Source organism: Pseudomonas sp. RIT357, from assembly GCF_000632245.1.
GTDB classification, from domain to species: domain Bacteria; phylum Pseudomonadota; class Gammaproteobacteria; order Pseudomonadales; family Pseudomonadaceae; genus Aquipseudomonas; species Aquipseudomonas sivasensis.
In genome coordinates, this window is record NZ_JFYX01000003.1 from 114,255 (window position 1) to 171,925 (window position 57,671).

Below are 57,671 nucleotides of genomic sequence, written 5' to 3' on the forward strand. Positions count from 1 at the left end.
TTATCGAGGTTTTCCACCAATTCCACCTTGGCGTCGAACAGCTCCAGCAGCAGGCGATTGCCGTTGCCCAGGTAGTTGGGGTCTTCGGTACCGGTGGGGTTTTCCAGCAGGGCCACGCAGCCTAGGCCGAGCTTGGCGGCAAGGGCGGCAGTCTGGCGTACGTGGTTGGACTGGATGGCACCGGCGGTCACCAGGGTGTCGGCCCCCTGAGCGATGGCGTCGGCGGCCAGATATTCGAGTTTGCGCAGTTTGTTGCCGCCCATCGCCAGTGGCGTGGTGTCGTCGCGCTTGACGTAGATGTCCCGTCCCAACCAGGTCGACAACCGTTCGAGTTTTTCCAGGGCGGTGGCGCCGCCGAGCAGGTCCAGGCGGTTAAAACGGTCGAGCTGTTGCTTGATCATGGCTACGCACGGTGGCTAAGGGATGAAGCGACTATAGGCAGGCACTTTTCATCGGGCAACCGTCAATCGCTTATGCCCGATGGTTCTTAGCATCACACCATTGGTTCTTAATGTCGGCCAGGGTGCATACCGTAAAGTGATGGCCATTACGTCAGGAGTAAATACTGTGAGTGAGCGTTCCAGTCATTGGCAATTGCAGACCATTGTCAGCCAGTTGCGCGGCGCCCGGGACCAGTGGCGGACGCGCAATGGCCGCTTGAGTGGCGAGCATGGCGGACGCGAATTGCCGTCCCGAGAAGCCGTTGCACAAATCCTCGAAGCGCTGTGCGGCGCGCTGTTCCCGATGCGCTTGGGACCGGCGGATTTGCGTGAAGAAAGTGAAGATTTTTACGTCGGTCATACCCTCGACGTCGCGCTCAATGCCTTGCTCGCTCAGGCCCGTCTTGAGCTGCGTTATGCCGCTCGACAGGGCGGGGAGGATGACAGCCAGATCGATGCCCACGCCATCCGCCTGATCCAGGGTTTTGCCCTGGCCTTGCCGTCTCTGCGCAGCCTGCTGGACACCGACGTACTTGCCGCTTACCACGGCGACCCGGCCGCGCGCAGTGTGGATGAAGTGTTGCTGTGCTATCCGGGGATCCTGGCGGTGATTCACCACCGTCTGGCCCACCACTTGTACCGCGCCGGCTTGCCGCTGCTGGCGCGGATTATTGCGGAAATCGCCCACTCGGCCACCGGCATCGACATCCACCCCGGCGCGCAGATCGGCCCGAGCTTCTTTATCGACCATGGGACCGGTGTGGTCATTGGTGAAACCGCGATCATCGGCGAGCGGGTGCGCATCTACCAGGCCGTGACGTTGGGCGCCAAGCGCTTCCCGGCAGATGAAGACGGGCAGTTGCAGAAAGGCCATCCGCGTCACCCGATCGTCGAGGATGATGTGGTGATCTACGCCGGGGCGACGATCCTCGGACGGATCACCATCGGCAAGGGCTCGACCATTGGCGGCAATGTGTGGCTGACGCGCAGTGTGCCGGCTGAGGCGAACATTACTCAGGCGAATCTGCAGCATGATGACGGGGCGCAGAAGTAAAACCCTACGCAGATCACCTGTGGGAGGGGGCTTGCTCCCGATAGCGCAGTGTCAGTTGGTACATTCATTGACTGACACGCCGCCATCGGGAGCAAGCCCCCTCCCACATTGTTAGCCTCATTCCAGATTTACCCCGCAATCGCTGAACGATTTGCCTCCCGCACCCGTCATACCAATCCTTGAGCTAGTGTAGGAATAACCGACCACTCAGCCCTGCGATTAGTCCAAAACCGCCTATCCATGTTTAACTTGAATGTTCGTTCAAGTTAAACCCGGTGGTTCGCTGCCCGCTCACAACAGGAGGCTTACCTTTGCTGAGTCCGTTATTTACAGCCACATGCTCCAACCTCGGGGTGCATCGCTCATGAGTGCATCGTCCACCCCAGCCAGCGGCCAAGTGCGCATGAATGCGCCGGTTTTCTACTTCGCCGCGACCTTCATCCTGCTGTTCGGCATCACTGTCATCGCTATCCCGCAACAGGCCGGTGCCTGGTTGCTGGCAGCGCAAAACTGGGCGGCCAATACGGTCGGCTGGTACTACATGCTGGCGATGACCCTGTATCTGGTCTTCGTGGTGGTCACCGCGCTATCGGGCTACGGCAAGATAAAACTCGGTGCCGACCACGACGAGCCCGAATTCAGTTACCTGTCCTGGGCCGGCATGCTATTCGCCGCAGGGATCAGCATCACGCTGTTCTTCTTCTGCGTCTCCGAGCCGCTGACGCACTTGGTGCAGCCGCCCCAAGGCGCGCCGATGAACGCCGATGCCGCGCGCCAAGCCATGCAGATTCTGTTTCTGCACTGGGGCCTGCACGGTTGGGGTGTGTTCGCGTTTGTCGGCATGGCGCTGGCGTATTTCGCCTACCGGCATAACCTGCCACTGGCGTTGCGCTCGGCGCTGTACCCGCTGATCGGTAAGCGCATCAACGGCCCTATCGGCTACGCGGTGGATGGCTTCGGCATCATTGCCACGGTGTTTGGTCTTGGCGCCGACATGGGCTTCGGCGTGCTGCACCTCAACTCCGGCCTCGACTACTTGTTTGGCATTGCCCACACCCAGTGGATTCAGGTCGGTTTGATCACCCTGATGATGGGCGCGGCGATCCTTGTTGCAGTGGCCGGCGTCGATAAGGGCGTGCGAGTGATGTCCGACATCAACATGCTGCTGGCCTGCGCGCTGCTGCTGTTTGTGTTGTTTGCCGGGCCTACCCAGCACTTGCTCAACACCTTGATCCAGAACATCGGTGACTACCTCGGCGCGCTGCCGACCAAGAGTTTCGACGTTTACGCCTACGACAAGCCGAGCGACTGGCTGGGCGGTTGGACGGTGTTCTATTGGGCCTGGTGGATCGCATGGTCGCCGTTCGTGGGCCTGTTTATCGCGCGGATTTCCCGTGGCCGCACCATCCGCGAATTCGTGTTCGGCGTGCTGCTGATCCCGCTGGGCTTTACCCTGGCGTGGATGTCGATCTTCGGCAACAGCGCCATCGACCAAGTGCTCAACCACGGCATGACCGCGCTCGGTCAGTCGGCCATCGATGACCCGTCGATGAGCCTCTACCTGCTGCTGGAAACCTATCCGTGGAGCAAAACCGTTATCGCGGTGACCGTGTTTATCAGCTTCGTGTTCTTCGTCACCTCGGCGGACTCGGGCACGGTAGTTTTGTCGACGCTGTCGTCCAAAGGCGGCAACGCCGATGAAGACGGGCCGAAATGGCTGCGGGTGTTCTGGGGTGCGATGACCGCGCTGGTCACCAGTGCGTTGCTGTTTGCTGGCAGTATCGACTCGCTGAAATCGGCGGTGGTGCTGACCTCGCTGCCGTTCTCGCTGATTCTGTTGCTGATGATGTGGGGGCTGCACAAGGCTTTCTATCTGGAGTCGCAAAAGCAGATCGCCCAGTTGCATTCCTTGGCGCCGATCTCGGCTTCGCGTAAAGGCAAGGGCGGCTGGCGCCAGCGCTTGAGCCAGGCGGTGCATTTCCCATCGCGCGATGAGGTGTACCGCTTCCTTGAATCGACGGTGCGCCCGGCGATTGAAGAAGTGACGGCGGTGTTTGTCGAGAAGGGACTTTCGGTGGTCACCCAACCGGATCCATCCAACGACAGCGTGAGCCTGGAAATCGGCCATGGCGAGGAGCATCCGTTTATCTACCAGGTGCAGATGCGCGGCTACTTCACGCCGTCGTTTGCCCGTGGCGGCATGGGCTCCAAAGAGATCAACAACCGCCGCTATTACCGGGCGGAAGTGCACTTGAGTGAGGGCAGCCAGGACTACGACCTGGTGGGCTACACCAAGGAGCAGATCATCAACGACATCCTCGACCAGTACGAGCGGCACCTGCAGTTCCTGCACCTGGTGCGCTAGGTTTTGCGCAGGCCAGCGGTGACGTTGGGCTTGCGTGAAATTGCAGTTTTTTATGAGTCTTATCGTTCCTCTGGCGTAGGACTTTGCTGTACAACGAAAGGGCAGACTTAAGCGATTCAGCTGGTTAAAAGGCCTGGGAATAACCTTATTCCCAGGCCTTATTTGCCCTAGACCCAGAGAGGATTCGATGACGTACATTGCTGCCGAAAACCGCTATGAATCTATTCCGTATCGCCGCGTAGGCCGCAGTGGATTGGTGCTGCCTGCACTGTCCCTGGGGCTGTGGCACAACTTTGGCGACAGCACCCCGATCGACACCCAGCGCGCCCTGTTGCGCACGGCGTTCGACCTGGGTATCAACCACTTCGACCTGGCTAATAACTACGGCCCGCCCTACGGCAGCGCCGAGATCAATTTCGGTCGTTTGCTGCGTGAAGACTTCAAGCAGTACCGCGACGAATTGATTATCTCCAGCAAGGCCGGTTGGGACATGTGGCCCGGCCCTTACGGCCAGGGCGGCGGTTCGCGCAAATACGTGCTGGCCAGCCTGGACCAAAGCCTGCAGCGCCTGGGCGTCGACTATGTGGATATTTTCTACTCCCACCGCTTTGACGCCGACACCCCGCTTGAAGAAACCGCCAGCGCCCTCGCCACCGCCGTGCAACAAGGCAAGGCGTTGTACATCGGCATTTCGTCGTATTCCGGCGTGAAGACTCGCGAAATCGCTGCGCTGCTCAAGGAGTGGAAAGTACCGCTGCTGATCCACCAGCCGGCCTACAACCTGCTCAACCGCTGGGTGGAAAAAGACCTGCTCGACACCACCGAGGAACTCGGCGCCGGCGTGATCGCTTTTACGCCACTGGCTCAGGGTTTGTTGACCGACAAGTACCTCAACGGTGTGCCGGCTGATGCACGGGTCAATCGCCCGGGCGGTGGTTCGTTGCAGGCCAAACACTTGTCCGACGCCAACATCGCCCATGTGCGTGCGCTGAACGAAATCGCCCAGCGCCGTGGTCAGAGCCTGGCGCAACTGGCACTGGCGTGGACGTTGCGTGATCCACGGGTCACCAGTGCGCTGATCGGCGCGAGCCGGCCGGAGCAGATTATCGAGAACGTCGGAGCGTTGAAGAACTTGAGCTTCACTGCGGAAGAACTGGCGGAGATTGATCGGTTTGCGCAGGAAGGCGGGATTAACCTGTGGGAAAAGCCATCGACCGCTGAATAATTTGGTATGACTCGGTCAATGTGGGAGGGGGCAAGCCCCCTCCCACATTTGATGTGCTGTGTGGTTTAGAACGGCACGTCCCCAAGAATCGTTGCCCGATGCATCACCCGCCGCTGCGGCCGGTAGTCATCCACCGCGTAGTGCTGGGTCACGCGGTTGTCCCAGAACGCCACGTCGTTTTCCTGCCAGCGCCAGCGGATAGTGAATTCGGGGCGCGTCGCGTGGGCGAATAACAGCTTAAGAATCGCCTCGCTTTCCGCCGGTTCCAGTTCATTGATCCTGGTCGTGAACCCGTCGCTGACAAACAGCGACTTGCGTCCACTCACCGGGTGAGTACGCACCACCGGGTGCGACAGCGGCGGGTTCTTCCTACGGGTTTCTTCCCAGCGCAACAGGTCTTCGGCGGTGTTGCCGAAGCGCTCCAGCGGGAAAGACTTAGTGAAATCGTGGGTGGCGGTGAGGCCGTTGAGCAACGCCTTAAACGGCTCGGACAACGCCTCATACGCCGCAATACCACTGGCCCACAACGTGTCGCCACCAAACGCCGGCAGCAGCTTGGCGCTAAGCACCGCGCCGAGCGCCGGGGTGGGCAGGAAGGTCACGTCGGTGTGCCATACGGCGTTGTCGCGTACGTCGGTGACGGCGGTGTCGAGGATCAGCACTTCGGGCTGTTCCGGCACGTTGGGGTAGATCGGATGAATATGCAGGTCGCCAAAATTCGCGGCGAACCGCGCTTGTTGCTGCGGGGTGATCGGCTGGTCACGGAAGAACAGCACCGAGTGGCGGAGTAACGCCTGCTCGATGGCATCGCGGTGTTCGGTGCTCAGCGGCTGGGTAATATCGACGCCACTGATCTGGGCGCCCAAGGCAGTGCTCAATGGGGTAACGGTCAGGCTGCTCATGCGGTTCTCTCAATGTGCCTGGCCATGCCAAGGCACTAACTTACGCTGCAGGGCACGCAGGCCCATTTCCATGGCGAAGGCGATCAAGGCGATGACCAGAATCCCCAGTACCACCACATCGGTGACCAGGAACTGCGCCGCCGACTGCACCATAAAGCCCAGGCCGCTTGTGGCGGCGATCAGCTCGGCAGCGACCAAGGTCGACCAGCCCACACCCAGTCCGATGCGCACGCCGGTCAGGATGTCAGGCAGGGCGCTTGGCAGGATCACATGGCGAATCAGCTGGGCGCGGGTGGCGCCCAACGACTGCGCGGCGCGCAATTTGGCAGGGTCGACGGTGCGTACGCCAGTCGCGGTGGCGATGGCAATCGGTGCGAAGATCGCGAGGTAAATCAGCAGCACTTTAGACAGCTCACCGATGCCGCACCAAATCACAATCAGCGGCAGGTAGGCCAAAGGTGGAATCGGTCGGTAGAACTCGATCAGCGGGTCGAGAATGCCTCGGGCAATGCGATTGGAACCGATGGCGATGCCCACCGGCACGGCGGTCAGCACCGCGAAGCCCAGGCCCAGGCCGATACGGCTGAGGCTCGCGCCCAGGTGTTGCCACAGAGTGGAGTCCATATAGCCCGTGGTCGCCAGCAACCAGCCTTTTTGCAGCACGGCGGACGGCGGTGGCAGGAACAGCGGTTCGATCAAACCGGTGGCGGTCACCCCCCACCAAATTGCCAGGAGCGCGGCCAGTGTCAGCAGGCTGATCCAGCGTGTGCTTAAGCTGCGGCGCACCGCAATGACCGCGTGCGTCACCGGCTTGGCGGCGGTGGCGGGAAGTTCGTAGCTGCTCATGCGGACACCTGCCGTTGGGAGAACACTTTGCCCAGCACGTGTTCGCGGGTCTCGATAAAGCGCGGGTCGGACTTGATCGCCCGCGCCGATTCACCCGCCGCATAGCGTTGGCCGAAGTCCAGGTGCAGGCGTTCCACGATCTGGCCTGGGTTGGGCGCCAGCAGGATCAAATCAGTGGCGAGGAACACGGCTTCTTCGATGTCATGGGTAATCAGGAACACAGGCTTGGCCGTGCGGCGCCAGACTTGCAGCAACAACTCCTGCATCTGTTCGCGGGTGAAGGCATCGAGGGCGCCGAAGGGTTCGTCCATCAGCAGCACACGCGGGTCTGCCGCCAAGGCGCGCGCCAAGCCGACGCGTTGCTTCTGGCCGCCGGAGAGCTGCCAGATACGGCGGCTGTCGAAACCCGCCAGGTCCACCAGCGCGAGCATTTCCCTGGCACGTACTTCACGTTGCGCCTTGGGTACGCCGGCCAATTCGAGGCCGAAGCCGACATTGGCCAACACATCCTGCCAGGGCAGCAACGCATCGTCCTGGAATACCACACCACGCTCGGCGCTGGGGCCTTTGACCGGCACGCCATCAAGGGTAATGCGCCCGGCAGAAGGTTCGACAAAACCGGCAATCAGGTTCAACAGCGAGGTCTTGCCACTGCCGGACGGCCCGAGGGCCACCAGCAATTGCTGGGGCCCAAGGTCGAGTGAAATATCCGCCAGTACCGGTTCCGGGGCGCCTGGGTACTGTGCGCTGATGCGCTCCAGTTGTAGCAAGGCCATCGCGATGAACTCCTCAGTTAGTAATGAACTTGGCGCTGACGTAAGGCGCGTAGTCCGGCAGCACGGCGTCGACCTTGCCTTGTTCCTTGAGGAACGCAGCCGTATCGGTCACGGCCTTGGTAGTCGGGGCGCCCAGCAGGGTCACTTGGTCAGCGGCCAGCGGGTAGACGTTGCCTTGCAACAACAGCGGGATATCGCTGGCCTTAGCGCCGGATAGCTTCACCCGCTTGTCGACGTTGCCTTTGTCGGCGAGCCAGGCTTGTGGGTCTTTGCGGTAGGCGGCGTAGGCATCCAGAGTGACTTTGGCGAAGGCCGTGACGATTTCCGGGTGCTTCTCGGCAAAATCCTTACGCACGATCCACGCATCGAACGTAGGCGCGCCGAACTTGGCCAGCTCGCCAGAGGTGATCAGCACTTTGCCGTTCTCCTTGGCTACGCCCAACGCGGGATCCCACACGTAAGTGGCGTCGATGTCACCGCGCTTCCAGGCCGCGATGATCGCCGGTGGCGCGAGGTTGAGGATGGTCACTTTCGACGGGTCGATGTTCCAGTGCTTGAGTGCGGCCAACAGGCTGTAGTGGCCAGTGGAGACGAAGGGCACGGCGATCTTTTTGCCGATCAGGTCCTGGGGGCTGTTGATCCCCGAACCGGTGCGCGCCACCAGGGCTTCGGCCCCGCCAATCTGGGTGGCGACGAGGAAGGTTTCCACTGGCACTTTGCGGGTGATCGCCGCGGTCAGCGGGCTGGAACCGAGGTAGCCGATCTGCACGTCACCGGAGGCGATGGCGGCAATGATGTCGGCGCCATTGTCGAATTTGCGCCAATCAATTTTGGCGTTGGTGGCTTTTTCATACGCGCCGTCGGCCTGGGCGACTTTGGCCGGATCCACGGTGGTCTGGTAAGCGATGGTCACATCAGCCGCCTGGGCAAACAGGCTGGCACCGGCCAGGGACAACGCCGCCAAGAGGCGCAGGGGGGTTAAAAGTTTCAAGGGGAAGCTCCTCAATCAGGCGGCCGAGGGTCGGCGTGAGAGGAGACTAAATGATCTAAGAATCCGAAAATAAATAACATTTTCGAATTAGCTTATGTGGGGAAAGGTTGAAGCAAGTCTTGAGCTTGATGAGGGCAAATGTGGGAGGGGGCTTGCGCCCGATGGCGGTAGCTCAGCCACTGATGAGTGACTGACGCTCTGCTATCGGGGCAAGCCCCCTCCCACATTTTGAGCCGGGTTCGGCTTCAGTTAGTTACTGATGGCGAGAATGCTCGCCTGGTACGACCCCACAAACACATCAAAATCGCCCACTTCGTTCTGCTCCAGCTCCGCCTGTTGCGCCAGTGACTTGCGCGCCAGGTCTTCAAAGCGCGCCTGCTCTTCTGCGGGCAACGGCTCACGGCGGAAATACTCGGCATGCACCTCGCTCTGATGCAGGGAAAACTGCGCGAAACTCTCTTTGCGCTCGGCCATCGCGGCCAGTACCTGCGCCGACGGGGTCAGCGATGGGTCGTTGACCTTAGCAAGCTGGGCGTCCAGCGCCTGGCTGTGCTCGCTGATGCCATGGCTCTGATCGAGCAGGGCGGCCAACGGTGCAATCTTCTCCAACAGCTCGGTGGCCCATTCCTTCATGTCCACCGGCGCGCCGTCGCGCTGCAATTGCAGGCCCGGACGGCGACCTTCCTTGACCACGCTGAGGAAGTTGGCGGTGGCATTGCCGCACGCGTTGTTGGCGAACAACGGGCTGTCGTTCAGCGCGCAGTACAGCAGGAACGCGTCGAGGAAGCGCGACTCGGGCAGGTCGATGCCCATCGGCAAGAACGGGTTGATGTCCAGGCAACGCACTTCGATGTACTGAATGCCGCGTGCCACCAGCGCCTGGATTGGTCGTTCACCGGTGTAGGTCACGCGCTTGGGGCGGATGTTGGAGTAGTACTCGTTTTCGATCTGCAGGATGTTGGTGTTGAGCTGTACCCACTCACCGTCCTTGTGCGTGCCGATTTCGACGTAAGGCGCGTAGGGCGTTGCTACCGCTTCGCGCAGGCTGTCGGTGTAGCTCGCCAAGTCGTTGTAGCACGGCGTCAGGCCGGCCTGGGCGTTGCTCTGGTAACCCAGGTCACTCATGCGCAGGCTGGTGGCGTAGGGCAGGTAGAGGGTGTCGGCGTCGAGCACTTCCAGCTGGTGCGAGCGACCGCGCAGGAAACCCGCGTCCAGGGCCGGTGAGGCACCGAACAGGTACATCAGCAGCCAGCTGTAACGGCGGAAGTTGCGGATCAGCGCGATGTAAGCCGTGGACTGATAGTCGCGGTCGGTGCCGACGAACCCTTCAGTTTCCTTGAGCAACGGCCACAACTGTTCCGGCAGGGAAAAGTTGTAGTGGATGCCGGCGATGCACTGCATGGTCTTGCCGTAACGCAGGGCCAGGCCCTTGCGGTACACGTACTTGAGCTGTCCGATATTGGAGGTGCCGTAGTAGGCAATCGGAATATCTTCCTCGGCCGGCAACGGGCACGGCATCGAGGGGCTCCACAGGTATTCGCTGCCCAGCTTGGTGTAGGCAAAGCGGTGGATCTTGTCCAGGCTGCTCAGAGTATCGGCCGGGTTGGGCAGGGCTGGGGTGATGAACTCCAGCAGCGATTCCGAGTAGTCTGTGGTGATCTGTTCGTGGGTCAACGCGGCGCCCAGGGCTTCCGGGTGCGGCGTTTGCGCCAGGCGACCTTCACCCGTGACACGTAGGCACTCACGCTCGATGCCATGCAGGCACTGCTCTAGCAGGGAGAGGTGTTCGCGCTTGCCGAGCAGAGCCAGGCGGCGGTTGAGAAGTTCGCTCAAGTTGGATTCCTTCACGCGTCAGTCGCCCCAATATGGGGGTGGGCAGGACGGTCTACAAGGGTGAAGTTAAAACTGGCGTGATCGCCTGGTTGTGAGTCGATTTGACCCGCGGTAAAAAAGCCTACTTCACTCCATGAATTGGGCCATAGCGCAGCAGGAAAATTCCGACGCCGTTATCGCAGCGCCGAAATTAACTCAAATCGTGGGTGGTGAGCTATAGGACAGCGAAGGTGCCCTGTGCTTTTGCGACAAGTCGTTCCTCCTGATACACATCGGCTTCGACCACCAGGGTGCGCCGGCCGGCGTGAATCACACGGCTGGTGCACAGCACATCCCCGTCTTCCACGGCGCGGATGTAGTTGATCTTGCACTCGATGGTCGCGCTCTGCTGGTCGAAACCATGGGAACTGGAGCAGGCCAGCCCCATGGTGATGTCTACCAGGCTGAAAATCGCCCCGCCATGGAGCTTGCCCGCGCGGTTGCGCAGGTGCGGCTCCAGGGTCAGGGCCACCTCGGCAACGCCTTCTTCCAGGCGTTGCAGGCGGCAGCCGATCAGTTCGCTGAAGGCGCTCTGAGTCAAACCGGCCGGGATTTCCATCAACGTTTCTTCAACTGCTTGGCGTTGGCGAACAGCGAGGCCATGGCATTGTTGCTTGGCGCCGCGGTTGCGGTTTCCTTGCGCGGTTGACTGCTTTCGGAGCGGTTCTGAGACTGGCGCGGCGCCGAGCCTGGGCGTGCGCCACGGGCACCGTCGATTTTCTCGCCGGGGGTGTCGCTCATACGCATAGACAGACCAACGCGTTTGCGCGGGATGTCGACTTCCATGACCTTGACCTTGACCACATCACCGGCTTTCACCGCTTCACGTGGGTCTTTAATGAACTTCTCCGAAAGTGCGGAGATATGCACCAAACCATCCTGATGCACGCCGATGTCCACAAACGCGCCAAAGTTGGTCACGTTGGTCACCACACCCTCCAGGATCATGCCCAGCTCCAGGTCCTTGAGGTCTTCGACGCCGTCCTGGAACTCGGCGGTCTTGAACTCAGGACGTGGGTCGCGGCCTGGCTTTTCAAGCTCTTGCAGAATGTCGGTGATGGTCGGTACGCCGAACGTTTCGTCGGTGTACTTCTTCGGGTCCAGGCGCTTGAGGAACGCAGCGTCACCGATCAGCGAACGGATGTCGCGGTCGGTCTCGGCGGCGATGCGTTGCACCAGCGGATACGCTTCCGGGTGAACGGCCGAGGAATCCAGCGGGTTGTCACCGTTCATTACGCGTAGGAAACCGGCGGCTTGCTCGAAGGTTTTCTCGCCCAGTCGAGCGACCTTTTTCAACGCGGCGCGGGTTTTGAACGCGCCGTTTTCGTCTCGGTGAGTGACGATATTCTGCGCCAGCGTGGTGTTCAGGCCGGAGATACGGGCCAGCAGCGCGACCGAGGCAGTGTTTACATCCACGCCAACCTTGTTCACGCAGTCTTCCACCACCGCATCCAGGCCGCGCGCCAGCTTCAGTTGTGACACGTCGTGCTGGTACTGGCCGACACCGATGGATTTAGGGTCAATCTTCACCAGTTCGGCCAGCGGATCCTGCAGGCGACGGGCGATGGATACCGCGCCACGGATCGACACGTCGAGGTCCGGGAATTCCTTGGAAGCCAGTTCCGACGCCGAGTACACCGAAGCGCCCGCCTCGGAGACCATGACCTTGGTCATCTTCATGGTTGGGTATTTTTTGATCAGTTCGGCGGCAAGCTTGTCGGTTTCACGGCTGGCGGTGCCGTTGCCGATGGCGATCAGGTCCACCGAATGCTTGGCGCACAGGGCGGCCAGAATCGCGAGGGTCTGGTCCCACTTGTTATGCGGCACGTGCGGGTACACGGTGGCGTGGTCCAGCAGCTTGCCGGTGGCATCGACCACGGCGACCTTGCAGCCGGTGCGCAGGCCCGGGTCGAGGCCCAGGGTGGCGCGCGGGCCGGCTGGTGCGGCCAGCAGTAGGTCGTGCAGGTTGTGGGCGAAGACGTTGATCGCTTCGGTTTCGGCGCCGTCGCGCAATTCGCCCAGCAGGTCGGTTTCCAGGTGGGTGTAGAGCTTGACCTTCCAGGTCCAGCGCACTACTTCACCGAGCCACTTATCAGCAGGACGATTCTGATTCTGGATGCCGAATTGTTGACCGATCATGCCTTCGCACGGGTGCATGGTGCCCGGCAGCTCGTCGCCGACTTTGAGTGCGGAGCTGAGAATGCCTTCGTTGCGGCCACGGAAAATCGCCAGTGCACGGTGGGACGGCATGCTCTTGAGCGGTTCGTCGTGTTCGAAGTAATCGCGGAATTTAGCGCCTTCTTCCTCTTTGCCGGCGATGACGCGAGCGCTGATGATGGCTTCCTGCTTGAGGTAGGTACGCAGTTTTTCCAGAAGGCTGGCGTTTTCGGCGAAGCGCTCCATGAGGATGTACTTGGCGCCTTCGAGGGCTGCCTTGACATCGGCAACGCCTTTTTCAGCGTTGACGAAGCGCGCGGCTTCGGTGTCCGGGGTCAGCGACGGGTCGTTGAACAGGCCGTCGGCCAGTTCGCCCAGGCCGGCTTCGAGGGCGATCTGGCCCTTGGTGCGGCGCTTTTGTTTGTAGGGCAGGTAAAGGTCTTCGAGGCGGGTTTTGGTGTCGGCGAGCTTGATGTCGCGCTCAAGCTGCGGGGTCAGCTTGCCCTGTTCCTCGATGCTGGCGAGGATGCTGATACGCCGTTCGTCGAGTTCTCGCAGGTAGCGCAGGCGCTCTTCCAGGTGACGCAGTTGGATGTCGTCGAGGCTGCCTGTCACTTCTTTTCGGTAACGGGCGATGAAGGGCACCGTGGAGCCTTCATCCAGTAGAGCGACGGCCGCTTCGACCTGTTGTGGGCGTACACCGAGTTCCTCGGCGATGCGGCTGTTGATGCTGTCCATAAAACCACCTGAAATTCTTAGAAGCAGCTCGCAGGCCCGGAAAACAAGGCCTTGCGCAGCTGGTTGAGCGGCCCGACTGGCGCCGCTGCCTGGGTCAAGAGGCAGCCTATTGACCCTCGAAATCGGAAAAATCGCGACAAGCGGGTAAAAAAGCTTGGCAGTAAAAAGGTAACGATCTGACGTCGCCCTGTATGAGGGCGCCGCATTATAACCAGCGTTTTGTCCTTGAGGGCTACTGCGCGGGTGGTTGTAGGGCGCGGGTTTGCTGGCAGTTGAGGAAAAATCTGCTAACAATGCACACGGTGCGTATAACGACAGCTACGCCATAATGCGCGCCGAGATAAGAGGAGCATCTAATGAGCAGCACTGCACAAACTGCTGAAGGCGAAAAAATTCTCATCGTTGATGACGATCCAGGGCTGAGCAGCCTGCTGGAGCGTTTCTTCAATTCCAAGGGCTACCGTGCCCGCGCGGTGCCGAACACCGAGCAGATGGATCGCCTCCTGGGGCGCGAAGTATTCAACCTGGTCGTACTCGACCTGATGCTGCCCGGCGAAGATGGCCTGACCGCATGCAAACGCCTGCGCGGCGCGAACAATCAGATTCCAATCATCATGCTCACCGCCAAGGGCGATGAGCTGAGCCGCATCAAGGGCCTTGAACTGGGCGCCGATGACTACCTGGCCAAACCCTTCAATCCGGATGAGTTGATGGCGCGGGTCAAAGCCGTATTGCGCCGTCAGGCACCGCCAGTACCGGGCGCGCCAGGCAGCGAAGACGAAAGCGTTACCTTCGGCGACTACGAACTGTCGCTGGCGACCCGCGAACTCAAGCGCGGCGATGAAGTGCACATGCTCACCACCGGCGAATTCGCCGTGCTCAAGGCGCTGGTGATGAACGCTCGCCAGCCGCTGACACGCGACAAACTGATGAACCTGGCTCGTGGTCGTGAATGGGACGCCCTGGAGCGCTCCATCGACGTGCAAATTTCCCGTCTGCGCCGGATGATCGAGCCGGACCCTTCCAAGCCACGGTATATCCAGACTGTCTGGGGCGTGGGTTATGTGTTTGTGCCGGATGGCACCGCAACCAAGTGATCGATGATTTGCAGGGCGGGCATCCTGGCGTTTGACTCCATGAGGGTCGACGGGATGCCCGGCGTCTGCAATTCTGCGAGCGCCGCTCGTTCCTGCAAGGTGTCCAGCTTTCATCTATGAAAACCCCGCTGTGGTTCCCACAAAGTTTCTTCTCCCGCACCCTTTGGCTGGTGCTGATCGTCGTTCTGTTTTCCAAAGCGCTCACGCTGGTTTATCTGCTGATGAACGAAGATGTGCTGGTGGATCGACAGTACAGCCACGGTGTGGCTTTGACGCTGCGCGCCTATTGGGCCGCCGATCCCGAGAACCGCGAGAAGATTGCCAAGGCCGCCACTCTGGTACGCGTGGCGGGTGCAGGTGTGCCGGAAGGCGAGCAACATTGGCCTTATAGCGAGATTTACCAGCGCCAAATGCAGGCCGAACTGGGTGAAGACACCGAAGTACGGCTGCGTATGCATGTGTCTCCTGCATTGTGGGTACGTGCGCCGAGCCTGGGTGAGGACTGGCTGAAAGTGCCGCTGTACCCTCATCCTTTGCGGGGGCAGAAGATCTGGAACGTGCTGGGCTGGTTCTTGGCGATCGGGCTGCTTTCCACAGCATCCGCGTGGATCTTTGTGCGCCAGCTCAACCAACCCCTTAAACGATTGGTGTTTGCCGCCCGGCAATTGGGTCAGGGGCGTAGCGTGCGCCTGCCGGTCAGCGATACACCGAGTGAAATGACCGAGGTATACGGCGCGTTCAACCAGATGGCAGAGGATGTCGAACAGGCCGGGCGCGAACGCGAGTTGATGCTGGCCGGTGTCTCTCACGACCTGCGCACGCCGCTGACACGCTTGCGACTGTCCCTGGAGTTGATGGACAACCATACCGATCTGACCGACGACATGGTCCGCGATATCGAGGATATGGACGCGATTCTCGATCAGTTTCTGGCGTTTATCCGCGATGGCCGCGATGAGGTGGTTGAGGAAGTCGACCTGACGGATTTGGTGCGCGAGGTGGTTGCGCCCTATAACCAGAACGGCGAACAGGTTCGGATGCGCCTTGAGCCGATCCAGCCGTTTGCGTTGCGACGTGTGTCGATGAAGCGCCTGTTGAACAATTTGATTGGCAACGCCTTGCATCACGCCGGTTCTGATGTGGAAGTGGCGGCGTACGTTTCGGGCGACAGCGCCGCACCTTATGTGGTGCTGAGTGTGATGGACCGTGGCACGGGGATCGACCCGGCGGAACTGGAGGGCATCTTCAACCCGTTTACTCGTGGGGACCGTGCACGCGGTGGCAAAGGCACGGGGCTTGGGCTGGCAATCGTGCGACGAATTGCCTCGATGCATGGTGGCAATGTTGAGTTGCGTAATCGCGAAGGCGGCGGCCTTGAGGCGCGGGTGCGTTTACCGTTGGGCTTGATGTTGCCCCGAGACGCGGTCTAACAAACAACGCAGATCAAAATGTGGGAGGGGGCTTGCTCCCGATTGCAGTGGGTCAGCTACCAATAAGCTGGCTGATCCACCGCTATCGGGAGCAAGCCCCCTCCCACATTTGGTTTACGTGTGCCACAGACTGCGTTTTATCAGCCCTTGCCCTTGGTCCTGGTCATATTCGGCCCACCATTCTTCTCTAGATGCTGAATGATGATCCCCGCCACATCTTTGCCAGTGGTGGTTTCGATACCTTCCAGGCCCGGGGATGAATTGACTTCCATCACCAGCGGCCCGTGGTTCGAACGCAGGATATCTACCCCCGCCACGGCCAACCCCATCACCTTGGCCGCCCGCAGCGCGGTCATGCGCTCCTCAGGGGTGATCTTGATCAGGCTGGCACTGCCGCCACGGTGCAGGTTGGAGCGAAACTCTCCAGGTTTGGCCTGGCGCTTCATCGCCGCAATTACCTTGTCGCCCACCACGAAGCAGCGGATATCCGCACCCCCTGCCTCCTTGATGTATTCCTGCACCATGATGTTCTGCTTGAGGCCCATGAATGCCTCGATCACCGACTCCGCCGCGGTTGCGGTTTCACACAGCACTACGCCAATGCCCTGTGTGCCTTCCAGTACCTTGATTACCAGTGGCGCGCCGTTGACCATCTCGATCAGGTCCGGGATGTCATCGGGTGAGTGGGCAAACCCGGTGACCGGCAGGCCGATCCCCCGGCGCGACAGCAGTTGCAGCGAACGTAATTTGTCCCGCGAGCGCGCAATGGCCACGGACTCGTTCAAGGGAAACACCCCCATCATCTCGAATTGGCGCAGCACCGCGCAGCCATAAAACGTCACCGAAGCGCCGATCCGCGGGATTACGGCATCAAAGCCTTCCAGCGGTTTGCCTCGGTAATGGATCTGCGGCTTGTGGCTGGCAATGTTCATATAGGCACGCAACGTGTCGATCACCACCATTTCGTGGCCACGTTCGGTGCCGGCCTCGACCAGGCGGCGGGTGGAATACAGACGCGGGTTTCGCGACAGCACAGCAATCTTCATGCAGCACCTGGGGCAGAAATAGTAGAGACCGGGAACACCGGCTTGTCTTGAACGTACTTGATGCCGGGGTTGACCACCAACTGGCCGTCAATCAGCGCCTTGGAACCCAGCAGCAAGCGGTAACGCATAGCCTTGCGGCAGGCCAGGGTGAACTCCACCCGCCATACCCGATCACCCAACGCCAGGGTGGTGCTGATCACATAGCGCACCTGCGCATGGCCGTTGGAGCTCTTGATGGTTTTCATCGTCACCAGGGGCGCTTCGCAGCGGCGGTGGCGCAGTTGCACAACACTGCCCAGATGTGCGGTGAAGCGCACCCACTTCTCACCGTCGCGCTCAAAGGGTTCGATATCGGTGGCGTGCAGGCTTGAGGTGCTGGCACCTGTGTCGATCTTCGCGCGCAGGCCTGCCACTCCCAAGTCGGGAAGTGCCACCCACTCACGCAGACCCACAACGGTCAAATGGTCAAATGTCTTCAATATGGGTAACCGGTCAATTAGCCCAAGCTTTCGGTGAAACCTCGGCCAGGGCTTTGAATGCGGGCTTGGCGAACCAGTAGCCTTGCATGAGAAATATTCCACAGTCAGACAGAAAGTCTCGCTCTCCGGCACTTTCGATGCCTTCGGCGATGACAGTAACGTTCAACTGCTCACAGATTGTGACAATCCCCCGGACGATCACCTGACGGACACGATCCTGGTCCACATCGCGGATAAGAGCCATGTCGAGTTTGATCAAGTCAGGTTGGAAATCGGCCAGCAGATTCAGCCCCGAATAGCCCGCTCCGAAATCGTCGATGGCGGTCTTGAAGCCGAATTCGCGGTATTCACGCAGAATATTCGTCAAATGGCGATAGTTATCTACATGCTCGCTTTCCAGTGTCTCGAAAATCAGTCTGTTCAGCGGGAAATTGTGCGCGCGAGCCGCCTCCAGGGTGCTGCGGATGCACAACTCCGGACGGTACACGGCGTTGGGCATGAAATTGATGGAAAGATGGGTTTGCATCCCCATGGCTGCTGCGCCGGCAATTGCCTGGGTGCGGCAGCGTTGGTCGAAGCGGTAGCGATTGCTTTCGTTAACCTGGCTAAGCACCGACAACGCGCCTTCGCCTTGTGTACCGCGCACCAAGGCTTCGTGGGCAAAAATCGAATGGTCCCGAAGGTCTACGATAGGCTGGTAGGCAAACGCAAAATCGAAACCCAGGGGCTCGCTTTGCTGGCAGCCTACGCAGCGCTGGTCAGGCGAGGTGAGTGAAGTGGGAAAGTCGGTCACGGCGTATCCTCGCGAAAACAGGGTGCTACCTGGCGTATCTTAGGTGAGCCTTGAGGTTTATGCGTCGAAGGGTTTCAACGGTAAAGTTGCGACATTTTTCAGAGCGAGGAATTCAAGTGGCTCAAAAGCAGGAAGAGGAAGAAAAGGTTCGCCTGGACAAGTGGCTGTGGGCCGCGCGTTTCTATAAAACCCGTGCCCTGGCCAAGGCGGCGATAGAGAGTGGCAAGGTGCACCATCGTGGCGAGCGCTGCAAGCCGGGCAAGGAGCCACGCGTCGGCGATGAGTTTCAGATTCGTACCGGTTTTGATGAAAAGACCATTGTGGTCCAAGCACTTTCCATCGTGCGTCGTGGCGCACCTGAAGCTCAGGCGCTCTACACCGAGACCGACGCTAGCATCGCCAAGCGCGAAAATGCTGCGGCGATGCGCAAGGCGGGGGCTTCAGGCCTGACCACCGATGGTAAGCCGAGCAAGAAGCAACGCCGCGATCTCTTCAAGTTTCGCGGCAGTGGCAGTGATGACTGATTGCGCAGAACCCCAGCCGAATTAGGGAGGGAGCCAGCCCCCTCGCTCATTCGGCCTGCAGCGTTAAGGGGATGTGCGCACGACGCTCAATCCTCCGATCACCGGCAGCTTGCCAAGTAACCCGAAGATCGGTGTTGTCACGTGTAACAAAGCGACCGACACCTTTGCCGCAAACGGCGTGTAATACCCCCAGCCCAACGCCAACAGCGCCAGCAGCACTCCGCCGATGTAATCGTCCTGCCCCCAATGCGCACCTGCCACCAGCCGCGGCATCATAAACAACAGCGCCAGGCCCCAGATCACCAGCACTTGGCTGATGCGCTTGGCGAACACCGTCATGAACATCCCCCAAATCAACAGCACAGACGCATGATCCCCAGGGAAGCTTTGGCTCGAACGGTCCTTCAGCTCCCAGGTCTTCTCCAGGCCAGGAAAGTAATCACTCATCTGAATGGCCCCGCCGATCACCATCGACGGGCTGCTGTGCTGCCAGCCCATCTGTGCCGCAAGTTTGGAAAACAGCATGCGGATAAACAACAGCAGCAACAAAATGCCGACAAAACCTAACAGCGCCTGACGCACCTGCACGGCCTTGAACACCCATTCGCCGCGAACCAGCAGCGACAGCAGGATCACCCCGACCACCGCATCAAACGGTCGCAAACTGGCCACGGCCCAAATGTGCAGCCACGTTGCGTTGGTTGCCAGAGGGTCATTGAGCAGATGAAACAGCCACTCGTCGAAAATCACACAGAGCATCTGGCCCGTGGGCCACAGCCAAAAACACAGCAGCGCGATAGCGAGTAGATTGCACAGAGCCCATCGCCGGAGGTTCCACTTGGCTTGGAACAAACCCGGATTGTTCATAAACTGTCCCTCTTCGCTCTATTTAAACTCTCTGTTTCCAGGAGAAATTCGCACCAAAACGGTGCTAAAGCGTTTAATTCTATAAACCTTGTAATCAATTTGTCATCAATTCAGATACCCAGACCTATGACTGATCTACCGGATACCGACTTCACCCAACGCTTCATCTTCGACGAGAGCGACGCCCGCGGCGAAATGGTTTCGTTGGAACTCAGCTACGCCGAAGTCCTCGCCAAGCACCCCTATCCTGAGCCGGTCGCGCAACTGCTTGGAGAGCTGATGGCCGCTGCGGCGTTGCTGGTCGGCACCATGAAGTTTGACGGTTTGCTAATCCTGCAGGCCCGCTCCGAAGGCCCGATCCCGCTGCTGATGATCGAGTGCTCCAGCGAACGTGAAATCCGCGGCCTGGCCCGTTATGACGCCGACCTGATTGCCCCGGACGCCATGCTGGCGGACCTGATGCCCAACGGCGTCCTGGCGCTCACCGTCGACCCGACCGTAGGCCAGCGTTACCAGGGCATCGTCGACCTCGACGGCGAAACCTTATCGGATTGCTTCACTAACTATTTCGTGATGTCCCAACAAGTCGGCACCAAGTTCTGGCTCAACGCAGACGGCAAACGCGCCCGTGGCATGCTGTTGCAGCAATTGCCGGCCGACCGCATCAAGGACGACGACGATCGCGCTGAAAGCTGGCGGCACACCATCGCTCTGGCCGACACCCTGAAAGCCGAAGAGCTGCTGGGCTTGAACAACGAAACCATCCTGCATCGCCTCTACCACGAAGAACCTGTGCGCCTGTTCGACGCGCAAACCTTGCGCTTCCATTGCAGTTGCTCCCGCGAGCGTTCAGGTAGCGCATTGGTCAGCCTGGGTCTGGAAGATGCGCAAAATCTGGTGGTGGAACACGGTGGCAACATCGAGATCGACTGCCAGTTCTGCAACCAGCGCTACCTGTTCGATGCTGCCGATGTCACTCAATTGTTCGCTGGCGCAGGCATCGACACGCCATCCGACACCCGCCACTAAAACGTTTGAGCACAGGTAAATCACCTGACAAATGCCGGATTAGAGGTGTTCTGACGGGAGGGCCCTACTCTTTTTGGGCTTTTCTGGCATAATCCGGCCCACTTTTTTCGCGGTAGTAGTGCGCAACTTTCTACTACAAAACGTTTGGAGCACTCGGCCATAGGCCGACGGGGAACCTCATGACGCAAGCCAATAACGCCGTATACACCGATCTGAGTGTTGACGATCTGGTCAAAGAAGCCCTGCAGCGCGGTGAAGGCGTGCTTGCCGATACTGGCGCACTGGTCGTAGAAACCGGTCATCGCACCGGTCGTTCGCCGGTCGACCGTTTCATCGTTGAAGAGCCTTCCACCCAGGACGCTATCGCCTGGGGCCCGATCAACCGCAAGTTCCCGGCCGACAAGTTCGATGCCCTGTGGGCTCGCGTCGAGGCTTTCAACAACGCGCAAGAGCACTTCGTTTCCCACGTTCACGTAGGGGCTGCCGAAGACCACTACCTGGCTGTGAAAATGACCACCCAGACTGCCTGGCAGAACCTGTTCGGTCGTTGCCTGTTCATCAACCCGGCCCAGTACAACCCAGCCGGCCGTGACGAATGGCAAGTGCTCAACGTGGCTAACTTCGAGTGCGTGCCAGAGCGTGATGGCACCAACTCCGACGGTTGCGTGATTCTCAACTTCGCACAGAAAAAAGTACTCATCGCTGGCATGCGTTACGCCGGTGAAATGAAGAAAGCCATGTTCTCGGTGCAGAACTTCCTGCTGCCGGCTTCCGACGTACTGCCGATGCACTGCGCCGCCAACATCGGCGAAGCGGGCGACGTGACCCTGTTCTTCGGCCTGTCCGGCACCGGTAAAACCACCCTGTCGGCCGACGAAAGCCGTTACCTGATCGGTGACGATGAACACGGTTGGGGCGAAGGCGTGGTGTTCAACATCGAAGGCGGTTGCTATGCCAAATGCATCGACCTGTCCGAGAAGAACGAGCCAGTTATCTGGAAAGCCATCAAGCACGGCGCAGTATTGGAAAACGTCGTGATCGACGACGCCAAGCACGCCGACTACGCCGACGTGAGCCTGACCCAGAACAGCCGCGCCGCCTACCCGCTGGAGCACGTTGCCAAACGTTCCGAGAAGAACCTGGGCGGCGAGCCAAACGCAGTGATCTTCCTGACCTGCGACCTGACCGGCGTACTGCCACCAGTGTCTATCCTCAGCGAAGAACAAGCGGCCTACCACTTCCTGTCCGGCTACACCGCATTGGTGGGTTCGACTGAGATGGGGTCGGGTAGCGGCATCAAGTCGACTTTCTCCACCTGCTTCGGCGCGCCATTCTTCCCACGCCCAGCCGGCGAATACGCAGAGCTGCTGATCAAGCGCATCCGCGGCTTCGGCTCCAAGGTCTACCTGGTCAACACCGGCTGGACCGGCGGCGGCTACGGCGTTGGCAAGCGCTTCAACATCCCGACCACTCGCGGTGTGATCGCAGCGATCCAGAGCGGCGCGTTGATCGGTGCTGAAACCGAACACCTCGACACCATCAACCTCGACGTGCCATTGGCCGTACCGGGTGTTGAAACCGGCCTGTTGAACCCACGTAACACCTGGGCTGACAAGGCCGCTTACGATGAAGCAGCGAAGGCGCTGGCGGGTCTGTTCATCGAGAACTTCAAGAAGTTTGAAGTGAGCGATGCGATCAAGGCTGCGGGTCCTAAGTTGTAAGATTCGCGTGTTGTGAAAAAGCCGCCTCTTGTGGGCGGCTTTTTTATGCGCGAAAGGTTAGTCGGCGATGTGCAGAGCTACTGCTCCGATCAATACCAATGTAACCCCCAGCACCTGCACCGCAGTGAGCCGCTCCTTGAAAAACACAAACCCCAGAATCGCCGCAATCCCACCTGACAACGTACTGATCACCGTCACCACCGAAACCGACCCCGCCATCGCACCCCATGAAAACGCCGAGAACCCGCCGAGATTCATCAAGCTCGCGCCGGTCAGCGTCGCACAGTTTTTCAGTGGCGGGATTTTCAGGCCATCTTTGATCTTCAGCACCATCATTACCAGTACGCACACGCCCACCAGATAACCCAACCAAAGCATGGTGATCGGTCCCAACGCGGGTAGTGTGTAGCGGCCTTGCAGCCAGAAACTGGCGCCGTACAACAGTGCGGCGAGCATGGCGTAGGCGATGGATAGGCGGGGGTTGTTGTGGGGTACGCCGTTGTCCTTGTGGATGCTGGAGAGGATCACGCCGATGACGCATAGGGCAATGCAACCGAGTTGTATAAGGCTGATGTGCTCGCCGCTGGCCCAGGACAATAAGGTAGTGACCACGCCGTACGATGTCACCAGTGGTGCAACGATGGCGGCTTTGCCCATGGCGAAGGCTTTGGACAGCGCGAGAGCGCCGGACACGGTGAGCAGCGCGGCTGCGATGCCCAGCAGCCAGGCGCTTAGCGGGGCGTCGAGGGATTTGAAGAGAAAGGTCGGCAACATGACCAGTAGCAAGGTCATGATCAGGAAGCCGAGCGCCTGGCCAAAGTAAACGGCGCGTTTAACGCCGACAGCCCGGGCATTGAGGCCCACGAGGAAATCCGTGCCACCCCAGAGCAGGGCGGCCAGCAGGCCCATTGTTACGTCCATGTATCGTCCTTTCTGAAGACTCAATTTCCTTTAACAGCCCCGCTTGCCGGCAATGGCGACCTCAAGACCGCCATCGCCGGTAAGCCGGGCTCTTACAGGGGGCTGCGTGTTAGCTCAGGTTTTCCAGCGTCTGCGTGTCCCAGCTGTGAGTCTTGATGGCTAGATAGAGCATGCCGATGGTCAGTGGAACCTTGTTGCCGCGCCCCTTGGCCCGACGCTTGAGGAACACATCAAAGACCGGCGGGTTGAAGTAACGATAAGTGTCGTAGTCGCCCAGGTCGAGTACGAATTCCTGCTCCAGCGCTTCCATCAGTTGCTTGGCTTCACTGCCGTCACAGCCCAGGTCGAAATTGAGTGAGGTTTGCAGGCGGATAGTCTTGTGTTTCGGCAGGCCGATTTCTTCGTGCAGCAGTTGCAGGAGTTGCTGCATGACGGGGTCTTCGGGGAAGTCGGGGGCGAGGTTCATGGTGGGGGCACGCAGGAGTGGGTGAAGAGGGAGGTCGCGTTTCAAGCGGAATTTGTTTCGGGTGATGAAGAGTGCCAAGCCTATCAAGAATAGGAATACAGGCAGGAGGGGCATTTTAAGGATTACTGCTACGTAGGGTAGTAGGAATGCCAACGTAACGCCTGTCGCGAGCAACGTGATAGCAAATCGCTTTCTGAGTATTGGGGTTGTGATTTGGTGATTCAAAACAAGGTATAGCGCCACAAAGGCGACAATTTGAACGCAGATAGTCATGGATTCTGACATTCCATGGCTTCGAGGGAATAGCTGCGAATAATACTTTTGGTGATCGCACCCACAGCGGTGGCAGCGGCGCGCGCTATTGGTTTTGAAAACGGGTGAATTGGCGCACTGAAAAGTCCCGCTAACGCTAGAGCGATAAGGGGCCCGCGTTCATTGAGCAAATCTGCCTGCTGCCGGTTCAGCGGCTTAGCGATTGCGACAGTCATTTTGCAAGGCAAATCACCGGGTAGCATTTTTCCGTAGAGATCCGCCAGCCGATAGCGAACTTCGGTTGCGCGGGTGCCGGCTTCCAAAAGGCAGAGGTTTGCCAGTGCTTGTCGATGGGCGGGTAGAACGCTAAACCGAATCACCGCGAAGGTGATGCCGTAGTGGCCAATGTATTGAGTCCTTTCGATGTTCACAGGTTTCTGCCGGGAAAGTTGAGGCCGCGCTATTTTCATTCAGCGACGGGTAACTTCTGTAGAGGGTTAAGCGGGTGTCTGGAGCAGTTTGGGAAGGAGATGTCGTGACCCGTGGAAATTTCCTACGACTGTTTCAGGCATTTGTGGCTTGGCATCACATTTTCTACAAAAACTCCGCCAGTGGCCTGAATTAAGCGTATGTTTCACCGCAAAATCTTGTAGGGCGATTTCCGCCCACTACTTAAAGGGAGTTAAGCATGGGTTTGCTTCGTGTCGCTTCGGCGATGTCATTGTGTGCGTTGGCTTTTTCCGTCCAGGCCGAACAGTTGCCGATTGAAGTGCTAAGCGCCGTGGTCAAGGATCAGAAAATCGCCGACGCCGAAGTGCTGCTGCAACGCAACGGCGCGCAGAATGTGGTGGGTCGCACCAACGCCCAGGGCCAAGTGACGCTGACCAGTGAGGCCGCCGATGACGCGAGCAACCTGCTGATCATCAAGAAGCCCGGCTACTCCAACCTGGTGGTGAAGTGCCCATGCGCGGGCATGACCTACGCCATCAGCCCGGTGATGGAAAACCTCGATAGCCTGCGTGTGGTGCTGACCTGGGGCAAGACCCCGAGTGACCTCGACTCCCACATGATTTTCCCCGGCAATAACATCTATTTCGAGAACCAGAAGGGTACCGACGCCGAGTTGGATGTGGATGACACCGACAGCTACGGCCCGGAAACCATCACCCTGCAGAAAAAGCACTACGGCGAAAGCTACGTCTATGCCGTGCACGACTACAGTAATGGCGGCAACCCAGGCTCGCGCCAATTGTCCGACAGCGAAGCCAAGGTGTTCGTGTACATGGGCCAATCGCTGGTGCGCACCTACTACGTGCCTAAGAACCGCAGCGGCAACCTGTGGACGGTGTTCCGCATGACCGGCAGCGGCGACTTCCAGGACATCAACACCTTCAGTGGCGTGACAGTGAATGCCGCCAATGTGCTGAACGAAGTCAAACCGCTGCTGGATGACAGCGTCGCGGTCACCGCAGTCACCGTTAGCTCTTCTGTACAGACTGATGCGAAGAAGCTGAACCTGAAAGGTGAAGCGGCTTACCAGGCAGGCAATCTGGATCAGGCGATTGACTACTTCCGTCAGGCCATCGATCTGGATAACAGCTTCGGCAAGGCTTACGGCAACCTCGGCCTGGCGTATCAGAAAGCCGGTAACACTGCCGAGTCGATCTGGGCCAACCGCAAGGCTATCGCCCTTGCCACCGGCGCCAATGCTGCGACCGTGCGTGCAGGTGCCTACTACAACATTGCGCGGATCTACGAAGCGGCGGGGCAGTTCCAGGATGCGCTGCGTCACTACCAGTTGGCCAAGGAACAGAAAGCCAACCCGGTGTATGACACGGCGATTGAGCGGGTGCAGAACCGCTGATTCAGCTGTAGCGCAGTTCTAAAGATGTGGGAGGGGCTTGCTTCCTCCCACATTTGGATCGGTGTGTTTCCTACTGCATCATCAGGTTATTCCCACTTCGGCCCTGGGCCATCTCCCAGCCTGTGTATCATCCTGTCTCTTTTTCCATGCGACCTTTCTCGATCCGCTGAGCTTACTGGGCTACGTTTTTAAGCCACCTTCAGCGGTCAATGGAGTGACAGCCTATGCACGACACCCTCCAGCAGGTCTTTGGTTATCCACAGTTTCGTTTGGGTCAGGAAGAAACGGTCAGCGCCGTTCTGGCCGGTCGTTCGGCGGCTGCAATTTTCCCTACTGGGTCGGGTAAATCCCTGTGTTATCAGCTGTCAGCAGTGTTGCTGCCGCACCTGACGCTGGTGGTCTCGCCACTGTTGGCACTGATGCAGGACCAGTTGGGCTTTTTGCAACGCCATGGCATTTCGGCGGGCAGTATCGATTCGGCCCAGAGTCGTGACGACGCCAATGACGTGATGGCCCGCGCCCGTTCCGGTGAGCTGAAAATCCTGATGATTTCCGTGGAGCGCTTGAAGAACGAGCGCTTCCGCAACTTCCTGCAAAGTGTGCAGATCTCTCTGCTGGTGGTGGACGAGGCGCACTGCATTTCCGAGTGGGGCCATAACTTTCGCCCGGACTACCTGAAGCTGCCGGACTACCAGCGTCAGTTCAAGATCCCACAAGCGCTGCTGCTGACGGCTACAGCCACGCCCAAGGTGATTGCCGATATGCAGGCGAAGTTCGCCATAGCGCCGGGTGATGTGGTGACTACGGGGTTCTATAGGCCGAACCTGAACCTGTTGGTCGAACCGGTCAGCGGCGCGGACAAACGCCGTCGCCTGGTGCAGTGGATGAGCGAACGGGCCAACCAGCCGAGCATCGTCTACGTCACCCTGCAAAAAACCGCCGAGCATATTGCCGAGCATCTGAACCGCAATGGCATACAGGCCGAGGCGTATCACGCCGGCTTGCCCCACGACAGACGTGAGGGGATCCAGCAGCGCTTCATGGGCGGGCGCTCCAATTGCATTGTCGCCACCATCGCGTTTGGCATGGGCATCGACAAGAGTGACATCCGCAATGTGGTGCATTTTGACCTGCCCAAATCCATCGAGAACTACAGCCAGGAAATAGGTCGCGCCGGGCGTGATGGGCAGCCGTCGGACTGCCTGGTGTTGGCTAACCGTGACAGCCTCAATGTGCTGGAAAACTTTGTGTACGGTGACACGCCTGAGCAGGAGGGGATCCGCCGGGTGCTGGAGGATTTGCAGGCGGCGCGCGGTGAAGGGCAGTGGGAGTTTCTACTGAGGTCGCTGTCGGATCACAGCAATATCCGCGAGCTGCCACTCAAGACCCTGCTGGTGCAGTTGGAGCTCAAAGGCGTGATCGCGCCGCGCTACGCGTTTTATGCCGAATACCGGTTCAAATACCTGATTGAGCCCGAAGCGTTACTGGCGCGGTTTTCCGGTGAGCGGCAGCAGTTTGTCGCAGCGATTATTCAAGTGTGCAAGCGTGCGAAGACCTGGGCGACGGTGGATTTCGACGCGCTGTATCAGCAGCACAATGCCGAGCGCAATCGTGTGGTGAAGGCGCTGGATTACTTCCAGGAGCAAGGCCTGATCGAGCTGGAAAGCAAGCAGATGACTGAGGTCTACAGCCTGCTGAATACCGAATTTGATCCACAGGTGTTAAGCGCCGAGTTATACACAGGCTTCAAGCACCACGAGGTGACAGAAGTGGCGCGGATTCACGCCATGCTCGATCTGTTCGCCACCGATCATTGCTTGGGCCAGCGCTTGGCCCATTATTTTGGTGATGAAAAAGCCCCCCATCGCTGCGGACATTGCTCGGTCTGTCACGGCCATGTGGCGCACCTGCCATCACCTCCGGGCTTGCCGCCGCTTGTGGATAAAAATTTCATGGAGCTGTGCGGTGATTTTATCCACAGGCATCATGAGCACACGGGCCAACTGCCGGGTGCCGAGCGACTGACGCGCTTTCTCGGGGGTATCAGTGTGCCGTTGTTTACCAAGCTGAAGGCGCGGGGCATTCCCGGTTTTGCTGCGCTGGAAGACTATCCCTATGCCGAAGTACGCAGTTGGGCCGAAGTCCATTTGAATGACCTGTAAACCCACTTTCACCAGAGGTGCCCATGCCTGATTCAGTGCCACAGCGTGCCGATTACCCTCACTTCCAGCCGATCATCACGCGCTGGCACGACAATGATGTGTACGGTCACGTGAATAACGTCACCTACTACAGCTTTTTCGACACGGCGGTGAATACCTACCTGATTGAGCAGGGCGGGCTGGATATTCATGGCGGCGAAGTGGTGGGGTTCGTGGTGAGTTCGGCGTGCGATTACTTCGCGTCGATTGCCTTTCCCGAGCGTATCGATATTGGCTTGCGAGTGGGCAAGTTAGGCAATAGCTCAGTGCAGTATGAGTTGGCGGTATTCAAGACAGGCGAAGAGGAAGCCTGCGCGGCGGGGCGCTTTGTGCATGTGTTTGTGGATCGGGGGTCGAACCAGCCGGTGACCATTCCGGGAGTGTTGCGCGAGGCGCTGCAGCGGTTGGTGGTCTGACGGCAAAAACCAATGTGAGAGGGTGCAAGCGTGCTCTCACATTGGTTTTGCGGCGTTTTTTAGAGATTACCGGTGACGGTAGTGATGCTTGTTCTTGCGATGCCCATAGGCATGGCCGCGGCCGCGATGGTCATCACGGTCATAGCGACGGTTGTCGCGCCCACGATCACGACGATCATCGTCATCGCTCTTGTTGCCCATGTAGTTGCCCAGTGCACCGCCCGCGCCACCGCCTGCAGCCGAGCCGATCAGTGCACCTGTGCTACCGCCGACACTGCGGCCTACGACGTTGCCGCCGGCCGCGCCCAGGGCGCCGCCAATAGCGGCTTCGCCACGGCTGCGCTTGTCAGCGCCGACCGCACTACCACCTGCGCCACCGAGGGCCGCGCCGATGGTCGAACCGGTGTTGCCGCCCAACTGCTGGCCGACGACAGAACCTAGAACCCCGCCCAATGCGCCGCCTACACCGGCTTCGGTGGTGCCACCGGCCATGGCTGCGCCACTGACCAGGCCAAGGGACAACAAGAGAATCGAGGAGAACTTCATTCGGGAAACCTCAAGAGGATGACGGCGCGATCCTGAGGCTGTATTGACATTGTGACAATAGAATTCCGACCAGTAACACGAGTTGTACACAATCCTCTAAGTTACTGTTTTTAATCGGGAACTTAAGTGGTTTTTGAGGGTCTTTAACTACTTCGGAACGGCCGCTTTTATGCAAAAGCGGCCTTTTTTGTGTCCGAAATGATCAGTCAGGCTGTCCGGGCCATGATCAGGCCATTATCGCTTGCGGCTTCCAAGCGGATCGCCACGAACTTCGATGTTGGCGTATGGCTGCCATCCCCGGTGCTTTCCAGCGGCACCAGCGGGTTCACTTCCGGATAGTAAGCGGCTGCCTGCCCCGCCGGGATATCAAACGCCAGCAACGTGAAGCCCTTCACACGACGCTCACGGCCATCTTCCCACAGCGACACGATGTCAGCCTTCTGCCCCGGCTTGAAGCCCAGGCGGATGATGTCGGCTTCGTTGACGAACAGTACGTCACGCTGGCCTTTCACCCCGCGATAGCGGTCATCCAGGCCATAAATGGTGGTGTTGTACTGATCGTGGGAGCGCATCGACTGCATGATCAGATCCGGTACCCGGCCAGTGGCGTGGGTGCGTTCGTGGATCAAGTCTTTGGGCAGGATGTTCGGGCGGAAGTTGGCGCGACCCGAAGGCGTGTTCCAACGGCGCGCGCCGGCGGAGTTGCCTAAGTAGAAGCCGCCTGGGTTTTTGATCTTGTCGTTGAAGTCCTTGAAGCCTGGAATGGTATCGGCAATCAGGTCGCGGATACGGCTGTAGTCGGCCACCAGCCAGTTCCAGTCGACCGGCTTGCTGCCCAGCGTCGCGGCGGCAATGCCGGCCAGGATTGCTGGCTCGGACTTCATCAGCTTCGACAGGGGTTGCAGTTGGCCATTGGAGCCGTGAACCATGCTGAACGAGTCTTCCACCGTGACCGCCTGCGGGCCGTCGGCCTGGATGTCGATGTCGGTACGGCCCAAACACGGGAGGATCAGCGCGTCCTTGCCGTGCATCAGGTGGCTGCGATTGAGCTTGGTGCTGATCTGCACGGTCAGGTCGCAATTACGCAGTGCTTCGAAGGTGCGCGGGCTGTCCGGGGTAGCTTGGGCGAAGTTGCCGCCCAGGCCGATAAATACTTTGGAGCGGCCTTCAAGCATCGCGTGGATCGCTTCCACCACGTTGTGCCCGTTGGTACGCGGCACCTGGAACTGGAAGCGACGCTCCAGGGCGTCGAGGAACGCCACCGGTGGACGTTCGTTAATGCCCATGGTGCGGTCGCCCTGCACGTTGCTGTGGCCGCGCACCGGGCACAAGCCGGCGCCTGGGCGGCCGATGTTGCCGCGCAGCAGCATCAGGTTGGCGATTTCCTGGATGGTCGGTACCGAGTGGCGGTGCTGGGTGATGCCCATCGCCCAGCACATGATCACGTTTTTGCCTTTGGCGTACATGCGTGCCGCTTGCTCGATCTCCACCAGTGGGAGGCCGGATTGCGCGACGATTTCATCCCACGAGGTGTCGTCGATCTGGCCCAGGTAATCGAGCACGTTGGCCGTGTGCTCGTTGAGGAAGTCGTGGTCGAACACGGCTTCCTTGCCTTCGGCCTGCGCCTGGCGTTCCCACAGCAGCAGGAACTTGGCCATGCCGCGCAGGATAGCCATGTCGCCACCCAACGCTGGGCGGAAGTAGGCGGTATTGGTCGGCTTGTCGCCGTTGGTGAGCATTTCCAGCGGGTGTTGCGGGTGCTGAAAACGTTCCAGGCCGCGCTCTTTCAGCGGGTTGATACACACCACTTGGGCGCCGCGTTTAACCGCTTCACGCAGCGGTTCAAGCATGCGCGGGTGGTTTGTGCCGGGGTTTTGGCCCCAGACGAAAATCGCATCGGCATGTTCGAAGTCATCAAAGGTCACGGTGCCTTTGCCGACGCCCACGCTTTGCGCCAAGGCCACGCCGCTGGCCTCGTGGCACATGTTCGAGCAATCCGGGAAGTTGTTGGTGCCGTAGGCGCGCACGAACAGCTGATACAGGTACGCCGCCTCGTTGCTGGCCCGGCCCGAGGTGTAGAACTCGGCCATATCCGGGCTTGGCAGTGCGTTGAGGTGCTGGCCGATCAGGTCGAAGGCTGCTTCCCAACTGACGGGTGTGTAGCGGTCTGTTTCGGCGTCGTAGCGCATCGGCTCGGTCAGGCGGCCCTGGTATTCGAGCCAGTAATCGCTCTGTTCCAGCAGCGCAGTGACGCTGTGTTTGGCGAAGAATGCAGCGTCTACACGACGTTTGGTGGCTTCCCAGTTGACCGCCTTGGCGCCGTTTTCGCAGAACTTGACCATGCCGCTTTCCGGCGAGTCGCCCCAGGCGCAGCCCGGGCAGTCAAAGCCGCCGTTCTGGTTGGTCTTGAGCATCATGCGCAGGTTTTTCAGCGCGTTGTCGCTGGTCAACCACGCCTGTGCCACGCTGATCAGCGCGCCCCAGCCGCCCGCAGGGCCTTTGTAAGGCTTGTAGCGCGGGGTTGGGGTTTGGTCGGCTTGATGATGATTGCTCACGGCTGGTTCTCCATCGCAGGGCTGTAGACCCGCGGCGCACTTTTCTGCGGCAGGTGGATGAGATTGAGGTTGTGCCGGCGGGCCCATTGCAGCGCCAGGCCGGTGGGCGACGACAGGCTGACGAGGGTCTGGATGCCTGCGCGCAAAACTTTCTGGATCAATTCGAGGCTGCAACGACTAGTGACAATCGCCAGGCCGCCATCGGTCGGGATCTTTTGGCGGATCAACGCACCGATCAATTTATCGAGCGCGTTGTGCCGGCCAATGTCTTCGCGGCCCATCAACAGTTCGCCTTGGCTGTTCATGAACACCGCCGCATGCACCGCGCCGCTGTATTGGCCCAGAGGCTGAAAGGCGCTGATGCGCTGGCGCAGACCATCAAGCCATTCGGCGGGTGGCAGTGGTGCGCCGGGCAGGACCTTAAGGTCCGGCAAGGCTTGTTCCACCGCTTCTACACCGCACAAACCACAACCGCTGGTGCCCGCCAACTGGCGACGTTGTTGCTTGAGATTCCAGAACGCGCGGCTGGAAATCTGCACCTGAGCGTACTGGGTCGAGCCTGAACCGCTGAGTTTGAGATCATAGATGTCGCTAACGTCGGCGATAATGCCGCTGCCGATGCTGAAGCCGACGATAAAGTCTTCCAGGTCTGTCGGCGTGACCAACATGACTGCCTGGCTGATGTCGTTATAGGCGATCGCCAACGCCACTTCTTCCGCCAACGCAGTGCTGGCGACCTCTGTGTGTTCGAGATTGCAGTATTGGTAGCTCTGGCTGGCGGCGGGCGCGGGCGTTTCAGAGGCGGGCGCCGCGCAGACTGGGCGCTTGGCGTTCATGGGGCAGTACCACCGGCGGATTGGTCAGCGTTTAGACTAGGCGCGACAAAGCGTCGCGTCTAATTGCCAGTACTGATCTACCGATAGATGACGTCGATCAAGACGCGTTTTGCGATTTCTGAAACAGCGCGAAACATGCCTCTGCGAGCGCGGAGCGCGGTGCGCTGCGACGCATGATCAGCCCCAGGCGCGCAAGGGTGTGGGCATCCTCAATAGGTTGCAGGCGCAGGTGCTCGGTGAGCGCATCTAGGCCACCGTCCAGGGGCATGACCGCGCAACACAGCCCGCCGTGTACCGCTTGTAGCAACTGATGGACGGCATCGGTTTGCAGCAGCGGTTGGGGATTGAGTCCACGGCTGTGGAAGTTGTGGTCGATGGACTGGCGAAAATGCATGCCACTGGTGAGCATGCCCAGGGGCAGTTCGGTCAGGGCCTCCCAGCTCAACGGCTTGTCGCCAAAGCTGAAAAACCGCTGGTCGTAGAGCAGGCCCATGCGCGTTTCGCCCAAGGCCAGTGAGTCAAAGCGTTCATTATCCAAACGCTCAAGATAGGAGACGCCCAGGTCCAGTCGATTACTCGCAAGTTGTTCAAGGATCTGTTCGGAGCTCAAGGCCGAGAGCTCAAAGCGCAGGCTCGGGTGCTCTTTATGCAGTTGTTGCATCAGCGCCAACGGATCAAAGCTCGACAGCGGCACCACGCCCAAACGCAACGTACCCACCAGGTTGCCGCGACAGGCAGCAGCTTCAGCCTGCAAGCCGTCATACGCCGCCAGCACTGTTCGGGCCCACGCCAGCACCCGTTCACCGGGTGCGGTGAAGCCTTCGAAGCGCTGGCCGCGATTGACCAGGGGCAAGTCCAACTCTTCTTCGAGGCTGCGCAGGCGCATCGACAGGGTGGGCTGGGTAATGTGACAACGAGCCGCTGCCTGGCCGAAGTGCCGGGTTTCGTCGAGGGCGATCAGGAATTTCAGCTGTTTGATGTCCATCTTCGCTCCAGGGCTTATTCCAATGGCGGGGGGATTCTAGCGCGTTTGGGTCTTTGGCCGGGCTGGAACCCAAATCTGTAGGACTGGTCTAGTCTTTGGCATCTGGAAATCAACTACCAAGGAGCGCGTACGATGAGTCTTTTTAGCTTTGTTAAGGAAGCAGGCCAGAAGTTGGCCAAGCTGTTTGCCCCGGGCAACGCCAACGCAAGCGATGATCTGAAAAAGCACATTGAAGAAGTCGGGCTGGGTAATCCCGATGTTCACGCGACTGTGGAGGGTGACAAGGTCACGCTTACTGGAACCGTTGCCAGTCAGGAAGAGAAAGAAAAAATCATTCTGGCGGCGGGCAATATTGCCGGTGTGGCCAGTGTGGATGACCAGATCACCGTATCCGGCCCGGCAGTTGCCGCAGCCCGTTTCGTGGTGGTGAAAAAGGGCGACACCCTTAGCGCAATATCCTTGGCGGTCTACGGCAACGCCAATCAGTACAACAAAATCTTCGAAGCTAACAAACCGCAGTTGTCGAACCCGGACAAGATTTACCCAGGGCAGACGCTGCGTATTCCTGAGTAATACACGGGCGAAAATATGGGAGGGGGCTTGCCCCCCGATAAAGGAGTGTCAGTCATAGCTTCCTTGACTGACACACTGCTATCGGGAGCAAGCCCCCTCCCACATTTGGTCAGAGCCCGACAATGAGATCGCGGTAGTCACCGACTGCTGCAAACTCGCCCGTGTCCTTCGGCCCTTTTTTGCTGTCCGGCTCTTTTACCGCCAGCAAATGGCCCACGCCAAACGCCTGGGCGCTGCGCAGGATCGGCAAGGTGTCGTCGATAAACAGGCTGCGCGAGGGATCAAACTGAATGTCGGCCTGCAAGGCATCCCAGAACTGCGGATCTTCCTTTGCGAAACCGTAGTCGTGGGAGCTGATCAATCGCTCGAAATACGGCGCCAGTTCAATGCGTTCCAACTTCAACGACAGCGAATCACGATGGGCGTTGGTGATCAGAATCACGCGCTTGCCGGCCTGTTTGATCGCCGCGAGAAAGGTATCCGCATCCGGGCGCAGGGCAATCAGGTGAGCGGTTTCCAGCTTGAGTTCACGCACTGGGATCTTCAGTTCTGTGCTCCAAAAATCCAGGCAATACCATTGCAACTGTCCGGCGTTACGCTCGAACAGAGGCTGCAACTCCATCTCGGCCATGGCCCGGCTCACCCCGTGCAGCTCGGCGTAGCGCTGGGGCAGGTGCTCCATCCAGAAGTGGTTGTCGTAATGCAGGTCGAGCAGGGTGCCGTCCATGTCCAGCAGGACAGTGTCGATGGCGTGCCAGGGCAAAGAGGGCATGGTGCGGTCTCATGTAAGTAAAGATATCCGACACAGACAATCGGAAAAGCCACGGTATAGTAACCCGATCACGCCAAGGAGCCGCTCATGCGCCAGAAACCCACCGTCCTCGCCCGCGAAATAGTCGCCAGTAGCCGTTTGTTCCGCGTGGAGGAAGTGCAGTTGCGCTTTTCCAATGGCGTTGAACGGACCTACGAGCGCCTGGTGGGGCGTGGTGCCGGCTATGGCGCGGTGATGATCGTGGCGATGATCGATGAAGAGCATGCCTTGCTGGTCGAAGAGTACTGCGGCGGTATCGACGAATATGAGTTGTCCTTGCCCAAAGGCCTGATCGAACCGGGTGAAGACGTACTGGCTGCCGCCGATCGTGAGCTCAAGGAAGAAGCCGGTTACGGCGCGCGACAGTTGGAACACATTACCGAGCTGTCGCTGTCGCCCGGTTATATGAGCCAGAAAATCCAAGTGGTATTGGCCACTGACCTGTATGAAGAAAGCCTTGAAGGCGATGAGCCCGAGCCGATGCGTGTGGATCGGGTCAATCTGCGCGAGCTGTCACAGTTAGCGCAAAACGAGCAATTCAGTGAGGGTCGCGCTTTGGCGGCGTTGTACCTGGTACGAGATCTGTTGATCCAGCGTGGAGCGTTTACCGCATGAGCGAACTGTTTTTAGGCCACCCGTTTATCGCCCCTGTAATCGAGCTGGCTCGCCAGGCGGGTGAAGTCATCCTGCCGTACTGGCGCGCCGATGTGGCGGTGACTTCAAAGGCCGACGATTCGCCGGTGACGGCAGCAGACCTGGCCGCCCACCACCTGATTCTCGCTGGCCTCACCGCGCTGGACCCGAGCATCCCCGTGCTGTCCGAAGAAGACGCTGATATCGACCAGAGCGTGCGCGCAGGCTGGACGCGTTGGTGGTTGGTGGACCCGCTGGACGGCACCAAGGAATTCATCGCCGGCAGTGAAGAGTTCACCGTCAATATCGCCCTGATTGAACACGGCCGCGTGGTGTTCGGTGTGGTGTCGATGCCCACCAGTGGCCGTTGCTACTTTGGCGGCGCAGGTTTAGGCGCGTGGCGATCCGATGTGAACGAAGCGCCCAGGCAGATCCAGGTGCGCAAGGCACCGGCGGCGGGTGAGGCATTCACGGTGGTTGCCAGCCGTCGGCATACCAGCCCCGAGCAGGAGCGTTTGCTGGACGGGTTGAGCGCAGGCGTGGGTGAGTTGAAGTTGGCGAATATCGGCAGCTCGTTGAAGTTCTGCCTGTTGGCCGAGGGCAGCGCCGACTGCTATCCACGCCTGGCGCCGACTTCGCAATGGGATACGGCTGCGGCACAAGGCGTGCTCGAAGGTGCGGGGGGCGAGGTGCTGGAGTTGAGTGGTGAGCCGTTCAGCTACCCGGCGCGGGAATCGTTGTTGAACCCGTTTTTTCTGGCGTTGCCGGCGAAGGCTGCGTGGCGTGAGCGGTTGCTGACCTTGGCAAGATCTTAAAACCATCGCAGATCAAAATGTGGGAGGGGGCTTGCCCCCGATAGCGGTGTATCAGTCAATACAGCAGTGACTGAACTACCGCCATCGGGAGCAAGCCCCCTCCCACATTTGTTTTGTGTATTGGCTTCTAGCGGTGCAGGACGTATTGGCCAGTGAAGGCTACCGCTCTTTCGTCACTGCCCTCATTCACTATCCACGTGTCCAACGCCAACCGGGCCCGGCCATAGCGCTTGTAGGTCGCGATAAAGCGCTTCCATACCTTTTCCTCCGGCGCCGCGCATATTGCGGTCGCGTCTTGCGTCACCGGTAGCGGATAACTGATCTGCCCTTCCTGAATCACGATATGCCCGTCTTCAATCCCTTCCTCACGCAGTTGCAGGTGCAGCCAGCCCCAACCCGCCAGTACCGCGCCGCAGTAGAGGCTGCCGCCGAACATGGTGCTCTTGTGGTTGATATTAGCCTGCAGGGGCAGGTGCAGCCGCAGTTGCCTGTCTTGCCAGTCGAGCACCTTGAGGCCCATTTCCCGGGTCAAGGGGATGTCGTGGTGCAGGACGGATTCCAGGTAACGGCTGTCGCGGCTCATGGGGACCTCTCGGTGGGTGGGCAGGGTCATTCGTCGTCGGCGCTTTGGTTGGCGAAGTTCAGGCCATGCTTGCGCAGTTTGTCGTGCAAGGTCTTGCGCGGTACGCCGAGGGCTTCGGCGAGGCTGCGCATGGAGCTGTGGGGACGGGTCAGTTCGGCAGCGATCAGGCTTTTCTCGAACTGCTCGACTTGCTCGCTCAAGCCACCCGGTGTGGAGGTCAGTACGCTGCTGGCGGGGTTGTCCGGCGTGCTGTCCAGTGCCAGTTCCAGGCCCAGTGCAAAGCGCTCGGCGGCGTTCTGCAATTCCCGCACATTGCCCGGCCAGCTGTGACGCAACAACAAGGCCCGCTGGCCCGGCTGCAGCTCATGCAACGTCAGGCCATGGCGGCTGCTGGCTTCGTCGGCGAAGTGCTGGAAGAGCATCAATGCATCTTCACCGCGCTCGCGCAGCGGCGGAATGCGCAGCGGCGCGACGTTGAGACGGTAATACAAGTCGGCGCGGAAACGGCCCTGGTCGGCGGCCTGGCGCAGGTCCTCCTTGGTGGCGGCGATAATGCGGATATCCAGCGGGATCAGTTGATTGCCGCCCAGGCGTTCCACCACGCGCTCCTGCAACAGGCGCAACAGTTTGACCTGCACATCCAGGCTCATGCTTTCGATTTCGTCGAGGAACAAGGTGCCGCCGTTGGCAAACTCGAACTTGCCGATGCGGCGTTTCTGCGCCCCGGTAAAGGCTCCGGGCTCATGACCGAACAGCTCGCTTTCGACCACCGACTCGGCGAGGGCACCTGCGTTGATCGCGACGAACGGGCCGCTGCGTCGGTTCGACAGGTCATGTAGTGCACGGGCCACGACTTCTTTGCCGGCGCCGGTTTCACCGAGGATCAGCACGTCGGCCTTGGTCGCCGCCAACGCGCCGATCTGCTCGCGCAGGCGCAGCATTTGCGGTGAGTGCCCAACGAGTCGCGTGCTCAGTTGCTGGCGGTCGCTGAGGGCTAGGCGCAGGCTGCGGTTATCCAACACCAGCCGGCGCAAGGCCAGGGCGCGGCGCACGCTGTCGAGCAGCGAGTCGCTGGCGAAGGGTTTTTCGAGGAAGTCATAGGCACCCGCGCGCATCGCCTGCACCGCCAACGGCACGTCGCCGTGGCCGGTGATCAGCAGCACCGGCAGGTCTGGATCCTGGCCGTGCAGTTCGGCCAGCAGCTCCAGGCCGTCCATGCCGGGCATGCGGATGTCGCTGACCACTACGCCCGGCCAATCCCGCGACAGGCGCGCGGTGAGGCCGGTGGCTTCGCCCAGGGTCAGGACTTTCAGCCCGGCCAGGTCCAGGGTCTGGCACAGGGCCTGACGCAGGTGTGGATCGTCGTCGATCAACACCACCTGAATCTGGTTATCGATACTCATACACTGCGGTCCTCGGACGGTTGCAGACTGACGCCCGGCGAGCCGGCACGCAATTTCAGGGTTAACAGCGCGCCACCTTCCTTGTGGTTAGCGAACGACAGTTCGCCGCCAAAGGCACGCATCAAGGTGTCACAGATCGCCAGGCCCAATCCCAGGCCTTGGGTGCGGGTCTTGGTGGTGTAGAACGGTTCGCTGGCGCGGCCCAACGCCTCCATGCAAAACCCAGGGCCATTGTCACGAATGTACAGGTTGACGCCTTGGGCGGTGGTTTCGGCACTCAGCCACAGTTTACGCGGCGGGCCTTTTTCGGTGAGGGCGTCCAGGGCGTTGGCCAGCAAGTTGCCCAGCACTTGGCGCAGCCGTGTTTCGCCGGCCTGTACCCACAGGGTCGCTTCCGGCAAATCGCGGATCAGCTCCACCTCCATTGACCGCCGACGTTTGGCCAGCAGCGCCAGCGCGTCGTCCAGCGCCGGTTGCAGGGCCACGCTCTCCGGCGCATGCCGGTCGCGCCGGGCGAAGGCGCGCAGGTGGGCGATGATCGAAGCCATGCGTCCGGTCAGTTCGCTGATCAACTTAAGGTTGCCCCGCGCATCGGCGGTGCGTTCATGGTCCAGCAGGATCTCGGCGTTTTCCGCGTAGCTGCGAATTGCGGCCAGGGGCTGATTGAGTTCGTGGCTGATACTCGCCGACATGGTGCCCAGCGCCGAGAGCTTGCCCGCTTGCACCAAATCATCCTGGGCGCGCACCAGTTCCTGCTGGGCATGTTCGCGTTCCAGTACTTCTTGTTTGAGGCGGCGGTTCAAGCCTTCCAGGTCGCTGGTCCGCTCGATCACACGGGCTTCCAGTTCGCGACGCGCCTTGGCTTCAAAAGCGATGCGCTCCAGGTAATGGCGGCGTCGTTGCATCATCAAACCGAGCAGCAACATCAGCACCAGAAGCGTGGCCCCACCCACGGCGACCACCGTGCGCACCGGGCGGCTGATTAATGATTGGGGCGCGAGGATTTCGACGTTCCAGCCGGTCTCGGCGATGGCAGTGGATTGGCGCAACCATGCGGTGTTGCTCAGGCTCAGCGGCTGTGGATCACGGGTCGGGTAGGGCTGGATTGCAGTGATCGCCTGTCGTTCTTCAGCGGTCAGCGGCCGAGTGGCGCGGAAACGCCATTGCGGGCGTGAGGTGAGGATCACCACGCCGTTGTGGTCGGTCACCAGCAGTTGTTCAGGCGTGTTGCCCCACAGGCTTTCGGTATGGTCCAGGTCGACCTTGACCACCAGCACGCCGATGATCTTGTCGCCCTCGCGCACGGCGGCGGCGAAGAAATAACCGCGTTTGGCCGACGTAGTACCCAGGCCGAAAAACCGCCCGAGGCGCCCGGCCATGGCTTCGCTGAAGTACGGGCGGAACGAGAAATTGCGCCCGACAAAGCTGTCCTGTTTATCCCAGTTCGAGGCGGCGAGGGTCTTGCCGGTGGTGTCCATCAGGTACATCACTTCAACCCCGGCCTGGGCGGCGACATCCTTGAGCAGCAGGTTGGCGTTGATCTGATGGGAGCTTACATTCGGCGCATCCAGCACTGTGCGCAGCGCGGGCAAGTCGCCGAGGATCTGCGGCAGCACTTCATAGCGGTGCAGGGTGCCCAACAGGTTGGCGACGTAGAGGTCGAGGGTCTGGCGATTCTGCCCGGCCAGTTCGCTGCGGTAATAGCGCTCGGCCAAGTGCTCCAGCGGCCACAGCAGCGGTGCCAGGCACAATGCCAGCAGGGCGAGGCTGCGCCAGCGGGGTCTTCGCGGAAGGGATGGAGTCATGGGAGTCGTGCGCCTATGGGGACAGGCGCATTATGCCTAGTGCTGCTGTGCAAGACACTCGCGCAATGCGTCTTGCCAGTGTGGCTGGCTGACGTGCCACTGTTGCTGCAAGCGGCTGCAATCGAGGCGTGAGTTCAAGGGGCGCTTGGCGGGCGTCGGGTAGGCGCTGGATGGGATCGCCTCCAGTTCAGCACAGGCTTTGCCATCGGCGTGCAGGTGCTCGCCAATCGCCTGAGCGAAGCCGAACCACGATGTTTCACCTTGGGCGGTGAGGTGATAAATACCCCATTCTCCCGCCTCGCCGGCCAGCCAGCGCTCGATCAGTGCGCGGGTGCTGCCGGCAATGGTCCCCGCCCATGTTGGCGCGCCGATCTGGTCAGCCACGATGCGCATCTGCGGTTTCTCTTGTAGCAGGCGTTGCATGGTCAGCAGGAAATTCTTGCCCTGGTTGGAGTAGACCCAACTGGTACGCAGGATCAGGTATTGACCGCCCGCTGCTGCAATGGCCTGCTCGCCCGCCAGCTTACTCTGGCCGTAGACGCTCAACGGGTTCGGCGCGTCGGCTTCGGTGTAGGGCGCAGGCTTGCTGCCGTCGAACACATAGTCGGTGGAGTAGTGAATCAGTGGAATCCCCAGGGCCTTGGCTTCCTGCGCAAGGATGCCGGGGGCGATGGCGTTGATGGCGAATGCGGCGTCTGGTTCGCTTTCGGCTTGGTCGACTGCGGTGTGGGCGGCGGCGTTGATGATCAGGTCGGGGCGATGGGCGCGGATCTGCTCGCGGATCTGGTCCGGTTTGGCCAGGTCAAGCTGGTTGCTGCCGATCACTATCAATTCGCCCAGCCCCTGAAGGTGCGCTTGCAGTGCCTGGGAGACTTGGCCATGTTGGCCGGTAATCAGGATCTTCATGGGAACAGATCGGCGTCCATCAGCAGTTTGCCCGCCTGGTCCTTGGCGGACAGTTGCGGCGGCTCGTTCAGCTCCCAGTCGATAGCCAGCGTCGGGTCATTCCACAGGATGCTGCGTTCGGCGCTCGGCTGGTAGTAGTCGGTGGTCTTGTACAGGAACTCGGCGTAGTCGCTCAGCACCACAAACCCATGGGCAAACCCTTCCGGTACCCACAACTGGCGACGGTTCTGTGCCGACAGACGTACGCCCACCCATTGGCCGAAGTTCGGCGAACTGCGGCGAATGTCTACGGCGACATCGAGCACTTCGCCAGCGGTGACACGCACGAGTTTGCCTTGGGTGTGCTCCAGTTGGTAATGCAGGCCTCGCAGCACATTTTTTTGTGAGCGCGAGTGGTTGTCCTGGACGAACTCGCGCCTGAGCCCGGTAGCCTCTGCAAAGGCTCGGGCGTTGAAGCTTTCGTAGAAAAAGCCGCGTTCGTCACCGAATACTTTTGGTTCGAGGATCAATACACCGGGAAGTGAGGTGTCGATGATATTCACTGGTTGTCTCCCGCCAGGGAATACAGGTACTGACCATAACCGGTCTTGCCGAAGTATTTGGCGCGCTCCAACAAATGGTCGCGGTCGATCCAGCCGTTGCCGTAGGCGATTTCTTCAAGGCACGCCACTTTGAGACCTTGGCGACGCTCGATGGTCTGCACGTACTGCGACGCGTCCAGCAAACTGTCGTGGGTGCCGGTATCCAGCCAGGCAAAACCTCGACCGAAGCGCTCCACCTGCAAGTCGCCGCGCTTGAGATAAGCGTTGTTGACGTCGGTGATTTCCAGTTCGCCACGGGCGGAGGGTTTGACCGCCTTGGCGATGCTGACCACGTCGTTGTCGTAAAAATACAGGCCGGTGACGGCATAGCTGGATTTCGGTACAGCGGGTTTTTCTTCGATGGACAGGGCGCGGCCTTCGCTGTCGAAGTCGATCACACCGAAGCGCTCCGGGTCTTTGACCCAATAGCCGAACACCGTGGCACCTTTGCCGCGATTGACCGCCGCATGCAACTGCTCGCTGAAACGCTGGCCGTGGAAAATGTTGTCGCCCAGGATCAGGCACACGGGGTTGTTGCCGATGAACTGCTCGCCAATCAGGAAGGCTTGCGCCAGCCCGTCCGGCTTCGGTTGTTCGGCGTAGCTGAACGTCACGCCAAACTGGCTACCGTCACCCAGCAGGTTGCGGTATTGCGGTAAGTCCGCCGGCGTGGAAATCACCAGAATTTCTTTGATGCCTGCCAGCATCAGTACCGAGATCGGGTAGTAAATCATCGGCTTGTCGTAGACCGGCAGCAGTTGTTTGGAGACACCCAGGGTGATGGGGTGCAAGCGTGTGCCGGAGCCACCGGCCAATACGATTCCTTTCATGCAATCAGATCCCTCGTGTCGGTATTGCCCAATCGTTCACCTTGATAACTCCCATCCTGAACCCTGCGGCACCATTCCAGGTTATCGAGGTACCACTGCACGGTTTTGCGCAGCCCGGTTTCAAAGGTTTCTTCGGGTACCCAGCCCAGTTCGCGTTCGATTTTGCTGGCGTCGATCGCGTAGCGTTGGTCGTGGCCCGGACGGTCTTTCACGAACGTGATCAGGTCGGCGTATTTCTCCACACCGTGCGGAAGGTGGGGTGCCAATTCCTCCAGCAGGCTGCAGATGCTGCGCACAACATCGATGTTCTTCTGCTCGTTGTGGCCGCCGATGTTGTAGGTCTCGCCGACTACGCCGTGCGTCACGACGGTGAGCAACGCTCGGGCGTGGTCCTCGACAAACAGCCAGTCGCGCACTTGCAAGCCATCACCATAGACCGGCAAAGGCTTGCCCGCGAGAGCGTTGAGGATCACCAGCGGAATCAACTTTTCAGGAAAGTGGAAGGGGCCGTAGTTGTTGGAGCAATTGGTCAGCAACACGGGCAGGCCGTAGGTGCGTTGCCAGGCGCGGACCAAGTGGTCGGACGCGGCTTTGCTGGCAGAGTAGGGCGAACTGGGCGCGTAGGGCGTGGTTTCGGTGAACAGATCGTCCACGCCGTGTAGGTCGCCGTAGACCTCGTCGGTGGAAATATGGTGGAAGCGAAACGTGCTCTTGTCTGGCCCGGAAAGGGTTTGCCAGTAGCCGCGGGCGGCTTCCAGCAGGCTGTAGGTGCCGACGATATTGGTCTGGATAAAATCCGACGGGCCGTCAATCGAACGGTCGACGTGGGATTCGGCGGCCAGATGCATGATCGCTTGAGGCTCGAAGCGCGCGAGCACTGCGCTGACGGTGGCTTGGTCGATGATATCGGCCTGTACGAACTCATAGCGGCTATTGGCCGCGATACTGGTCAGCGATTCCAGATTGCCGGCGTAGGTGAGTTTGTCCAGGTTGAGCACTTCGTGCTCGGTGTGCTGAATCAGATGACGTATCAAAGCAGAACCGATAAAACCGGCGCCACCGGTAATGAGAATGCGCATGACTGGGGCCCTTTTCCTTAGGCGGACGTTTAGCGAATGGAGCATAGCTTGTGTTGTGGCGCTGGTCAGGACCGTGTGCATGTGGGGGTTGCGCAAGCCCCCTGAACAATGGCGATATACACGTCTAAAAAACGGCCTTTCTGGCACGTTGCAGTCATTGGGCAGCCAGCAAGACCTCAATTACAAAGTCGACAGCTCCCGCGGCCGGTTTGTTCTGAAAATCTGCCGGGGCGACTACGCCGCTGTGGAGTTGCAGGCCCAGCTCGCAGCCCTCAACACACTGCAGGGCGTGCGCGTACCCAAGGTCATCAAGGCGCTGAGCAGGTTTACGGGTTGGTTCGCGCTCAGGGCGGCGTCTGCATCGCCGATGAAGTGCAGGTGGGCTATGGCCGCATGGGGCATTTTTTCTGGGGCTGTGAAGAGCAGGGCGTGGTACCTGACATCATCACCATGGCCAAGGGCATGGGCAACGGCCAGCCGTTGGGTGCAGTGATTACCCGGCGGGAAATCGACGAGGCACCGGAGGCTGAAGGGTATTTCTTCTCGTCGTCGGGGGGGCAGCCCGGTGAGTTGCCGCATCGGCATGGCGGTGCTGGACGTGATGGAGGAAGAAAAACTGTGGGAAAACGCCAAAGTTGTCGGAGGGCATTTCAAGGCGCGGTTGGAAGCACTGATTGATCGCCATCCCTTGGTGGGCACCGTTCACGGTTCCGGTTTTTATCTTGGCCTGGAGTTGGTTCGCGATCGACAAACCCTGGAACCGGCGACCGAAGAGACCACGTTGCTATGTGACCGCCTGCGCGCGTTGGGGATTTTCATGCAACCTACTGGTGACTACCTGAACATCCTCAAGATCAAGCCGCCGATGTTTACGTCTAAACGCAGCGTGGATTTTTTTGTCGACATGTTGTCGAAGGTACTCAATGAGCAGCTGTGATTAATCGATTGTTATCGGCTATTACCTGTCATATTTATCGATCATGCTTTTTGATCGCTTTTAAAGCCGATTTTTATCCGTTATAAAGTCGGCCTTTTCCCCCATTCGGAGTCCTGATCGCCATGACCACCCTGCACAGCACCCCCCGCGCCGATGGCTTCCATATGCCCGCCGAATGGGCACCACAGACGCAAACCTGGATGGTCTGGCCCGAGCGCCCGGACAACTGGCGCCTGGGGGGTAAACCGGCGCAGGCGGCTCATGTGGCAGTGGCCAAGGCCATCGCGCGTTTTGAGCCGGTGACCGTGGCGGTTTCTGCCGGCCAGTACGAAAACGCCCGCGCGCGTTTGGACGTGCCGAATATTCGTGTGGTGGAAATGTCCAGCGATGACGCCTGGGTACGCGACACTGGCCCGACGTTCGTGATCAACAACAGCGGCGAAGTGCGCGGCGTGAACTGGGATTTCAACGCCTGGGGCGGTTTTGATGGCGGCCTCTACTCGCCGTGGAATCGCGACTCGCAGGTGGGTGGCAAGATCCTCGAAATCGAGCGAGCACCGCGTTATCGCACCGAAGGTTTTGTGCTGGAAGGCGGTTCGATCCATGTCGATGGCGAAGGCACCCTGATCACTACTGAAGAATGCCTGCTCAACCGCAATCGCAACCCGCACCTTGACCGTGCCGAGATCGAAGCGGTGCTCAGCGCCAACCTGGCTGTGGATAAGATCATCTGGCTGCCAGACGGTCTGTTCAACGACGAAACCGACGGCCATGTGGATAACTTCTGCTGCTACGTGCGCCCAGGTGAAGTGTTGTTGGCGTGGACCGACGATGCGCAAGACCCGAACTACGCCCGCTGCCACGCGGCGATGGACGTGCTGCAAAGCAGCACCGACGCTCAGGGACGCCCATTCACAGTGCACAAAATGCCGATCCCAGGGCCGTTGTATGCCACTGAAGAAGAATGCGCAGGTGTTGACCCGGTGGACGGCACCCAGGAACGTAATCCGACCGTGCGGTTAGCCGGTTCCTACGTCAACTTCCTGATCGTTAACGGCGGGATCATCGCGCCAAGCTTCGACGACCCGCTGGACAACGAAGCCAAGGCCATCCTGCAGAACCTGTTCCCGCAACACGAAGTGGTGATGGTGCCGGGCCGTGAACTGTTACTGGGTGGCGGTAATATCCACTGTCTGACCCAGCAGCAGCCCGCCCCGCACAAAAACTGAGTGCAGTTGTAACAGCGCCTTTCCGGCGGCCGGGTGCTACTCGGTTTCAGCGTCTGCAGCAAGCCCGCGGCCCAGTAAGGCCGCGGGCTTTTTTGTGCCCACAAGCCCGCAAGCACGCGACATTGGCATAGCTCTTGTATCGGTGTTGCCTCAGTGGCCCAAGGTGATAACTGCACAGTTCTGTCATAAACCTTGAGTAAGTTAGCCGCTCAAGCAGTAGGAGAGAGCGCTGAAATGAACGCCGATATCAACCCGATCTACACGCGCACCTTCCACCCTTTACGGGTTAACAACGATACGATCCATGCGCTGGGGCACTGGTTGAAGGAACACGGCGCGCGGCAGGTCCGGCGGCAATCGGATCTGCGCAGCGTGATGAGTGAACGCTACCCGGTAGGGTTGTTCAGTGATGATGAAGTGCACGCGTTGTGTGACCTGCTCAAAAACTGAACAACACGGCCATCAAAGGTTTGAGCGAGCCAGCTGCGGCGAGGGGGCTCGCCTGCGTTGTGCGGCGAAGCAGCCCCTCCCACACTTAAATTAAAAGCTGTAAGTCCCCGTCACCACCAGGTTACGCGGCTCCCCCGGCTGAATCTGCGCCACACTGGTTGCTGATTCGTAGTAAGTCTTGTCGGTAATGTTGTTCAGCGCCGCCCGCACGTCCCATTCTTTATGGCGGAACCCGACCAGCGCATCCCAACTGCCATAACCCGGTAGGACCACGGTGTTGAGACTGTCGGCATAACGGTCGCCCACCAGCGTCAGGCCGGTTTCTGCGTACCAGCCCATTTCCGGTTTCCAGGTGATAAACAGGCTAGCATTGCGCTTGGCGACGTCGCTGACGCGCTTGCCTTCAAAGCCATTGTTGTCTTTCTCGACCTTGGCATCCTGCACGCCGACACCGCCGCGTACATACCAATTGCCGACGATCTTGCCGGTGGCCGTCAGCTCCACGCCACGCGAACGCTGAAGGCCGCTGAGCAGAATGATGGTGCGGTCAAGCGGGTCGTTGGTGCGGCGGTTGTAGAGTTCCAGTTCGTACACCGCCAGAGTGGTGCTCAGGCGGTCGTCGAGCCAGTCACTCTTCACGCCGATTTCTTTCTGCTTGGTCAGCTCGGGGCTCAGGTCGTTGACGCTGCCGGCGGCGTTCGGGGTGATGCCGATCAAACCACCCCCTGCCGGTGAGAACGTCTTGCTCCACGAGGCATAGAACGAGTGGTTTTCCAGAGGCGTCCACACCAGGCCGAAACGTGGGCTGGCCTTGCGGCTGTCGACCCCCTCCTGAACATTGAGCAGCTTGTTTTTGGTGCTCACTTCAAACACGTCGTAACGCACGCCGGCCAGCACTTGCCATTGATCATTCAGGCGCAGTTGGTCCTGGACGTAAACGGCGCGGCTTTCGACTTCGGTGTGGTTGTTGCTCGACACGCTCATCCGCCCGGTATGGCTCAAATGACGATTCGGCTGGTTGAGGTCAATGGCCGGCACGGTCAGGCCACCACTGTATAGCTTTGGATCGCGACGTTGGCTGCCCAGCTCAAGGCCAGTGAGCAGGCGGTGTTCCAGGCCATAGGTACTGAAACTGCCTTCGAGCTCGACGTTGTTGAAAATGTTGAGGGTGGTCAGGTCCTGTTGCCAGCGTTGGCGCGTCACGCGGTTGTTCGCAGGGTTGTAGCCGGTTTGGTAGGTATTGTCGAAATCGCTGTCGAGCTTGAACACGCCCAGCGTCTGGCGCAGTTGCCAGTTGTCGTTGAGCTCGTAGGTGAGCTTGGAGCGCAGGGACTGGGTTTTGTCGTCGATGTAATCGCGGCTGTCGCCGTAGGTGGTGCTGCGGCTCACATCCGCTGGGCGCCCGTTGACGCCGGGCACGCCGCGATCAGGCGTGCGGTTGTAGCGGCTGTATTCGTATTGCACCAGCCAGTTCAGGTCAGGCGTGAGTTGCCAGCTCATGGACGGTGCAAACAGTTGGCGGCTGCCGCTGACGTCGTCGCGAAAGCTGTTGTTGTCCTGGTTACCCATGTTCAGGCGCAGGCTGATGTTATCGGTGGGGTCCGTGCTCAGGTCGGCATACAGGCTGCGCAAATCGTTGCTGCCGCCTTGCGCCTCGATGCTCGATTTGTGCCCGGCCGTTGGCAACTTGCTCACGCGGTTGACGATCCCTCCCTGACCGCCTCGCCCGTAAAGGACTGCTGCCGGGCCTTTGAGCACTTCGATGCGCTCGATGTTATGCAGGTCGCGCACGTACTGGCTGTCGTCGCGAATGCCGTCCAGGTAGAAGTCATTGCTCGCGTCAAAACCACGGATGCGCACACTGTCGAAACGTGTATCGGCGCCGCTGCTCACGTTGGGGATGCCGCTCAACGCCTGGCCCAGGTCGTTGGTGCCGTATGAACGCAGGTTCTCAGTCTTCACCGAATCAATAGCCTGAGGCACATAACGCACGGGAGTGGCGGTGCGTGTGGCGGTGCTGGTTTCCTTGATGCGCGGGTCATCTTCGTCAGTTTCGGCGCTGATCGAGGTCTCGGGCAAGGTGGTGGCCGCGCAGGCAAAACCGGCAGACAGCAGAACAGAAAGCCCAAGAGTCATGGGTGTCAGGCGAGGGGCAGGCATTGGGAAAAGTATCCAAAATGTTTGGGAGGAGAAACCGCGCTAATGGTAATGCTTTGCATTTGCGCGCGTTATCTATTACCAAACGTATCCACTTTGATATGTGTTACTGGATGTGTTTTTTTCTTGTATGCGACAAGATTTTTGTCGTTTTCAGACAGGCTATAGGCCTTTGCTTAGAATTATTTCGCCTAAATACAGACGATTCGCGAAATTGACACATAGTTCAACCCGCGACTAGGATTGCGCCCAACGCCTGTGGCTAACCGCCATGACTCATCTAATAAAAAAAGGCCCGCGGCATGTTCAGTCGTCCGCGGGCCTTCTTTTTTCCGGAAAAGTCGACACCAGAAAAGCGACATGGAGCCTGGTGTCACAGTGCGTACTCAACCAGAAATAAGGAATACAAGAAAATGTTGAAGCAACGGATGAGTCTGATCGCTCTGGGGATTTTGAGCGCATCGGCAGCAATGGCAAACGATCAGGAGCAATCCAAGGGTTTCGTTGAAGACAGCCACCTGAACATCGCAGCACGTAACGCTTACATCAGCCGTGACTACAAAAACGGCAAGCAAGACAAAGCTGAATGGGGCCAGGGCTTCATCGGCAAGTTTGAGTCCGGCTTCACCCAAGGCACCGTTGGTGTGGGTGTGGACGTGATCGGTCAGTACGCTATCCGTCTGGACGGTGGTAAAGGCCGCAGCGGCGCGGGCGGTATTAACTTCTTCAAGCAAGGTGACAGCGGCGCAGCAGCCGACGACCTGGCCAAGGGCGGCGCCGCGGTGAAATTCCGCGTATCGAACACCGTGCTCAAGTACGGCGATCAAATGCCGGCCGTTCCTGTGCTGCAGTACGACAACTCTCGTCTGTTGTCGGAAACCTACACCGGTACCTCGATCGTTTCCAAAGAGATCGAAGGTCTGCAACTGGACGCAGGTCGCTTCACCAAGGAAGCCCAAAAAGGTGCTGAAGGCACCGACAGCGGTAACCTGAAGAACATCAGCTACCTGGGCGGCAGCTACAAGTTCACCGAAAGCCTGTCGGCCGCGCTGTACGCTTCCGACATGCAAGACGTGCTGAAGAAGCAATACGTCAACGTCAACTACGTGCTGGCGCTGCCAGAGAAACAGTCGCTGACCTTTGATTTCAACGGCTACAAAACCAAGCTGGACAGGAGCTTCGCCGAGCAACGCGGTAATGGCGACGCGCGCGACAACAAAATCTGGAGCCTGGGCGCTACATGGGCTGTTGGTGCGCACAGCTTCACCTTGGCCCATCAGCGCAGTACCGGTGATACCGGTTACCTGTATGGCGGCTACCGTGACAATACCGTGGACACCGGCATCGGCGACGGCGGCAACACCATCCTGCTGGCCAACTCCTACTGGTCCGACTTCAACGGCAAGGACGAGCGCTCCTGGCAAGCCGGCTACGGTCTGGACTTCAGCACCTTCGGCGTGCCTGGCCTGACCTACAACGTGGCCTACGTTCGCGGCACCAACATTGACGACGGCAGTGGCCGTGGCAACGGCACCGAGCGCGAGATCTTCAACCAGTTCAAATACGTCGTTCAGAGCGGCCCAGCCAAAGACTTGAGCCTGCGTGCTCGTGCCTCGTGGTTGCGCGTTTCCAGCAATGCCGACAAGTACAACGTAGGCGGTAACGAAATCCGTCTGTTCGCCGACTACCCGATCAACGTTTTCTAACTGATCGCACGTCGCGCCTGATTCCAGGCGATAAAAAACCCCGACTGGTTCGGGGTTTTTTTATGTGCGCGTATCAGTCCTGGCGGCTCTGCAAAATCGTGCGCGCCAACGCTGCATTCTTGTAGTCGAGCATCAAGGACAACCCTTCATAGGGCTCTATCTTTTTATTGTCGATACAGAGCTGTGCCATCAGCAGCAGCACTTGGCGTTTCTTTTTATTAATTCGCACACCGGGAACGCCGAACGCTGTCTTGCGCGTTGCAGGTAATGGCGCCTCGGGCGTCAATTGAAGCGTTATCCAAATGCCCTGGACGAATTGCAGCGAAATCTCTTCGATATGTTCGATGGGCAGCGGCTGCGCCAGGTTATTGAACTCAAAATATTCCGGCGTCAGGCGCAATGCGGTCTGCGGCGCACGCATGAATCGGCGGATCCCCAGCCACAGCAGGGCCAGCCCAATAACACCCAGGCAAGCGCCCGCGCCGACTGCCGACAGCGGCGTGCCTTTCAAACGCTCCGGGGCGAGCCAGACCCGGCTCAAGATAAACAGTGCAGCCAACACAAAGGGCAGGCCCGACAGCGCCATCAGTACCCCGCGCCACTGTCCTCCTTCATGCAATCTACGATCACCTACGGTCGAAGCGGCCAGGGTTTCCAGCAGATGGGTATGCGCGGTGTTCTCTGACTCGGCCACTTCCATCACGTCGCCAGACAGCTGCGCGCGCAGGGCCTGTGGTGCGCTGAAGCAGGCATCTATCTGAGCATTCGCCGCGTCGCTATCCACCGCGCGGGTTGCGCTGCGCAGGGCATCGTCCAACGAAACGTTCAGCGCCTGCAGGCGTTCGCCGTTGGAGGGATGGGAGTCGGTTGGGTGCGGTTGATGAATCGCCAACGCTTCCGGCGGCAGTTGCAATTGGCACTCACGCAAGGTCGCGAGCACGGCGTCGGGCAGATCTGTCGCCGAGGCAGCATCACACAGTGCCAGCAGTGAGTCCTCTACGTGCGGTTGCAACACCGAGACCCGCAACAGCGCCGACGCCGCAGCTGTACTGCCTACCAGTCGCGCACCGGCCGCATCCGCCAGCAATTCGCGCTCACGGCTCCAGTGGTTAACCGCGTCATCAAAGCGCTGCATGAAAAACACACCGAACATGAACGACGGCCGCATCAGCCATCCCTGGATAACATTGCTGGCCAGCATCGTGTTCAACAGCGCTTCCAGGCTGCGATTAACCCCGTCGTAGATCGGCAAAAAACGCAGGCTGTATTCCGTGTCTTTCCCAGCAAAGTGCGCCAGCTCATGGCCGATCACCGCGCCGACTTCCTCGCGACTCAACAGGCCCAGATACAACAGCGGCACATGCAAGGTCCGCCCCTGCAGCGAAGTGTTCGCCGGTTGCACAGTGGCCTCGCTGGACGTCACGTAAAAGCCCTGAGCCAGGCTCACCACAATATGGTCCGGCGGCAGCGCGCCGAGTTTGCCCGCCACTTCGTTCACATGGCGCCACAACCCCGGCGCCTGCTCGGGCGTCACCATCTGCCCGAACATCTCCAGCGGTTCAGGCGTGAACATCCCCAGCATGTGGCGCAACTGTTTAAGCAACTGCCAGATCGAGTACAAGCAAAACGCCGCAATGACCCCTAGCACCGCCATCAGCTTGACCTCGCCACTACCCAGCCGGCCGACATGCCACATCGCCAAGCCTTCGTAGCTCAACGCCAAGGCGACGGTCGCCGCCATTGCCACCACATGGCTCACCAGCACGTAGGGCAACCATCGGCTGCCGATGGAGAACACCTGCAACAATGTTTCGCGCGATTGCTGCGCACGTCGTCCCGCCCAGTGCGTAGCAAGCAACGCGGTTACACCAATCAAAGCGGCGACCAGTCCCAGGCCCATCACCCAGAGCGCGATGACGCGCCGTGCATGATTGACGCGTTGCGCAGTGGGCAATTCAGCTTCGTTTCTTTCCAGTCGAGCGATGGCTTCCTGAACGCTGATCAGCCCCTCTGGCGCATCGGCGGTGGGCACAGGTTGCATGGCCGCCACGTCTTGCAACTGTTGTTTATAAGTAACGAGGTGGCGCTGGTAATCAATCGACGCCGCAGTAGCGGACTCCGCCCGCTGGCGCTCCCAGCCACCCAGGGCCGTCAGCAGCAACGGGAAAATCACCAGTAGGAAGATCAACTTCAAAGCGTTCATAGAGGTCCGTTCACAACGCGAGGGAATTGGTTATACCGAAAAAGCGGGAACGACGGGATAGGGGCAATTTGATCTGTTGCCCGCCGATGGCAGGTTCAGGCTGATCAGGGTGGAACTCCAGAAACAACAAAGCCCCTGCATTTCTACAGGGGCTTTGTCTTATATGGCGTGGCCGTCGTCGTCTAAAAGCTAGGTGCGGCGGTGGGCTTGGCTGAACGGCAAGCAGAATCGGAGAGCGGGGCAGTGGTGTGCGCTTTAAGAACACTCCCTCTTTATCTAACTACCTGACCCCTAAAATCGATGGTATCCATAAGGTTTTGGCGGAGTTCACGGAACGCCAAAACGAAAAAACCCGCCAGAAGGCGGGTTTTTCGGGGATTCCAGAGATTTTGAAAGCCTTCTCTGGAACCTTGTATGGTGCCGGCACCAGGAGTCGAACCCGGGACCTACTGATTACAAGTCAGTTGCTCTACCAACTGAGCTATACCGGCGTGTTAGGGCGACGATTATAGCGACTGAAAAGGTTCTGTAAACCCCTGAAATCTGACTATTTTTGCGAAAACCCAAGTTTTCGCAAATCTCCCCACATTTCTGCGCGCCACCCGCCAAGAATCAACGCTCGTGCATTGCCTCTGCACGGGATTTGATGATCGGTTTGAGCAGGTAGCTCAGGATGCTCTTCTTGCCGGTGATGATGTCCACCGACGCCACCATGCCGGGGATGATCAGCAAGGGCTTCTCATCGGTGCCCAGGTGGCTGCGGTCGGTGCGCAGTTTGATGATGTAGAAGGTGTTTTTCTTCTCTTCATCCATCACGGTGTCGGCACCGATGGTTTCGAGTTTGCCTTTGAGGCCGCCGTAGATGGTGTAGTCGTAGGCGGTGAATTTGATCATGGCTTCCTGGCCGGGGTGCAGGAAGGCGATGTCTTGTGGGCGGATTTTCGCTTCGACCAGGAGGGTGTCGTCCAGTGGGACGACTTCGGCCATGTCGCTGCCGGGCTGGATCACGCCGCCGACGGTGTTGACCAGCATCTGCTTGACGATACCGCGCACGGGCGAGGTGACCATGGTGCGGCTGACGCGGTCTTCCAGGCCTTTGGACGTTGCCTGAGCCTTGCTCAGGTTGGTGCGGGCTTCGTTCAGCTGGGCCAGGGCTTCGCTGCGGAATTTGCCGCGTGTTTCGTCGACCTTGCGCTGCACTTCGTTGATCGCCGCCTGGGCGCGGGGGATGGCCAGGGTGGTGCCGTCGAGCATGCCGCGGGTTTCAACTTCCGAGCGTTTGAGGCGCAGCACTTCTACCGGCGAGATTGCGCCTTGCTGTACCAGTGGCTCGGACATGCCGATCTCCTGGCGCAGCAGGTTCAGGCTGTTGCGGTATTGCTCCTGCTTGGAGCTGAATTCGCGCAGCTCTTGCTGGCGTTGCAGCAGTTGCTGTTGCAGCCCGCCAATCTCATCAGCCAGTTGCTGGCGGCGGCTGAGGTACAGGGATTCTTCGTTCGAGGCCTGGTTAGGCACGGCTTTGCGTGCGGCATCGGTGATGTTCAGCGGGCGGTTATCGACTTCCGCGCTGAGACGCTCCACGCGCAGTTCCATGGCCACGCGGTCGGCTTCGGTTTCGCCGACGTTGGAGGCAAATCGGGTGTCATCCAAGCGAATCAGCGGCGCGCCGGCTTCGACGATCTGGCCTTCGTGCACGTAAATCTGGGCAACGATGCCGCCCTCCAGGTTCTGGATCTTCTGGATGCGCGACGAGGGGATCGCCTTGCCTTCGCCCTTGGTCACTTCGTCGATGATCGCGAAGTGTGCCCACAGCAGCAGGAACACGAAGAAGCCGATCACGGCCCAGATGGTCAGGCGCACGATGCGTGGTGCGTCGTCGATCAGCGCCTTTTCGACTTCGGGCAGTGGTTGATCATCGAGCGAGTCGCTGCCCTTGAAGTAGCGGAAGATGACGTCTTTCCAACGGCCTGGGCCGGACTTAAGCAACACTGATCTGCCCCTTTTTCAGCGCTTCCATAACGGCCGCTTTTGGGCCGTCTGCGAGGATCTGGCCACGGTCGATCACCAGCAGGCGATCTACCAGGCTCAACAGCGAAGCACGGTGGGTGACGAGAATCACCGTCTTGTTTTCGATCACCGACTGCAAGCGCTGTTTGAGGCGCTCTTCACCGGTGTTGTCCATAGCGCTGGTGGGTTCGTCCAGCAGCAGAATCGGCGGGTTCAGCAGCAGCGCACGGGCCAGGGCAACGTTCTGGCGTTGACCGCCGGAAAGGTTCTGCCCCCGCTCGCCCACTTGCAGCTCGTAACCTTGTGGGTGCAGCCTGGCGAACTCATGCACGCCGGCGAGTTCTGCGGCTTGCAGCACCATCTCATCGTCCACGTAGCGCGCACCTGAGACCAGGTTGTCGCGCAAGGTGCCGGCCAGCAGTTGGATGTCTTGGGCGACGTAGCCGATGTTGTGGCGCAATTCGCTGACGTCGATCTGGCGGATGTCTACGCCGTCCACCAGCAACGAGCCGGAGTCCGGCTGATACAGGCCGACCAGCAGCTTGGCCAGCGAGCTTTTACCCGAGCCGCTGCGGCCGATGATGCCGATTTTCTCGCCGGGACGAACATTCAGGTTGATCCCGCGCAGAGCCAGGGTTTGCTGGTTCGGGTAGGTAAAGTCGACCTCGCGGAACGTCATCGCACCTTGCAGGGTTTTGCGGCTAAGCGGGCGTTCGTCGAAGTTGCGTTCCTGCGGCAGTTCCATCATCTGGTCCACCGAGACCATCGTCACCTTGGCTTGCTGGTAGCGCGTCAGCAGGCCCGACAGCTGGGCCAAGGGGCCAAGCGCACGGCCGCTGAGCATGTAGCACGCCACCAGGCCGCCCATGCTGAGGGTGCCATCGATGATTTGGTACACGCCGAAGATAATCATCGCCACGCCCGCCACTTGCTGGATCAGCAAAGTGATGTTCATCGCCAGGCCGGACAGCACTTTGACTCGCAGCTCCAGGCGGCTGAGGGTGCCAATGGTTTGTTCCCACTGGTACTGACGTTCGCTTTCGGCGTTGTTGACCTTTACCGCGTCCAGCCCGGCGAGGGTCTCGATCAGGCTCGATTGACGCTCGGCACCCAGGGCCATGGTGCGCTCAAGTGTTGCCGTGAGCGGTTTTTGCAGGAAGTGGCCGATGCCCAGGGCGAGTGGGAAGGCGACGATGGGAATCCACACCAAGTGGCCCCCCAGCAGCGCGATCACGCCGAGGATGATCAGGGTAAAGGGCAAATCGATCAGGCTGGCAAGGGTCAGGGAGGTGAGGAAGTCGCGCATCCCCTGAAACTCGTGGATGTTGGAGGCGTAGCTGCCGACGCGCGCCGGGCGCATTTTCATCGACATACCCACGATGCGCTCGAACAGCGTCGCGGAAATGATCAGGTCGGTTTTCTTGCCCGCCAGGTCCAGGCACAGACTGCGCATGCTCTTGAGCAGCAGGTCGAACAGGTAGGCGCCACAAATACCGATGGCCAGCACCCACAGGGTGGCGGTGGCCTGGTTCGGCACCACGCGGTCGTACACGTTCATGACAAACAACGGCGCAGCTAGGGCGATCAGGTTGATCACCAGGCTCGCAGCGATAGCGTCGGCGTACAGCCAGCGGGAGCGTTTGAGGGTGTCTTTGAACCACGAACGTGCGCGGGGGATCAGCGTGCCGCTGGTGACGTCAAATTTATGCTGCGGTTGGGCGAAGAAAACCCGACCGCTGTAATCCTGAGTCAGCGCCTCACGGGTGACCTGGACTTCGCCGCCGTCGCTTTCGCTGAGCAGCAGGCGGGCGGTATCACCCTCCCATCCCAACAGCACCGCACTGCGTCCTTCCTTTAATAGCAACAAGGCCGGCAATGCGATGGACGGGATCTGCTCCAGCTTGCGCTGCAGCAAACGCCCCTGCAAACCCGCCCGGGCTGCTGCGCGCGGCAGCAAGTCCGGGCTCAGGCGCTGCCCCGCCAAGGGCAGGCCGGTGGTCAGCATGGCCCGGCTGGCAGGCTTGTAATGCAGCGAACAGAGAGCCAACAACCCATCTAGCAATGGGTCGTCATGCTGAGCGCGCGGGTCATGGTGAAGTGGCGCCAAACCTATTTCGGAATCCAAGCTGACTCTCTCTTAAACGGTTGTGTGGTCCAACGCCGTCAAGAATCAGTTCATCCCTGGCAGGTTTACCGACGGTTTAATATCGTTTTGCACAACTGATGCCATCGGAGCGACTACGCCCTGACTTCTCAGCAATTGGCCCATGTCGGCCTTAATACGGTACTGGGTGTAAACGTAGAGGCTTTTGATCTGCGCCAAACGTTGCTGAGCGGTGAACAGTTCGTTCTCGCTGTCGAGCAAGTCGAGCAGTGTACGCTCACCGAGGCTGAACTGCTGCTGGTACGAGGTGCGCACTTTGGTGCTGCGGTCGACGTACTGCTGCGCGATCGGCACTTGCTGGCTGGCGTTGTTGTAAGCGTTCCACGCCAGGCCCAATTCTTCGTTCAACTGACGCAAGGCGTTGTTGCGGATATCCAGCGCCTGGGTGGCCTGGGAAGCCTTGGACTGCAGGCTGGCCTTGTCGCTGCCGCCGTTATACAGGTTGAACTGCATGTTCAGCATCGCGGAGTAGCCATTGTCATGGCCCTCTTCGCCGCCGATGTTGTTGTTGGCCGAGCGTTGCAGCACTGCATCAAAGCGCGGGTAGAAGGTCGACTTGGCGGCTTCGTACTGCTTTTCGGCAGCGGCGATGTCCGATTCGGCCGAGCGCAGCACCGGGCTGTCAGCAATCATCTGGCGGCGCGCGTCTTCCAGGCTGGCTGGCAGCAGGGTCACCACGCCCAGTGGGCGTTCCAGTTGGTCGGGCTCTTTGCCGACAACGCTGAGGTAGTTGGTGTTGGCGTCAGCGAGGTTGGTCTGCTCGGTGATCAGGTTGTTTTGCGCCTGAGCCAGTCGGGCTTCAGCCTGGTCCATGTCCGCCATTCTTCCGACGCCACGGCTGGTGCGCAGTTTGATCTGGTCAAAAATGCGTTCGTGGCTCTTCAGGTTGTCTTCTGCCAACTGCACCATCTCGCGACGGGTCAAGACATCCAGATAAACCTGAGCAACGGTCAGTGCAGTGCGCTCGGAAGTATTGAGCAGCGCATACCCACGGGAATTGGCGGTGGCTTGTTGGCGGCCGACTTCATTGATGGTGCCAAAGCCCTGGAACAAATTTTGTTGCAGGCGGATGGTCGATTCGCCGCGGTTCAAGGTTTTCCAATCGTGGCTGTTGCTGGCGGCGCGGGTCGAGGTGTTGTCCGAGCTTTCACGGCCATAGCCGCCCAGCAGGTCGACTTTAGGCAGGTAACCGCCCTGGGCCTCTCTGACCTGATAGTCAGCAGCAATGCGCGCATTGATTGCGGCCTGGATCTCCGGGTGGTTTTTCACGGCATCTTGCATGGCTTCGGGCAGGGTCTGAGCCTGGACGAAACTGGCGGCTAGAGCAAAAGGCACAGCTTTAAGAAGGTGCAAACGCATTCTGATGTTTCCCCGGGGATTGGTTGCCTGAAAAACCGCAACAAAC

At 59.6% G+C, this 57,671-nt stretch carries 49 protein-coding genes, 1 tRNA gene and 1 pseudogene (1 of these 51 only partly in view); 18 read left to right on the forward strand and 33 right to left on the reverse strand.

The window, feature by feature from the left end:
• Positions 1-401, reverse strand: the start of a protein-coding gene (locus tag BW43_RS22365) for a D-cysteine desulfhydrase (RefSeq protein WP_032884924.1). 595 nt of this gene lie to the left of the window's left edge; only the first 401 of its 996 coding nucleotides appear in the window; the start codon lies at positions 399-401; its stop codon lies beyond the left edge, outside the window.
• 166 nt (positions 402-567) lie between these two features.
• Between BW43_RS22365 and epsC the strand changes: the two genes are divergently transcribed.
• The 3 genes from epsC to mgrA all read left to right on the forward strand — a co-directional run bounded on the left by epsC (position 568) and on the right by mgrA (position 5,084).
• Entirely contained in the window at positions 568-1,494 is a 927-nt protein-coding gene (gene epsC / locus BW43_RS22360; protein ID WP_032884926.1) for a serine O-acetyltransferase EpsC, read from the forward strand.
• Between the two features lie 403 nt (positions 1,495-1,897).
• Positions 1,898-3,859, forward strand: a complete 1,962-nt coding sequence (gene betT / locus BW43_RS22355) for a choline transporter BetT (RefSeq protein WP_163033287.1) — start codon at positions 1,898-1,900, stop codon at positions 3,857-3,859.
• A gap of 187 nt (positions 3,860-4,046) precedes the next feature.
• Complete coding sequence (gene mgrA, locus BW43_RS22350) at positions 4,047-5,084, forward strand: L-glyceraldehyde 3-phosphate reductase (protein WP_032884927.1); 1,038 nt, start codon at positions 4,047-4,049, stop codon at positions 5,082-5,084.
• Between the two features lie 65 nt (positions 5,085-5,149).
• On the opposite strand, the gene tauD is transcribed toward mgrA, so the two are convergent.
• From tauD to BW43_RS22320, 7 genes are all read right to left on the reverse strand, one after another.
• Positions 5,150-5,986, reverse strand: coding sequence for a taurine dioxygenase (gene tauD, locus BW43_RS22345; protein WP_032884929.1), 837 nt, complete (start codon positions 5,984-5,986; stop codon positions 5,150-5,152).
• Positions 5,987-5,995: 9 nt separating this feature from the next.
• Positions 5,996-6,832 (reverse strand): taurine ABC transporter permease TauC, encoded by an 837-nt coding sequence (gene tauC / locus BW43_RS22340; RefSeq protein WP_032884931.1) that lies wholly within the window; start codon positions 6,830-6,832, stop codon positions 5,996-5,998.
• Complete coding sequence (gene tauB / locus BW43_RS22335; protein ID WP_032884932.1) at positions 6,829-7,608, reverse strand: taurine ABC transporter ATP-binding subunit; 780 nt, start codon at positions 7,606-7,608, stop codon at positions 6,829-6,831. Before tauB ends, tauC begins: the two co-directional genes overlap by 4 nt.
• Before the next feature lie 13 nt (positions 7,609-7,621).
• A complete protein-coding gene (gene tauA / locus BW43_RS22330) occupies positions 7,622-8,599 on the reverse strand; it encodes a taurine ABC transporter substrate-binding protein (RefSeq protein ID WP_032884934.1) in 978 nt (325 codons plus the stop codon).
• Positions 8,600-8,848: 249 nt separating this feature from the next.
• Positions 8,849-10,432: a glutamate--cysteine ligase gene (gene gshA, locus BW43_RS22325; protein WP_032884935.1), complete on the reverse strand. Its 1,584-nt coding sequence runs from the start codon at positions 10,430-10,432 to the stop codon at positions 8,849-8,851.
• A 214-nt stretch (positions 10,433-10,646) separates the two neighbouring features.
• A complete protein-coding gene (locus BW43_RS0127240) occupies positions 10,647-11,030 on the reverse strand; it encodes a PaaI family thioesterase (protein WP_050442803.1) in 384 nt (127 codons plus the stop codon).
• A complete protein-coding gene (locus BW43_RS22320; RefSeq protein WP_032884937.1) occupies positions 11,030-13,366 on the reverse strand; it encodes a Tex family protein in 2,337 nt (778 codons plus the stop codon). The genes BW43_RS0127240 and BW43_RS22320 overlap by 1 nt, the downstream gene beginning before the upstream one ends.
• Before the next feature lie 356 nt (positions 13,367-13,722).
• Between BW43_RS22320 and ompR the strand changes: the two genes are divergently transcribed.
• Positions 13,723-14,463, forward strand: a complete 741-nt coding sequence (gene ompR / locus BW43_RS22315; RefSeq protein ID WP_015373500.1) for a two-component system response regulator OmpR — start codon at positions 13,723-13,725, stop codon at positions 14,461-14,463.
• A gap of 116 nt (positions 14,464-14,579) precedes the next feature.
• The gene (locus BW43_RS22310) at positions 14,580-15,893 is read left to right on the forward strand and encodes an ATP-binding protein (RefSeq protein ID WP_032884939.1); all 1,314 of its coding nucleotides are present in this window, start codon (positions 14,580-14,582) and stop codon (positions 15,891-15,893) included.
• A 140-nt stretch (positions 15,894-16,033) separates the two neighbouring features.
• Here BW43_RS22310 and rimK read toward each other — a convergent pair whose 3' ends face one another.
• The 3 genes from rimK to BW43_RS22295 are packed head-to-tail and all read right to left on the reverse strand — an operon-like array spanning position 16,034 to position 18,211.
• Positions 16,034-16,939 (reverse strand): 30S ribosomal protein S6--L-glutamate ligase, encoded by a 906-nt coding sequence (gene rimK / locus BW43_RS22305; protein WP_003171022.1) that lies wholly within the window; start codon positions 16,937-16,939, stop codon positions 16,034-16,036.
• The gene (locus tag BW43_RS22300) at positions 16,936-17,385 is read right to left on the reverse strand and encodes an ATP-dependent zinc protease (protein WP_177326413.1); all 450 of its coding nucleotides are present in this window, start codon (positions 17,383-17,385) and stop codon (positions 16,936-16,938) included. Before BW43_RS22300 ends, rimK begins: the two co-directional genes overlap by 4 nt.
• Before the next feature lie 46 nt (positions 17,386-17,431).
• Positions 17,432-18,211 carry an EAL domain-containing protein gene (locus BW43_RS22295; protein WP_032884942.1) on the reverse strand — a complete coding sequence of 260 codons (780 nt, stop codon included), beginning with the start codon at positions 18,209-18,211 and terminating at the stop codon, positions 17,432-17,434.
• A gap of 116 nt (positions 18,212-18,327) precedes the next feature.
• Between BW43_RS22295 and BW43_RS22290 the strand changes: the two genes are divergently transcribed.
• On the forward strand, positions 18,328-18,735 hold the full coding sequence (locus BW43_RS22290) for an RNA-binding S4 domain-containing protein (protein WP_032884944.1): 408 nt from the start codon (positions 18,328-18,330) through the stop codon (positions 18,733-18,735).
• Positions 18,736-18,798: 63 nt separating this feature from the next.
• On the opposite strand, the gene BW43_RS22285 is transcribed toward BW43_RS22290, so the two are convergent.
• Positions 18,799-19,602, reverse strand: a complete 804-nt coding sequence (locus tag BW43_RS22285) for a phosphatase PAP2 family protein (protein ID WP_032884946.1) — start codon at positions 19,600-19,602, stop codon at positions 18,799-18,801.
• Between the two features lie 126 nt (positions 19,603-19,728).
• Here BW43_RS22285 and hslO point away from each other — a divergent pair, with 126 nt between their 5' ends.
• Together hslO and BW43_RS22275 are read left to right on the forward strand one after the other, a co-directional pair.
• Positions 19,729-20,631, forward strand: coding sequence for an Hsp33 family molecular chaperone HslO (hslO, locus tag BW43_RS22280; protein WP_032884948.1), 903 nt, complete (start codon positions 19,729-19,731; stop codon positions 20,629-20,631).
• Positions 20,632-20,810: 179 nt separating this feature from the next.
• Entirely contained in the window at positions 20,811-22,352 is a 1,542-nt protein-coding gene (locus BW43_RS22275) for a phosphoenolpyruvate carboxykinase (RefSeq protein WP_032884949.1), read from the forward strand.
• A gap of 57 nt (positions 22,353-22,409) precedes the next feature.
• On the opposite strand, the gene BW43_RS22270 is transcribed toward BW43_RS22275, so the two are convergent.
• From BW43_RS22270 to BW43_RS0127250, 3 genes are all read right to left on the reverse strand, one after another.
• Complete coding sequence (locus BW43_RS22270) at positions 22,410-23,273, reverse strand: DMT family transporter (RefSeq protein ID WP_233896925.1); 864 nt, start codon at positions 23,271-23,273, stop codon at positions 22,410-22,412.
• Positions 23,274-23,382: 109 nt separating this feature from the next.
• Positions 23,383-23,739, reverse strand: coding sequence for a DUF1493 family protein (locus BW43_RS0127245; RefSeq protein WP_032885003.1), 357 nt, complete (start codon positions 23,737-23,739; stop codon positions 23,383-23,385).
• 269 nt (positions 23,740-24,008) lie between these two features.
• On the reverse strand, positions 24,009-24,422 hold the full coding sequence (locus tag BW43_RS0127250; RefSeq protein WP_177326412.1) for a hypothetical protein: 414 nt from the start codon (positions 24,420-24,422) through the stop codon (positions 24,009-24,011).
• 257 nt (positions 24,423-24,679) lie between these two features.
• On the opposite strand from BW43_RS0127250, the gene BW43_RS22265 reads away from it, so the two are divergent.
• The 3 genes from BW43_RS22265 to BW43_RS22255 all read left to right on the forward strand — a co-directional run bounded on the left by BW43_RS22265 (position 24,680) and on the right by BW43_RS22255 (position 28,472).
• Positions 24,680-25,855: a tetratricopeptide repeat protein gene (locus BW43_RS22265; protein ID WP_032884951.1), complete on the forward strand. Its 1,176-nt coding sequence runs from the start codon at positions 24,680-24,682 to the stop codon at positions 25,853-25,855.
• Between the two features lie 224 nt (positions 25,856-26,079).
• On the forward strand, positions 26,080-28,017 hold the full coding sequence (locus BW43_RS22260) for an ATP-dependent DNA helicase RecQ (protein WP_032884952.1): 1,938 nt from the start codon (positions 26,080-26,082) through the stop codon (positions 28,015-28,017).
• Between the two features lie 23 nt (positions 28,018-28,040).
• Positions 28,041-28,472 (forward strand): thioesterase family protein, encoded by a 432-nt coding sequence (locus BW43_RS22255; protein ID WP_032884953.1) that lies wholly within the window; start codon positions 28,041-28,043, stop codon positions 28,470-28,472.
• 66 nt (positions 28,473-28,538) lie between these two features.
• On the opposite strand, the gene BW43_RS22250 is transcribed toward BW43_RS22255, so the two are convergent.
• The 4 genes from BW43_RS22250 to BW43_RS22235 form a co-directional block, all read right to left on the reverse strand.
• Positions 28,539-29,018 carry a glycine zipper domain-containing protein gene (locus tag BW43_RS22250; protein WP_032884954.1) on the reverse strand — a complete coding sequence of 160 codons (480 nt, stop codon included), beginning with the start codon at positions 29,016-29,018 and terminating at the stop codon, positions 28,539-28,541.
• 206 nt (positions 29,019-29,224) lie between these two features.
• Positions 29,225-31,573 carry an FdhF/YdeP family oxidoreductase gene (locus tag BW43_RS22245; RefSeq protein WP_032884956.1) on the reverse strand — a complete coding sequence of 783 codons (2,349 nt, stop codon included), beginning with the start codon at positions 31,571-31,573 and terminating at the stop codon, positions 29,225-29,227.
• Complete coding sequence (gene fdhD, locus BW43_RS22240) at positions 31,570-32,409, reverse strand: formate dehydrogenase accessory sulfurtransferase FdhD (RefSeq protein WP_032884958.1); 840 nt, start codon at positions 32,407-32,409, stop codon at positions 31,570-31,572. Before fdhD ends, BW43_RS22245 begins: the two co-directional genes overlap by 4 nt.
• 97 nt (positions 32,410-32,506) lie before the next feature.
• Positions 32,507-33,394 (reverse strand): LysR family transcriptional regulator, encoded by an 888-nt coding sequence (locus BW43_RS22235; RefSeq protein ID WP_032884960.1) that lies wholly within the window; start codon positions 33,392-33,394, stop codon positions 32,507-32,509.
• A gap of 132 nt (positions 33,395-33,526) precedes the next feature.
• On the opposite strand from BW43_RS22235, the gene lysM reads away from it, so the two are divergent.
• Positions 33,527-33,967, forward strand: coding sequence for a peptidoglycan-binding protein LysM (gene lysM, locus BW43_RS22230; protein ID WP_032884961.1), 441 nt, complete (start codon positions 33,527-33,529; stop codon positions 33,965-33,967).
• Between the two features lie 109 nt (positions 33,968-34,076).
• Here the strand turns inward: lysM and yrfG are convergent, their stop codons facing one another.
• On the reverse strand, positions 34,077-34,739 hold the full coding sequence (gene yrfG, locus BW43_RS22225) for a GMP/IMP nucleotidase (RefSeq protein WP_032884964.1): 663 nt from the start codon (positions 34,737-34,739) through the stop codon (positions 34,077-34,079).
• Between the two features lie 87 nt (positions 34,740-34,826).
• Between yrfG and nudE the strand changes: the two genes are divergently transcribed.
• Positions 34,827-35,393, forward strand: a complete 567-nt coding sequence (gene nudE, locus BW43_RS22220; protein WP_032884966.1) for an ADP compounds hydrolase NudE — start codon at positions 34,827-34,829, stop codon at positions 35,391-35,393.
• Positions 35,390-36,226 (forward strand): 3'(2'),5'-bisphosphate nucleotidase CysQ, encoded by an 837-nt coding sequence (gene cysQ, locus BW43_RS22215; RefSeq protein ID WP_032884967.1) that lies wholly within the window; start codon positions 35,390-35,392, stop codon positions 36,224-36,226. Before nudE ends, cysQ begins: the two co-directional genes overlap by 4 nt.
• A gap of 127 nt (positions 36,227-36,353) precedes the next feature.
• On the opposite strand, the gene BW43_RS22210 is transcribed toward cysQ, so the two are convergent.
• From BW43_RS22210 to rfbB, 7 genes are read right to left on the reverse strand one after another with little or no spacing between them, the layout of a single operon-like run.
• Complete coding sequence (locus BW43_RS22210; protein WP_032884968.1) at positions 36,354-36,809, reverse strand: YiiD C-terminal domain-containing protein; 456 nt, start codon at positions 36,807-36,809, stop codon at positions 36,354-36,356.
• A 26-nt stretch (positions 36,810-36,835) separates the two neighbouring features.
• Complete coding sequence (locus BW43_RS22205; protein WP_032884969.1) at positions 36,836-38,212, reverse strand: sigma-54 dependent transcriptional regulator; 1,377 nt, start codon at positions 38,210-38,212, stop codon at positions 36,836-36,838.
• On the reverse strand, positions 38,209-40,017 hold the full coding sequence (locus tag BW43_RS22200; RefSeq protein ID WP_032884970.1) for an ATP-binding protein: 1,809 nt from the start codon (positions 40,015-40,017) through the stop codon (positions 38,209-38,211). The genes BW43_RS22205 and BW43_RS22200 overlap by 4 nt, the downstream gene beginning before the upstream one ends.
• 36 nt (positions 40,018-40,053) lie before the next feature.
• The gene (gene rfbD, locus BW43_RS22195; protein ID WP_032884971.1) at positions 40,054-40,923 is read right to left on the reverse strand and encodes a dTDP-4-dehydrorhamnose reductase; all 870 of its coding nucleotides are present in this window, start codon (positions 40,921-40,923) and stop codon (positions 40,054-40,056) included.
• Entirely contained in the window at positions 40,920-41,465 is a 546-nt protein-coding gene (gene rfbC, locus BW43_RS22190) for a dTDP-4-dehydrorhamnose 3,5-epimerase (RefSeq protein ID WP_032884972.1), read from the reverse strand. Before rfbC ends, rfbD begins: the two co-directional genes overlap by 4 nt.
• Positions 41,462-42,334, reverse strand: coding sequence for a glucose-1-phosphate thymidylyltransferase RfbA (rfbA, locus tag BW43_RS22185; RefSeq protein ID WP_032884973.1), 873 nt, complete (start codon positions 42,332-42,334; stop codon positions 41,462-41,464). The genes rfbC and rfbA overlap by 4 nt, the downstream gene beginning before the upstream one ends.
• A complete protein-coding gene (rfbB, locus tag BW43_RS22180; protein WP_032884975.1) occupies positions 42,331-43,413 on the reverse strand; it encodes a dTDP-glucose 4,6-dehydratase in 1,083 nt (360 codons plus the stop codon). Before rfbB ends, rfbA begins: the two co-directional genes overlap by 4 nt.
• A 318-nt stretch (positions 43,414-43,731) precedes the next feature.
• Here rfbB and BW43_RS28140 point away from each other — a divergent pair.
• The 3 genes and pseudogenes from BW43_RS28140 to BW43_RS22165 form a co-directional block, all read left to right on the forward strand.
• Positions 43,732-44,350, forward strand: a pseudogene (locus BW43_RS28140) (aminotransferase class III-fold pyridoxal phosphate-dependent enzyme); the annotation flags it as partial.
• Between the two features lie 122 nt (positions 44,351-44,472).
• Positions 44,473-45,579 (forward strand): agmatine deiminase, encoded by a 1,107-nt coding sequence (aguA, locus tag BW43_RS22170; RefSeq protein ID WP_032884980.1) that lies wholly within the window; start codon positions 44,473-44,475, stop codon positions 45,577-45,579.
• A gap of 234 nt (positions 45,580-45,813) precedes the next feature.
• Positions 45,814-46,029 (forward strand): hypothetical protein, encoded by a 216-nt coding sequence (locus tag BW43_RS22165; protein ID WP_032884982.1) that lies wholly within the window; start codon positions 45,814-45,816, stop codon positions 46,027-46,029.
• Between the two features lie 90 nt (positions 46,030-46,119).
• Here the strand turns inward: BW43_RS22165 and BW43_RS22160 are convergent, their stop codons facing one another.
• Entirely contained in the window at positions 46,120-48,189 is a 2,070-nt protein-coding gene (locus BW43_RS22160) for a TonB-dependent siderophore receptor (protein WP_032884984.1), read from the reverse strand.
• Positions 48,190-48,599: 410 nt separating this feature from the next.
• On the opposite strand from BW43_RS22160, the gene BW43_RS22155 reads away from it, so the two are divergent.
• Positions 48,600-49,892 (forward strand): OprD family porin, encoded by a 1,293-nt coding sequence (locus tag BW43_RS22155; RefSeq protein WP_032884986.1) that lies wholly within the window; start codon positions 48,600-48,602, stop codon positions 49,890-49,892.
• Between the two features lie 73 nt (positions 49,893-49,965).
• Here the strand turns inward: BW43_RS22155 and BW43_RS22150 are convergent, their stop codons facing one another.
• The 5 genes from BW43_RS22150 to BW43_RS22130 form a co-directional block, all read right to left on the reverse strand.
• Positions 49,966-52,095 carry a M48 family metallopeptidase gene (locus BW43_RS22150; protein WP_032884987.1) on the reverse strand — a complete coding sequence of 710 codons (2,130 nt, stop codon included), beginning with the start codon at positions 52,093-52,095 and terminating at the stop codon, positions 49,966-49,968.
• A 415-nt stretch (positions 52,096-52,510) separates the two neighbouring features.
• A tRNA-Thr gene (locus BW43_RS22145) sits at positions 52,511-52,586 on the reverse strand.
• Between the two features lie 121 nt (positions 52,587-52,707).
• On the reverse strand, positions 52,708-54,084 hold the full coding sequence (locus BW43_RS22140) for an HlyD family type I secretion periplasmic adaptor subunit (protein WP_032884988.1): 1,377 nt from the start codon (positions 54,082-54,084) through the stop codon (positions 52,708-52,710).
• Entirely contained in the window at positions 54,074-56,227 is a 2,154-nt protein-coding gene (locus BW43_RS22135; protein WP_032884989.1) for a type I secretion system permease/ATPase, read from the reverse strand. Before BW43_RS22135 ends, BW43_RS22140 begins: the two co-directional genes overlap by 11 nt.
• A 45-nt stretch (positions 56,228-56,272) precedes the next feature.
• On the reverse strand, positions 56,273-57,625 hold the full coding sequence (locus tag BW43_RS22130) for a TolC family outer membrane protein (protein ID WP_032884990.1): 1,353 nt from the start codon (positions 57,623-57,625) through the stop codon (positions 56,273-56,275).
• Between the last annotated feature and the right edge of the window lie 46 nt (positions 57,626-57,671).

Coding starts and splice junctions, on each gene's coding strand:
- betT (WP_163033287.1), top strand. CDS start 1,898: ATGAATGCGCCGGTTTTCTACTTCGCCGCGACCTTCATCCTGCTGTTC.
- mgrA (WP_032884927.1), top strand. CDS start 4,047: ATGACGTACATTGCTGCCGAAAACCGCTATGAATCTATTCCGTATCGC.
- tauD (WP_032884929.1), bottom strand. CDS start 5,986: ATGAGCAGCCTGACCGTTACCCCATTGAGCACTGCCTTGGGCGCCCAG.
- tauC (WP_032884931.1), bottom strand. CDS start 6,832: ATGAGCAGCTACGAACTTCCCGCCACCGCCGCCAAGCCGGTGACGCAC.
- tauB (WP_032884932.1), bottom strand. CDS start 7,608: ATGGCCTTGCTACAACTGGAGCGCATCAGCGCACAGTACCCAGGCGCC.
- BW43_RS0127240 (WP_050442803.1), bottom strand. CDS start 11,030: ATGGAAATCCCGGCCGGTTTGACTCAGAGCGCCTTCAGCGAACTGATC.
- BW43_RS22320 (WP_032884937.1), bottom strand. CDS start 13,366: ATGGACAGCATCAACAGCCGCATCGCCGAGGAACTCGGTGTACGCCCA.
- ompR (WP_015373500.1), top strand. CDS start 13,723: ATGAGCAGCACTGCACAAACTGCTGAAGGCGAAAAAATTCTCATCGTT.
- BW43_RS22310 (WP_032884939.1), top strand. CDS start 14,580: ATGAAAACCCCGCTGTGGTTCCCACAAAGTTTCTTCTCCCGCACCCTT.
- rimK (WP_003171022.1), bottom strand. CDS start 16,939: ATGAAGATTGCTGTGCTGTCGCGAAACCCGCGTCTGTATTCCACCCGC.
- BW43_RS22285 (WP_032884946.1), bottom strand. CDS start 19,602: ATGAACAATCCGGGTTTGTTCCAAGCCAAGTGGAACCTCCGGCGATGG.
- hslO (WP_032884948.1), top strand. CDS start 19,729: ATGACTGATCTACCGGATACCGACTTCACCCAACGCTTCATCTTCGAC.
- BW43_RS22275 (WP_032884949.1), top strand. CDS start 20,811: ATGACGCAAGCCAATAACGCCGTATACACCGATCTGAGTGTTGACGAT.
- BW43_RS22270 (WP_233896925.1), bottom strand. CDS start 23,273: ATGGACGTAACAATGGGCCTGCTGGCCGCCCTGCTCTGGGGTGGCACG.
- BW43_RS0127245 (WP_032885003.1), bottom strand. CDS start 23,739: ATGAACCTCGCCCCCGACTTCCCCGAAGACCCCGTCATGCAGCAACTC.
- BW43_RS22265 (WP_032884951.1), top strand. CDS start 24,680: ATGGGTTTGCTTCGTGTCGCTTCGGCGATGTCATTGTGTGCGTTGGCT.
- BW43_RS22260 (WP_032884952.1), top strand. CDS start 26,080: ATGCACGACACCCTCCAGCAGGTCTTTGGTTATCCACAGTTTCGTTTG.
- BW43_RS22255 (WP_032884953.1), top strand. CDS start 28,041: ATGCCTGATTCAGTGCCACAGCGTGCCGATTACCCTCACTTCCAGCCG.
- BW43_RS22250 (WP_032884954.1), bottom strand. CDS start 29,018: ATGAAGTTCTCCTCGATTCTCTTGTTGTCCCTTGGCCTGGTCAGTGGC.
- fdhD (WP_032884958.1), bottom strand. CDS start 32,409: ATGAACGCCAAGCGCCCAGTCTGCGCGGCGCCCGCCTCTGAAACGCCC.
- BW43_RS22235 (WP_032884960.1), bottom strand. CDS start 33,394: ATGGACATCAAACAGCTGAAATTCCTGATCGCCCTCGACGAAACCCGG.
- lysM (WP_032884961.1), top strand. CDS start 33,527: ATGAGTCTTTTTAGCTTTGTTAAGGAAGCAGGCCAGAAGTTGGCCAAG.
- yrfG (WP_032884964.1), bottom strand. CDS start 34,739: ATGCCCTCTTTGCCCTGGCACGCCATCGACACTGTCCTGCTGGACATG.
- nudE (WP_032884966.1), top strand. CDS start 34,827: ATGCGCCAGAAACCCACCGTCCTCGCCCGCGAAATAGTCGCCAGTAGC.
- cysQ (WP_032884967.1), top strand. CDS start 35,390: ATGAGCGAACTGTTTTTAGGCCACCCGTTTATCGCCCCTGTAATCGAG.
- BW43_RS22210 (WP_032884968.1), bottom strand. CDS start 36,809: ATGAGCCGCGACAGCCGTTACCTGGAATCCGTCCTGCACCACGACATC.
- BW43_RS22205 (WP_032884969.1), bottom strand. CDS start 38,212: ATGAGTATCGATAACCAGATTCAGGTGGTGTTGATCGACGACGATCCA.
- BW43_RS22200 (WP_032884970.1), bottom strand. CDS start 40,017: ATGACTCCATCCCTTCCGCGAAGACCCCGCTGGCGCAGCCTCGCCCTG.
- rfbD (WP_032884971.1), bottom strand. CDS start 40,923: ATGAAGATCCTGATTACCGGCCAACATGGCCAAGTCTCCCAGGCACTG.
- rfbA (WP_032884973.1), bottom strand. CDS start 42,334: ATGAAAGGAATCGTATTGGCCGGTGGCTCCGGCACACGCTTGCACCCC.
- rfbB (WP_032884975.1), bottom strand. CDS start 43,413: ATGCGCATTCTCATTACCGGTGGCGCCGGTTTTATCGGTTCTGCTTTG.
- aguA (WP_032884980.1), top strand. CDS start 44,473: ATGACCACCCTGCACAGCACCCCCCGCGCCGATGGCTTCCATATGCCC.
- BW43_RS22165 (WP_032884982.1), top strand. CDS start 45,814: ATGAACGCCGATATCAACCCGATCTACACGCGCACCTTCCACCCTTTA.
- BW43_RS22160 (WP_032884984.1), bottom strand. CDS start 48,189: ATGCCTGCCCCTCGCCTGACACCCATGACTCTTGGGCTTTCTGTTCTG.
- BW43_RS22155 (WP_032884986.1), top strand. CDS start 48,600: ATGTTGAAGCAACGGATGAGTCTGATCGCTCTGGGGATTTTGAGCGCA.
- BW43_RS22150 (WP_032884987.1), bottom strand. CDS start 52,095: ATGAACGCTTTGAAGTTGATCTTCCTACTGGTGATTTTCCCGTTGCTG.
- BW43_RS22130 (WP_032884990.1), bottom strand. CDS start 57,625: ATGCGTTTGCACCTTCTTAAAGCTGTGCCTTTTGCTCTAGCCGCCAGT.